The sequence below is a fragment of the Pseudomonas sp. GZD-209 genome, assembly GCF_049310485.1.
In the GTDB taxonomy this organism is placed as follows: Bacteria; Pseudomonadota; Gammaproteobacteria; order Pseudomonadales; family Pseudomonadaceae; genus Aquipseudomonas; species Aquipseudomonas sichuanensis.
Genome location: NZ_JBMOWQ010000090.1, coordinates 1 through 55,318, shown reverse-complemented (window position 1 = coordinate 55,318; position 55,318 = coordinate 1). Strand labels below are relative to the sequence as shown.

Below are 55,318 nucleotides of genomic sequence, written 5' to 3'. Positions count from 1 at the left end.
TGCTTTTTTTTTGGTTTGTCCCTTCCCCCCCCCCCCCCCCTTCTCTCCCCCCCCCCCCCCCCCCCCCCCCCGCTCCCACGTTTTCAATCCTGATCCGTGGGCAATCGCCCAGCCGTCATCATCAGGCGTCCTGGTAGCTCGACAGCGGCGGGCAGGCGCAGGCCAGGTTGCGGTCGCCGTAGACGTTGTCCACGCGCCCCACCGGCGGCCAGTACTTGCTTGCGCGCAGGGTGGCCAGCGGGTACACCGCCAGATCGCGGCTGTAGCCGTGGCGCCATTCGCCGACCAGTTCGAAGGCGGTGTGCGGGGCGTTCTTCAGCGGGTTGTCGAGTGGGTCCAGGGTGCCGTTCTCTACCGCGCGGATCTCTTCGCGGATGCAGATCATCGCCTCGCAGAAGCGGTCCAGCTCCTCCTTGGATTCGCTCTCGGTCGGCTCGACCATCAAGGTGCCGGCCACCGGGAAGGACATGGTCGGGGCGTGGAAGCCGAAATCGATCAGGCGCTTGGCCACGTCTTCGACGCTGATGCCGCTGCTGTCCTTGAGTGGGCGCAGGTCGAGGATGCACTCGTGGGCCACCAGGCCGTTGTCGCCGCTGTAGAGCACCGGGTAGTGCTCCTCCAGGCGCCGGGCGATGTAGTTGGCGCTGAGGATCGCCAGCTGCGAGGCGCGCTTGAGCCCTGCCCCGCCCATCATGCGCAGGTACATCCAGGTGATCGGCAGGATGCTCGCGCTGCCATAGGGCGCCGCGCTGACCGCGCCGTGTTTGTTCGGCATATGCCCGTGGCCGGGCAGGAACGGAGCCAGGTGCGCCTTGACGCCGATCGGGCCGACGCCGGGGCCGCCACCGCCGTGGGGGATGCAGAAGGTCTTGTGCAGGTTCAGATGCGACACATCGCCACCGAACTTGCCCGGCGCGCACAGGCCGACCATGGCGTTCATGTTGGCGCCGTCCAGGTACACCTGGCCGCCGTGCTCATGAATGATCGCGCAGATGCGGCTGATGCCGTCCTCGAACACGCCGTGGGTCGAGGGGTAGGTGATCATCAGCGCGGCCAGCTGCGCCGCATGCTGCTCGGCCTTGCGCTGCAGGTCGGCGACATCGACGTTGCCACGCGCATCGCAGTCGACCACCACCACCCGCAGGCCAGCCATCTGCGCCGTGGCCGGGTTGGTGCCGTGGGCCGACGACGGGATCAGGCACACATCGCGCCCCGCCTGGCCACGGCTGGCGTGGTAGGCACGGATGGCCAGAAGGCCTGCGTACTCGCCCTGGGAGCCGGCGTTGGGCTGCAGCGACATGGCGTCGTAGCCGGTGGCCGCGCAGAGCATGGCCTCCAGTTCATCGGTGAGTTGCCGGTAGCCCTGGGTCTGCTCGGCCGGGGCGAACGGGTGCAGCGCGCCGAACTCGGGCCAGGTGATCGGGATCATCTCGCTGGCGGAGTTGAGCTTCATGGTGCACGAGCCCAGCGCGATCATGGTCCGGTCCAGGGCCAGGTCCTTGTCGGCCAGGGCACGCAGGTAGCGCATCAGCCCGGTTTCCGAGTGATGGCGGTTGAACACCGGGTGCTGCAGGAAGGCCGACTCACGCAGCAGCGCGGCCGGCAGGCGGTCGCCCGCATCGGCGGCCAGGGCGGTGAAGTCCGGCAGCGCCTGGCCTGGCATGGCGAACACCTGCCACAGGGCCTCGACGGCAGCCTGTTCGCAGGTTTCATCCAGCGACACCCCTACCCGCACATCATCGATCAGCCGCAGGTTCAGGCGTGCGCCGTTGGCGGCGGCCAACACCTGGGCCACGGGCTGGGCGGTCAGCACACTGACGGTGTCGAAGAAGTGCTGCTGCTCGACCTGGTGCCCGAGTTGTTGTAACCCCTTTACCAGAATCGCCGTCAGGCGGTGCACCCGCCGGGCGATCCGGGTCAGGCCCTGGGGGCCGTGGTAGACCGCGTACATGCTGGTGATATTGGCCAGCAGCACCTGCGCGGTGCAGATGTTGCTGGTGGCCTTCTCGCGGCGGATGTGCTGCTCGCGGGTTTGCATGGCCAGGCGCAGGGCCGGCTTGCCGAAGCGGTCGATGGAGACGCCGACCAGCCGGCCGGGCATGTCGCGCTTGAATTGATCGCGGGTGGCGAAGTACGCCGCGTGCGGGCCACCGAAGCCCAGCGGCACGCCGAAGCGTTGGGCACTGCCCAGCACCACGTCGGCATCGAACTCGCCCGGCGGGGTCAGCAGGGTCAGCGCCAGCAGGTCGGCGGCCACCGCCACCAGCGCACCGGCTGCGTGGGCACGCTGCACCAGGCTGCGCGGGTCGCTGATGGCGCCGGTGCTGGCCGGGTATTGCAGCAGCAGGCCGAAGTAGCCCTCCAGCGGCTGGTTGTGCAGCGCCGCTTCGTCACCGATGACCACTTCGATGCCCAGCGGCTCGGCACGGGTGCGCAGCACGTCGAGGGTCTGTGGGTGGCAGTGCTGCGAGGCGAAGAAGGCCGGGGTCTTGTTCTTCGCCAGGCGCTTGCAGAAGGTCATCGCTTCGGCGGCGGCGGTGGCTTCATCGAGCAACGAGGCGTTGGCGATTTCCATGCCCGTCATATCGCTGATCAGGGTCTGGAAGTTCAGCAGCGCTTCCAGGCGGCCCTGGGAAATCTCCGGCTGGTACGGCGTGTAGGCGGTGTACCAGGCCGGGTTTTCCAGCAGATTGCGCAGGATCACCGTCGGCGTGTGGCAGGGGTAGTAGCCCTGGCCGATATGGTTACGGAACAACTGGTTGTTGCCGGCGATGGCCTTTAGCGCGGCCAGGGCTTGGGCCTCGCCCTGCCCGTTGCTCAGTTCGAGCACGCTGCTGCCCTTGATGCTGGCGGGGATGACGCTGTCGATCAGGGCGTCCAGCGAGTCATGGCCGGTGAGCGCCAGCATGGCGTCGATATCGGCCTGGCGCGGGCCGATATGCCGGGGGATGAACTCGTTGTCGGTGCCCAGGGGGATGGCGTTGATCATGTCGGCCCCCGGGCTCAGGCGTTGTCGGCCAGGAAGCGGTCGTAGCCGTCCTGGTCCATCAGGCTGTCGAGGTCGGCCAGGTCGCTGGCCTGGATGCGGAAGAACCAGCCGTCCTGCATCGGCGAGGCGTTGACCAGCTCGGGGTCGTCGGCCAGGGCCTGATTGACCGCCACCACCGTGCCGTTGAGCGGCATGCCGATATTGCTGGCGGCCTTCACCGACTCCAGCACCGCGACTTCGCTGCCCTCGTCGTACGCGCCGGGCTCGGGCAGCTGCACGAACACCACATCACCCAGGGCCTGCTGGGCGTAGCTGGTGATGCCTACGGTCAGCTCGCCGCTCGCTTCCAGACGCAGCCATTCGTGTTCAGGGGTAAAACGCAGAGTGCTCATGGAGGTTCCTTTCTTGTTATCAGGTGGGTCCCGGGACAGGACTACCGGTAACAGAGCAAGGGCAATGCCAACTCAATAAAAACGTTATATTTCAGATAGTTATATGTTTTTCGGCGATATCCACCGGCCTGCACCTCGGAGCGAAATCGCTCCGTCTGCAGTGCCCGCCTGCCAGCACCGGGCTGGCGGGCCAATCCAGCCGGGGTTCAGGCCACGCTGGAGCACAAACACTCCAGTGGAGCGAAGTGAGTCCGGGCCCTTACTAGGCTCTGTACGAAAAGTTTTGTGGGAGCGGGCTTGCCCCGCGATGGAGTGCGAACCGCTCCTGTACCCGATATCAAATAGTGTCAAAGACGCCGCGAATTCAGACTTTGCTGCCGCGTCGCGGCAGATCGCGGGGCAAGTCGCATCGGCGCACCGCCGCTCCCACAAAGTTGAATGACCACACTTTTCGTACAAAACCTAGGCCCGGCTGGCGATACCGTACTTGCGCAGGCGCTGGCCGATGGCCGTGTGCGAGGTTTGCAGGCGCAGGGCCAATTGCCGGGTGGAGGGGTAGCTGGCGTAAAGCTTCTCCAGCAGGTCCTTTTCGAAGCCCTGCACCGCCGCCTCCAGGCTGACCACCTCCTGGGCGTCGGGCTGCTGGCTGCTCAAGGCGGTGCCGGCCAGCTCCAGGTCGTCGCAGTCGATCACATCGCCTTCGCTGATGGCCGCCGCGCGAAACAGCACGTTCTGCAACTGGCGCACGTTGCCGGCCCAGCGGTTGCCCAGCAGCAGCGGATGGGTAGCCAGGGCCAGCCGGCACGGCGGGCGCTGGATCTGCGCGCAGGCCTGGCGCAGGAAATGCTCGGCCAGCAGCAGGATGTCCTTGCCGCGCTCGCGCAGCGGCGGCACTTTCAGGTTGAGCACGTTGAGGCGGTAGTACAGGTCTTCGCGAAAACTGCCTTCGACCACCATGCCTTCCAGGTGGCGGTGGGTGGCGCAGACCACCCGCACATTGACCCGCACCTCGCCACCGCCGCCTACCCGGCGAAAGCTGCCGTCGTTGAGAAAGCGCAACAGCTTGGCCTGCAGGTAGGGCGACATCTCGCCCACTTCATCGAGGAACACCGTGCCGCCATCGCCCAGTTCCAACAGCCCCGGCTTGCCGCCCCGCTGGGCACCGGTGAAGGCGCCGGCGGCGTAGCCGAACAGTTCGCTCTCGGCCAGGCTCTCGGGCAATGCCGCGCAGTTGAGCGCCAGGAACGACGCATCGCGGCGGGCGCTGAGGGCATGGCAGGCGCGTGCCACCAGCTCCTTGCCGGTGCCGGTCTCGCCCTGGATCAGCAGCGGTGCTTCCAGGCCAGCCACTTTGTGCAGGCGCACCTTGAGTTCCTTGAGCGGCGTCGACTCCCCCAGCAAGGCTTGCAGCCCGTCGGTGGAGTCATGCAGCAACGACGCCAGGCGCTCGCCGATGCGACTCGGCGGGTACAGCGTCAGCAGGCCGCCCACCAGGCCGTCGGCCCCGCCGCTGATGGGCGTGGCTTCGAGCAGCAGCGCCTGACCCTGGAACGCCACCTCGCACATGGGCAGGCGAAAACCCTTGGCGATCAGGGTCTGGCCCAGGTCGGGCTCGGCGAACAGCCGCGACAGCGGCTCACCGGCCGGCTCGCGGCCGATCAGGCTGACCAGGGTCGGGTTGGCCAACAGCACATGGCCGCTTGGGTCCACGGCCAGCACCGGGTCGCTCATCGCCGCCAGCAGCGCCTCCAGTTGCAGGCGCCGGCGGTGGCCGGGGAGGAAGTCGACCAGCTCGACCGCCTGCACGGCGTCCAGGCCCAGCAAGGCCGCGTGGAGTTCGTCCAGCACCGCCTGTGACAGCGCGGGTGCATCGATGTAGACGTTGGGCGGGACCATTTCCACCGCATCCAGGTTGAGGTTGCGCGCCCCCAGCAGTGCCAGGATCTCCTGGGTGATGCCGACGCGGTCGACGAAGGTGACGTGGATTCTCATCGGGACTCCCTGCTTGGCAAACGACAACAGGGGGACGGCGCACGGTGCGCTGCCCCCCTGGTTAAGACCTGAACCTGGCGATCAATCGGTATCGAGGGACAGCTGCCCGTTCTCCTGGCGTTTCTGGCGCAGGGAGCGATAGGCCAGGCCCAACACCGCGAACCACACCGGCACCGCGTACAACGCCAGGCGCGTGTCGGCCTCCAGGGCCAGCAGGCCGAGGATGAACACGAAGAACGCAAGGCACACCCAGCACATCAGCGTGCCGCCGGGCATCTTGTACTTCGAAGCCTGGTGCAGATGCGCCCGCTGCTTGCGGTAGGCCAGGTACGACAGCAGGATCATCGACCAGACGAACATGAACAGCAGTGCCGACACCGTGGTGATCAAGGTGAAGGCATCGAGCATGTTCGGCACCAGGTAGATCACCAGCGCCCCGGCCGTCAGGCAGACGCAGGAGAAGATCAGGCCATTGGACGGCACCGCGCGGCTGGACAGCGCGCCGAACCTGCCGGGCGCATCACCATCCACTGCCAGGCCGTAGAGCATGCGGCTGGTGGAGAACACGCCGCTGTTGGCCGAGGACGCCGCCGAGGTCAGCACCACGAAGTTGATGATCCCCGCCGCCGCCGGCAGCCCGGCCAGCACGAACAGTTCGACGAAGGGGCTCTTGTTGGCCACCACTTCGCGCCAGGGGGTCACGGCCATGATGGCGATCAGCGCGAACACGTAGAAGATGATGATGCGCAGCGGGATCGAGTTGATCGCCCGTGGCAGGTTGCGTTCCGGGTTCTTGGTTTCGGCGGCGGTGGTGCCCACCAGCTCGATGCCGACGAAGGCGAACACGGCAATCTGGAAACCGGCGAAGAAGCCCATGGCGCCATGGGGGAACATGCCCCCGTCATTCCACAGGTTGGCCAGCGAAGCGACGTTGCCGGCCGGCGACTGGTAGGCCGCCGCCACCATGTACAGCCCGGTGCAGACCAGGGCGCAGATGGCCACGATCTTGATCATGGCAAACCAGAATTCCATCTCGCCGAACAGTTTCACGGTCATCAGGTTGAGCGACAGCAGCACGCCGACGCAGCCCAGTGCCGGTAACCACAGGGGAATGTCCGGGAACCAGAACTGTGCATAGGCGGCAATCGCGATCACATCGGCAATGCCGGTGACGATCCAGCAGAACCAGTAGGTCCAGCCGGTGAAGAACCCGGCCCACGGCCCCAGCAGATCGGCGGAGAAATCGATGAAGGATTTGTACTTCAAGTTGGACAGCAATAATTCGCCCATCGCCCGCATGACAAAGAACAGCATGAAGCCAATGATCATGTAGACGAAGATGATCGACGGGCCGGCCAAGCTTATGGTCTTGCCCGAGCCCATGAACAGGCCGGTGCCGATGGCACCACCGATGGCGATCAACTGGATGTGGCGGTTGGACAGGCTGCGCTGCAGTTCGTGGCCGTCAGCCTCAGGCAGGCGTTGGCCATGTGGCAAGTTGTTCATTATTTTTACCTTGCTAGTTTAATTGTTTTTATAACGTCACAAGTTCAACTTTCCGAGCCGGGCTTTTGGTCTTTAAGCCCGGCCGAACGCAAAGGAAAGAGCAAGGTATGTGCCAAGGGCCAGAGGCCGCTGGAATCGGGGTTTGTTATAGGTTTCGCACTATTGTTCCGTAATGAACTCACTCCAATAAAACCTGTTGATACAGCCTTCAACTTCCGTGAAGGCGTGGTAAACCCTGCCCTCACCCGCCCTGTAGCGATATCGCTACAATGGAGCGCATTCGGTCCGCGCCTGAGCGGCTGTCTTGTGTTGCTTGTACTGGCCTCATCGCTGGCAAGCCAGCTCCCACAGGAATTGCGCTTGGCTTGAGCCAGCGCGGTCAAGGTGGGAGCCGGCTTGCCGGCGATGAGGCCAGCACGGGCAGTGCAAGACAGTTGCGCCTACAGGGTTCAGGCGTGAACCTTGCGCACCGGCGCGCGGCTGCGCTGCTGCTCCTCCCAATCCCCCACCATCCCCACCGGCATATCGCTCGGCGCCAGCGGCTCGCGCCCGCGCACCAGGTCCGCCGCACGCTCGGCGAGCATGATGGTCGGGGCGTTGAGGTTGCCGTTGGGCTCGGTCGGGAACACCGACGAGTCGATCACCCGCAGCCCCTGCAACCCATGCACCCGCAGCGTGGAATCGACCACCGCCATGTCGTCCTCACCCATGCGGCACGAGCCGCAGGGGTGCATGGTGCTTTCCATGTTGGCGCGCACGAAGGCGTCGATCTGTTCGTCGGTCTGCACCTGGGGCCCGGGCGCCAGCTCCTCGCCGCGGAAGCGGTCCATGGCCGGCTGGGCGAGAATCTCGCGGGTCAGGCGCACACAGCGGCGGAAGCCCTCGCGGTCCTCTTCGCTCTGCAGGTAGTTGAAGCGGATTTCCGGGTGCTGGTACGGGTCGGCCGACAGCGCCCGCACATGGCCGCGGCTCTTGGGCTTGTTCGGCCCGGTGAGCACCATGAAGCCGTGGCCTTTGAACGGTTTGTCACCGTCGTAGCGCATGGCCGCCGGCAGGAAGTGAAACTGGATGTCCGGCCAGCGCAGCCCCTTGGAAGAACGGATGAAACCGCCGGCCTCGAAGTGGTTGCTGGCGCCCAGGCCATCCTTGAACAGCAGCCAGCGCAGGCCGATCATCGCCTTGCCCAGCAGGCTCATCTTGCCGTTGAGGGTGATTGGCTGCTTGCAGGCGTACTGGATGTAGATTTCCGAATGGTCCTGCAGGTTCTCGCCCACGCCCGGCAGGTGATGGCGCACCTGGATGCCGGCCTTCTTCAGCACCGCCTCGGGGCCGATGCCGGAGCGCTGCAACAGGTGCGGCGAGCCGATCGGGCCGGACGCAACCAGCACTTCGCGGTTGCACAGCACCTGGTGGGTCTGCCCGCCTTCGTCGTACTCCACCCCTACTGCGCGCTTGCCGTCGAGCAGGATGCGCCGGGTCATGGCGTGGGTGACCACGGTCAGGTTGGGCCGGCTCATGGCCGGGCGCAGGTAGGCGTTGGCGGTGGACCAGCGCACGCCGTCCTTGACCGTCATGTGCATGGCACCAAAGCCTTCCTGCATGTAGCCGTTGCAGTCGTCGGTCTTGATGTAGCCAGCCTCGGCACCAGCCTCGACCCAGGCGCCGTACAGCGGGTTCTGCATGTTGTTGCCATTGTTGGTGGCCAAGGGCCCGGCGCCGCCACGGTAGTCATCGCCGCCGAACTTGAAGTTTTCGGCACGCTTGAAGTACGGCAGGCAGTGGCGGTAGCTCCAGTGCTTGGCGCCCAGGCTTTCCCATTCATCGAAGTCGCAGGCGTGGCCACGGATGTAGACCAGGCCGTTGATCGACGACGAACCACCCAGCACCTTGCCCCGTGGGCAGTGCAGGCGCCGGCCGTCCAGGTGCGGCTCGGCCACGGTCTCGTAGCGCCAGTTGTATTTCTTGGTGTTCATCGGCAAGGAGAACGCGCTGGGCATCTGGATCAGCACGCTGCGGTCGCTGCCGCCGAACTCAAGGACCAGCACCGAAGTGCCGGCGTCCTCGGTCAGGCGGTTGGCCAACACGCAGCCGGCAGAGCCCGCACCGATGATGATGTAGTCGTATCGCTTGTTCATGGTTCAGTCCTGTACGCGAAGGCCAGCGGCCCGATCGTGATGTTGATTGCCCTTGGGGTAGTCGCCCCAGCCCAGGCGCGCCGCCAGCAAGCGGGTCAGGCCGTAGTGCACAAGCCCAGCCAGCAGGCAGGACGGCAGCGAGGCGGTGGCGAAGGTGAAGAAGCTGGTGTGGGCCAGGGTCTGCGGGTTGAACACCACCACGTAGATGGCGAAGCCCGCCGCCAGCGCCAGCAGCGCGATGGGGTTGAAGCCCCTGCAGAAGCGCAGTGGCGAGGCGCTTTGCTCGGCGTAAAGGTGGCGCAGGTTGACCCGCTGGCGGCGCAGGAAGAAGTAATCGGCAATGCCGATGCCGGCCAGGGCGCTGTTGAGTGCCGAGGTCCACACCAGAAAGATGAAGAAGCCGTCGTAGATCCCCGGCAGCAGCACCACGATGGCCACCGGGATAATGCAGAACAGCCCGATCAAAACCGCCCAGCCCAGGCTGCGCAGGCGCTCCCCGGCCAACTGGCGCAAACCGATCACCGCGGTGTAGAGGATGTTGACCATGCCGGTGAGGTTGGCCAGGGCCAAAAAGCCCAGGGCGATCACACCAAAGGCCATGCCCCCGGCCACCCGCATCCACGCGGTGGGGTCGCTGCTGCCCAGGGTGGTGGCGGCGAACAGGCTGACCGACTCGCCCAGCACCGCCGCGCCGAAGATGCCCACCAGGTTCGGCCAGAAGGCCGTGCGTTGGTTGCTGCACAGGCGCGACAGGTTGCCGATGTAGGGCCACCAGGAGAAGCCGGCGGCGATGTTGATTTCCACCGCGACCATGAAGTTGACGTGGGGGTTCTCGAACGGCGGCTGCAGGGGCGGCATGGCCAGCAGTTCGGCGAGGCTGTGGCTGCGCAGGATGAAGTACATCAATGCCAGCATGATCAGGATCAGGCTGGGCGCGATCAGCGCGCTCAGCAGGCGGATCATGTCCGGCCCGCGAATGGCCACCAGCGCCGCCAGCAGGATCGCCAGCAGTGCCCCGGCGGTCACCAGCCAGCCAGCGCCGTCGGGCTGGGCGTGCTGCACCAGGGTTTGCAGGTTGTCCAGCGCCCGCCCGCACATCAGCCCAAGCACCGCCAGCCAGCCCATGGTCAGCACCACCACCGAGAGGAAGTACACCAGGCGGCTGCCGTTGAGGCCGAACATGCTGCGCAGGTAGGTGAACTGCTCGACGCCGTACTTGCCGCACGGCAGGCAGGTGGACGCGGAGGCCAGCACCACGCCGAGGATATTGCCGATGACGATCGCGGCGATGCCCTGCAACGGCCCGACGAACAGCGCGGTGGCACCGCCGATCAGGAACACCCAGGTGGCCACCGCCAGCGCCGAGTTGGCGTAGGCATAGCCCCAGAAGCCCCAGACCCGCTCATTGGGCAGCAACGGCGTGTCGCCGCGTTCGGCCGCCAGGCGAAACTCCTGCTCGCGCAAGCGGCTCATGGCTGGCCTCCGAGCAGGTAGGCGCCGGCGACCATCACCATCGTCAGCAAGGCCAGGGCAATCACGTCACGGGCGGTCAATGCCCCCGGCCACTGCGCCCTGCCCTCCAGTTCTTCATAGGCGCGCAGGCGCCGTTCCAGGTCTTGCGCACGCTCTGCATCCACTTGGCTGTTCATTGGGCATCACCTCGACTTGTTCTTATTGTTGAAATTCGATGCGTTGATGAACCTGCGTCGCACGCCAGGCGACGCAGGCCGGCCTTGCTACCTCAAGGCAAGGTGATCCAGACCGCCTTGGTCTCCAGGAAGAACTCCAGTTGTTCCGCGCCCATGTCCTTGCCATAACCCGACTGCTTGTAGCCACCGAAGGGCATGGACGGGTCCAGGGTGCTGTGGGCATTGACGTAGACCGTGCCGGCGCGCAGGCGCGGGATCAGCCCGTGGACCTTGCCCAGGTCGTTGCTGTACAGCGCCGCCGCCAGGCCGTACTCGGTGTCGTTGGCCAGCGCCAGGGCCTGCTCCTGGGTGTCGAACGGCGCGGTCACCAGCACCGGGCCGAAGATCTCCTCGCGCACGATGCGCATGCGGTTGTCGCAGTTGGCGAAGATGGTCGGCTGCACGTAGTAGCCCGGGCCTTCGACCGGCTCGCCGCCGTAGTACAGCTGCGCCCCTTCGGCCTTGCCCAGGGCGATGTAGTCCAGCACCCGCTGCTGTTGCTGGCGCGACACCATGGGGCTGATGAAGCAGTCCGGGTCCAGGCCGGGGGCGATCTTCAGGGTGGCGGTGTAGCGGGCCAGCGCTTGCAGGAAGGCCGGGTACACGCTGCGCTCGATATAGGCGCGGGTACCGGCATCGCACACCTGCCCTGAGTTGAAGAATACGCCGTTGGCCACCGCTTCGGCGGCGGCCTCGATATCGGCGTCGGCGAACACGATCACCGGCGACTTGCCGCCCAGTTCCAGGGTCAGGCGCTTCATCTGGTCCATCGCCGCCTTGCCCACCGAGCAGCCCACCGGCGTGGAGCCGGTGAAACTCAGCTTGTCGATGCCCGGGTGGCGCGACATCGCCTCGCCGACCACGCTGCCACGCCCGGTGACGATGTTGATCACCCCGTCGGGGATGCCCGACTGCTGCACCAGTTCGGCGAAGCGCAGGGCCGACAACGAGGTCAGCTCGGCCGGTTTGACCACCACCGTGCAACCGGTGGCCAGGGCCGCGCCGAGCTTCCAGGCCATGGTCTGCAGCGGGAAGTTCCACGGCACGATGGCGCCCACCACGCCGACCGCCTCCTTGCGGGTATAGGCCAGGTAGTTGCCGGGCAGCGACGGCTCAACGGTGCGCCCATGCAGCTTGCTGGCCCAGCCGGCGAAATAGCGCAGGGTGTCGACCGTGCCCTGGATGTCCACGGCGCGGGCCTGGGCCACCGATTTGCCCATGTCGATCGACTCGATCTGCGCCAGCTCGTCGCCATGGCTTTCGATCAGGTCGGCCAGGCGCTGGATCAGGCGCTCGCGCTCCAGCGGTTTGAGCTGGCTCCAGGGGCCGCCATCGAACTGCGCGCGGGCGGCCTGCACCGCGCGGTCGAGGTCGTCGGCGGTGCCCATGGGGATGCGCGTCAGCACGCCCTCGGTGGACGGTTCGATGACGTCGGCGCTGGCGCCGTCGCTGGCTTCGCGCCATTCACCCCCGATGAACATGCGCTGGGCCTTGCCCAGGAAACGCTGGGTGGCCTCGGTAACGCCGAAGGCCTGCAGGTAGGTTTTGACCTTGTTGTCCACTGTCGAAGCTCCGGGTCAGCGCGCCTTGGCGCGGGCGTGGAAGATGAAGCCGAGGCTGTTCATCAGCAATTGCGCGGCGAGGATCGAGGTGACGCCGGCCGGGTCGTACGCCGGGGCCACTTCCACCAGGTCCATGCCGACGATGCGCCCCTGGCTGCGCCGGGCCAGTGCCTGGATGATTTCCAGCACTTCGTAGTACTGGAAGCCGCCATGGCTGGGGGTGCCGGTGCCCGGGGCGATGGAAGGGTCGAAACCGTCGATGTCGATGGTGATGTAGTAGTCGCGCCCTTGCGGGATCTTCGCCAGCACGCCTTCGCAGCCCAGGCGACGCACGTCGCGCACCGAGAGGATCTGCGAGCCGGCCTCGCGGGCGGCGTCGTAGTCGTCGCGGTTGGAGGACGACACGTTGCGGATGCCCAGCTGGGTCATGCCGACGATGTGGTCGAGCTCCGAGGCGCGGCGCAGCGGGCTGCCGTGGCCGTAGCGCACGCCGTGGCGTTCGTCGACGAAGTCGAGGTGGGCGTCGAAATGCACGATATGGATGGGCCCGCGGCCTTCGAAGGCCTTGATCACCGGCGCGTGGATCGAGTGGTCGCCGCCCAGCACCACGGGCATGGCACCGGCCGCGAGGATCTGGCGCACGGCCGACTCGATGTTGGCGTTGCTGCTGGCCATGTCGGTGTGGACGATATCGGCATCGCCGACATCGACCATGCGCAGCTGGTCTTCGGTGAGGTAGGTGGCGTCGTCTTCGAAGTCGTAGGCGCCGGAATGGCCGAACGAGAACAGCGTCGATGCCTCACGGATGCCGCGCGGCCCGAAGCGTGCGCCGGAGCGCCATTGGGTGCCCATGTCGTTGGGCGCGCCGAGGATGGCCACATCGGCATCGATGGCCGCCCAGTCGGTGCAGATGGGCGCCTTGGCGAAGGTGCAATGGCCCACGAAGGGCAGGTTCAGGCGGCCGGATTCATAACCGTGCTTAGCCATGTGCGGGTTTCTCCACTTATTGTTCTGGTCAGGAGACGGCGTGCCGGGGCAGCGCCGTTGCAGCCACTATGGCGCCGGGTTGAACCTGGAAAAATGCGCAAGTGCAGATGCATACATCGCCGCAGCCGAAGTATCTGACGGCAGATGGGCGCCAGACGCCCCAGGCATTGCGGCGATCAGCCGCGCATGGTTAGCTGCGGAAAAACAGTGCGCGGACACTCATATCAGCCTTGGCGATGTGAGCAACCGCCCAGGAGGCCAGGGTGATCCAGCTCCACGATGTCGATCTGAAGCTTCTCAGGGTATTCACCACCATCGTCAGGTGCGGCGGCTTTTCCGCAGCCCAGGCCGCGCTGAACGCCGGCCAGTCGACCATCAGCGAACAGATGACCCACCTGGAAACCCGCCTGGGGGTCAAGCTCTGCCAGCGCGGGCGCAGCGGCTTTCGCCTGACCGAGCAAGGGGTGGCCATCCATGAGGCCACCCTGCGCCTGCTCAGCGCCGTGGAGAGCTTTTGCCTGGACGCCGACGTGCTCAAGCAGCACATCAGCGGCAAGCTCAACCTGGGCATCATCGACTCGACCCTGACCGACGCCGCCTCGCCGCTGCCGCGCACCACCCAGCGCTTCGTCTCGCGCGGGCACGATGCCCACCTGCACATCTACATCGGCGCCCCGGCGGAGCTGGAAGAGCGGGTGCTGGACAGCCGTCTGCACCTGGCCATCGGCCATTTCCCCCTGCGGGTGCCGGGGCTGTCCTACCTGCCCCTGTATGACGAAGCCCTGGGCTTGTACTGTGGCCGGCGCCACCCGCTGTATGGGAGCAAGGCAGGCAATGGCCGCCTGCTGGAAGAAGTGCGCGGCTGCCATATCGTCGTGCGCGGCTACATGCAGCAGTACGACCTGGAGCAACTGGGCGTGAGCAAGGCCGCCGCCACCGTGGAGAACATCGAGGCGGCGGCGATCCTGATCATTTCCGGCGCCTACATCGGCTTCTTGCCGGTGCACTTCGCCGAGCAGTGGGTGAAGACCGGCGAAATGCGCCGCCTGGGCGCCAGCAGCCTGGACCTGACCTCACCGTTCGACGTCATCACCCGCCGCGGGGTATCGCCACCGCCGATCCTGCAGGCGTTTCTCGAAGACCTGAACGCCTGCATGCATCAGCCTGGGTTGGGCTGAAAACCGCCCCACAGTCATCAGCGCTTCGCACCGATAGGCATCATCCAACTGGCGCTGGAGCCGCTGTGCGTCGAACCGGAGCGTTTCAATGGAAGCTCAGCCCTACCCCACTGCCTGATGCCAGCCCGTTAAGCCAATTGGGGTCGCTGCGCGCCCCTTCGCGGGTAAACCCGCTCCCACAGGTTTTGTGCCAGCTTGAGGCTTCGCGCAATCCTGTGGGAGCGGCGGTTCGCCGCTGCGATTTATCCGCGAAGGGGCGCGCAGCGGCCCCAATTGGCTTAACTGACCGGCATTACCCCACTGCCTTGCTTTTTCAGCGCCATTGACTTGAATTCAATCAGTAGCATTGAAACGTTTCGCCCGCACGGCCCCATTTTGATTGCGGTCTCGCGGTCTTTTCATGCGCAGCCATCAAGCCCAGAGAAGGGTAAACGACGACCCTGAGCAGTTCGCTAGACGGAACTTGTTTCAGGGAGACGTTCATGTCGCCAATTGCGCTTCCAACGGCGTATGAGCACGCACCGCAGCGGGTCGTGCTTTGTCCCGACCATCCTGCGCCCTACCCCTCCCTCACGCCCTGTGCGCTCGGCCATGGCGATTGCCCATGCCCCGCCCCTGAAAAACACCCCCATACACCGCTCTCGGTCAAGCCGCACACCGTCTGCAGCCGCCGCCTCACCGGAGGGTTCTGACATGCCAGGCACTCAGGATATTCGCTGGTTCAAGGAGCAGTTTCAGCAGGACATGGCCCAGGCAATCATCGGCACACCCTTGACGGTGGACCACCTCACCGCACTGGCCTGCCAGGAGACCGGCAGCATCTGGCCGTTCCTGCGCAAGGCCAAGCTGCCCTTGGAGCAGGTCACCGCACTATGTGTCGGCGATACGCTGGATGACACCGCCGGGCGCAAGGCCTTCCCGCGCAACAAGGCCGAACTGCTGCTGCGCCCACGCGGCGACCTGATGTTCGCCATGGGCCACCAGGCACTGGTGGACATGGCCAGGTTCGTGCCGGGTTACCAGGACGTGGCCAAGAAGCCCAACAAGTTCTGCCACGGCTATGGCGTGTTCCAGCTGGACCTGCAGTTCTTCAAGCCCGAGCCCGATTTCTTTCTCGATCGCCACTGGGCGACGTTCAGCGGCTCCCTTGGCCGCGCGATGGATGAACTCAAGGGCGCACTTCGACAACTGGGCTTCGAGCAGCGCCGGCAACCGCTCAGCGACCTGGAGTTCGCCCAGGTGGGCATCGTTTACAACACCGGTGGTTTCGTGCCCTCGAAAGGGTTGCGGCAGGGACACAAGAGCGATGATCGTTTCTATGGCGAGAACCTGTTCGACTTCATTCGCCTGTGCCACACGGTAGCGACCGAGCCGGCACAGCCTGCCCTGCCCACGCCAGCCCCCGGCCAGGCCATCGTCGCAGCGCCCAGCCCGCTCTCCGGCAAGGGTACGGCGATGCAGGTGGATACCCGCGAAGGCATGCTGCGTGTGCGCAGCCAACCCTTCATCAGTACACCGGCACAAGCCAACGTCGTGGCGAACCTGCCGGATGGCCACGCGGTTCGGGTGTTGAGCAAAACGGCTGAAAACGGCTTCGTCAGCATCGAAACCAGTTTGTCCGGCGCACGGGTGCGCGGTTTCTGCGCCAAGCGTTTCCTGGTGCCGGCAACTGACGACGCGGTGATCGAGATCACCCAGCCCGCCCCTCAACCCAGCACCGTACAAGGCCAGAGCACCCTGTTGGCGAGCATGCCAGGTGACTCCGCGATCCCCGCCGTATTCATGCCGCGCAAGAACGGCGTGATCACCCGCAGGGCCAACCCGGCTGACGCACATTCGCTCAACGAAGCCGGGCAGCCAACCCGCCAGGGCAACAGCGCAGGCGAGCTGCGCGAGGCGCTTGCCGCCATCATCCAATGGCTGGCAGTCGACAACACGGCTCACCTTCGCTACCAGCCGCATGACGGGCTGACCTTCTGCAACATCTACGCACACGACTACTGCCTGCTCGCCGGTGCCTACCTGCCGCGCTGCTGGTGGAGCACGCCGGCCCTGCTCAAGCTGGCCGCCGGCCAACAGGTAACGCCACTGATCGGCGATACCCTCAGGGAAATGCGCGCCAACGACCTGTTCAGGTGGCTGCGTGAATTCGGCCCCGGCTTCGGTTGGCGCCAGACCGGCACGCTGACCACCCTGCAGGCCGAGGCCAACCAGGGCGCCATTGGCCTGATCGTGGCGCGGCGCAAGGAAGATGGCCGATCGGGGCACATCGTCATGGTCGTGCCCGAAACCGCCGAGCAGACCGCGCGCCGCGACACTGCCGGCAATGTCATCGCGCCGCTGCAGAGCCAGGCCGGCGCCAGGAATTTCCAGTACGGCCGCGGGGCCGCGAACTGGTGGAACGGCGAGCAGTTCGCCGAATTCGCGTTCTGGCTGCATGCCTAGGTTTTGTTCGAAAAGTTTTGTGGGAGCGGGCTTGCCCCGCGATGGAATGCGAAGCGCTCCTGTACCCGATATCAAATAGTGTCAAAGACGCCGCGAATTCAGGCTTTGCTGCCGCGTCGCGGCAGATCGCGGGGCAAGCCCGCTCCCACAACGTTGAATGACCACACTTTTCGTACAAGACTTAGGCCGCGGATGCGCTACCACAGGGCGATGTCATAAGTCAGGTAGATGCGGTTGCTGTCCCGACCACGGGCGAAGTCCGCCCGGTACACATAGTTGCGCAGCTTCACCCCCAGGCCTTTGAAGCTGCCCGACTGCACCACGTACGCCAGCTCCATGTCGCGTTCCCACTCGCTCAGGCCCGCCGTGCCGGAGTGGCCATTGTCGCCACTCAGGTAACGGGTCATGAACGTCAGCCCCGGCACGCCGGCTGCGGCAAAGTTGTAGGCATAGCTGGCCATCCAGGTTTTCTCTTCTTCCTCGATGAACTTGCCGATGCCGACGTTGCTGAACGAATACACCGTCGCCCCGCTGACATAAGGCAGCCCTGCCTCGCCATCGAGCACCTGGTAGCCCGCGCCCAGGGTGTGGCCGCTGTGGGTGTAGGCCAGTTGGCCGCTGAACATGTCGTTGTCGATGCGGCCGCCGTAGGCCGCGCCGCTGTCGTGGCTCTTGAAATAGCGCAGGTCGGTAGTCAGCACGCCGCCCGCCAGCGGCAGGTCGTGCTGGACCCCGCCGAAGTCCTGGCGATAGAAGTGTTCCAGCTCGCCGTGGAAGTAGCTCAAGCGCAGTTGCTTGCTGACCGCGTACTCGGCGCCGGCGTAGGTGAAGTCACCCGATGCGCGACCGCCGTAGCCGTCGGCATACAGCCCGGTGCTGTCGGAGGAGTCGCGCTGCTTGAAGCGGTCGAGGTGGCCGGCGCTCAGGGTCAGGCCGCTGATGTCGGTGCTGACCAGTTGGGTGCCCTGGTAGGTCTGCGGCAGCAGGCGGGCGTCGTTGTAGACCAGCACCGGGGTCTTGGGCAGCAAGCTGCCGTGCTTGACCACGGTGGCGCCCAGCCGGGCCTTGGCGGTTACCCCGGCACTGGCGAATTGGTCCGCCGCGCGGCCGTCGTCATGCACCGGCAGCAGGCCGGTGCCACTGCGCCCGCGCCCCGAATCGAGCTTCACCCCGACCAGTGCCAGGGCATCCACCCCCAGGCCGAGCGGGCCTTGGGTGAAACCGGACTGGTAGTCCAGCAGGAAACCCTGCGCCCACTCCACCCGCTCGCTCTTGGCGTTGGCGGCGGCGCGGGCGCTCAGGCCCTGCTCATCGCGAAAGTTCTCGTTGAAGTACACATTGCGCATCTGCAGCTTGAGGCTGGCGTCATCGATGAAACCGGCCGCCTGGGCCGCAGGCAAGGTGCAGAACAGCAGGCCGCAAGCGGCCCCACGCTGAAGGGCTCGTGTCATGTTCGGGGACTCTTTTATTGTTATTGGCGCGTTACCGGGCGGCCGCTCGGCCACCCGTCAGGGAGGGTCAGACGAAGAAGGACAGGGCCCCGGTCAGCAGGGCCAGCGCAGTGATCACCAGCGAAGTCAGCACCGCCCACTTCACCGTGGCTTTCTGGAACTCGCCGATGTCGCGGTCGACCATGCCGACCAGCAGCAAGGTGGACGCCACCAGCGGGCTCATCAGGTGCACCGGTTGCCCAAGCACCGAGGCGCGGGCGATCTCCACCGGGTCGATGCCATAGGCGGCGGCCGCGTTGGCCAGGATCGGCACCACGCCGAAGTAGTAGGCATCGTTGGACAGCACGAAGGTCAGCGGCATGCTGGTGATCGCCACCACCAGCGGGAACCAGTGGCCCCAGGCTTCAGGGATCCAGTCGACCAGGGTCTGCGCCAGCGCATCGACCATCTTGGTGCCGGAGAAGATGCCAGCGAAAATGCCGGCGGCGAACACCAGCAGCACCACGGTCATGGCGTTACCGGAGTGGGCGAGGATGCGTTCCTTCTGCAGCTCGAGCTGCGGGTAGTTGATCATCAAGGCCGCGACGAAGCCGATCATGAACAGGATCGCCGCATGCATCAGGCCCATCACCAGCGCGACCATCACCGCGATCACCAGCACCAGGTTGACGTAGGCCAGGCGCGGGCGCTTGTGCGGAGTGTCTTCCAGGATCGCCTTGATGTAGCAGTTGCCGCCGCCGGATTCGAGCTTGATGTTGCCGATGCGCTTGCGCTCGGCCCGGCCCAGCAGGAAGGCGGTGAACACCACCCAGGCGGCGCCGCCGACCATGGTCGGCAGCATCGGGATGAAGTACTCGCTGGCATCCAGGCCCAGGGCGGCGATGGCCCGGGTGGCCGGCCCGCCCCACGGGCTCAGGCCGCTCATGATGCTCAGCGACAGCATGGCGATGGTGGCCAGGATCATCGGGTTCATGCCGATGCGCTTGTACAGCGGCAGCATGGCGGCGCAGGTGATCATGTAGGTGGTGGTGCCGTCGCCGTCGAGGGCCACCAGCAGCGACAGCAACGCGGTGCCCATGGCGATCTTGATCGGGTCGCCGTTGACCCGCTTGAGGATCTTGCGGATCAACGGGTCGAACAGCCCGGCATCGATCATCAGGCCGAAGAACAGGATGGCGAACAGCAGCAGGGCGGCGGACGGTGCGACCGTTTTCAGGCCGTCGAGCATCATCTTGCCGAGGTCCGGGGCAAAGCCACCAATCACGGCGAAGACAATGGGCACCACGGTGAGCGCGACGATCGGCGACAGGCGTTTGCTCATGATCAGGTAGGTGAAGGTCACCACCATGACCAGGCCAAGCAATGCGAGCATGGGAATATTCTCTTGTTTTTATGAGGTGTGGCCGCCGCGAGCGCGAACGGCCCCTGCCCCACCCGCGCCCCGCGGCGCTGGGTGGAAGTTTATGTCATTCAGTGCGTGTAAGCGGGTGGGCTAGCTGTGCTGGCGTGGCTCGCCGGCCGGCCAGTGGGCTGGGCTGTCAGCGCTGGCGGCGGGTTGCGGGCCGTCGGCCAGGGTGCGCATCAGCGTCTGCCGGTCGCAGGCGTTTTCCGACAGCGAGATGACCACCGTGGCTACCGCGTTGCTGGCAAGGCTGGTCAGCGCCCGCGCCTCGGACATGAAGCGGTCGACACCGATCAGCAGCGCCAGCCCCGCCAGCGGGATGTCGTGAATCACGGTCAGGGTCGAGGCCAGCGCAACGAAGCCGCTACCGGTCACCCCCGCCGCGCCCTTGGACGACAGCAGCATGATCGCCAGCATGGTCAGGGTCTGGCCCAGGGTTAGGTCGATGTTGCAGGCCTGGGCGATGAACACCGCGGCCAGCGACAGGTAGATGGCCGTGCCGTCGAGGTTGAACGAATAGCCGGTGGGCAGCACCAGCCCTACCACGCCCTTCTTGCAGCCCAGGGCTTCGAGCTTCTGCAGCATGCGCGGCAGCACCGGCTCGGTGGACGAAGTACCGAGCACCACCAGAAACTCTTCGCGCAGGTAGCGCAGCAGCTTCCACAGGCTGAAGCCATTGGCCCGGCACACCCCGCCCAGCACCACCAGCACGAAGAAGGCGCAGGCGATGTACAGGGTCATGACCAGCTTGGCCAGCGCGCCGAGCGAGCTGATGCCGTACTGCCCCACGGTGAACGCCAGGGCGCCGAAGGCACCCACCGGGGCGAAGCGCATCAGGTAGCCGAAGATCTTGAACACCATCTGCGAGGCCGATTCCAGCACATTAAGCACCGGCTGGCCGCGCTCGCCCATGGCCGACAGGGCAAAGCCGCACAGCACGGCGAGGAACAGCACCGGCAGCACTTCGCCTTTGTTGAAGGCGCCGATGAAGGTGTCGGGGATGATGTGCATGAAGAAGTCGACCACACCCAGCTTGGCCGCCGAGTCGGTGTACTGGCTCAGCCCTTGGGTGCTGAGGGTCGATGGGTCGATGTTCATGCCCTCGCCTGGACGGAATATATGCACCGCCGCCAGGCCGATCGCCAGGCTGATCACGGTCAGCACCAGGAACAGCAACAGCGTCTTGCTCATCAGGCGGCCCAGCGAGCGCCGGTCGCTCATGCCGGCGATGCCGGTGACGATGGTGCAGAACACCACCGGTGCGATCATCATCTTGATCAGCTTGATGAAGGCATCGCCCAGCGGCTTCAGGGCGACTGCCTGTTGTGCCCAGAAGTGCCCGACCACCACGCCCAGCAGGACGGCGCAGAGGATCTGGAAGTACAGCGATTTGACCAGTTTCATGAGGCATCACCCATTGTTGGATTTGTGCGGATGCGCTGTGTCGTCCTTGGGTACAGCGGCTCAGCCAGCCAGCCGCCGTGCCGTTGGCGCGTATACGAAACCTGAGAACAGCCGGCGGGCGGTACGCACCACGGACGCCTGGATCGTCTTGCCGTCCGGCCCACTGCGCGTAAGCGCCACATCAATGCCGCCGCTGGGGTGCTCGAGGCGCACTTGCTGCAAGCCTTGGGCCGCATCGCCAAGCAGGCTCATGGTGACGGTGCCGGGGCTGACGCAGGCGGTTGCCAGCCCGATTGCACCGGTGATGGCCAGCGCCCGGTGGCAGTTGTGCGGCATGAAGTAGCGCACCTGCAGCGTGCCGCCGAACTTCGCCGGGCTGACCAGCACCGGCTTGGGGATGACCATGCCGCTGACATCGCCCAGGCCCATGGCCCGCCCGGCTTTGATGCGCAGCGCTTCCAGGCGCTTGAGCAGGCGGCTGTCGGCATCCAGCTCGGCGGGGCTTTCGCCGCCGTCCAGGCCCAGCTGGCTGGCCTCGACGATCATCATCGGCATGGCCATGTCGATGCAGGTCACCGGCACGCCGTCGATCACATCGCAGGCTTGGCCGGTGGGGAACAGTTGCCCGGTCTTGCTGCCGACCGCGTCGAGGAAGGTCAGGTGGATCGGCGCCGCCGTGCCCGGCACGCCATCGATGGCCGTGCGGCCTTCGTAGCGGACTATGCCGTTGGGCGTCTCGACCAGGGAATTGACGAAGGTGTTGGTGTTCAGATTGCGGATGCGCACCAGGGTCTTGCCCTCGACGGCCTTGACCAGGCCTTGCTCGATGGCGAACGGGCCCACGGCGCAGAGCATGTTGCCGCAGTTGGGCGCGGTGTCCACGCGGCGCTGGGCCACCATCACCTGGACGAACAGGTAATCGACATCGGCGTCGGCGTGCAGCGACGGGCTGACGATCGCCACCTTGCTGGTCTGCGGGCTGCCACCGCCGATGCCGTCGATTTCCAGCTCGTGGCCGGAGCCCATCAGGCGCAGCAGCACTTCATCACGCTCGACCACATTGGTAGGCAGATCCCAGGCATGGAAGATAGGGCCTTTGGAGGTGCCGCCGCGCATGAGCACACAGGGGATTCGTTGCATGTCTAGTGACTCTTGTTGATCAATCGGCTGAATTGATGTTGTGATCGAAAGAGTGACAGGCATGTATAAATCAATCCAATGCAAAGATCGTAGCTATTATTGCGTTTGGCAAATCAATCAAACGTTGCTGTTGGTCCCGTGTGGAACCCCTGTTTTGTATGGCGAGCACTGGCCTCATCGCCGGCAAGCCAGCTCCCACAGGGTTAGCGCATTGCTTGAGCTGGCGCGATCCATGTGGGAGCCGGCTTGCCGGCGATGGGCTGCAAGGCAGCCCTGATCGCTATATCAAGGACTAAACCGAGAGTCGCCATGGAATACGAGCTCCAAGACATCAGATCTTTCGTGAAAATCGCCGAACTGGGCAGCTTCCACGAAGCGGCAGAGGTGCTGCACCTGTCGCAGCCGGCGCTGAGCAGGCGTATCAAGAAGCTCGAAGAGGGCCTGGGCACGCCGCTGCTCGAACGCACCACCCGGCGCGTCAGCCTGACCAGCGTCGGCCGGGATTTCTTGCCCAAGGCACGCCGCCTACTCGATGATTTCGAGGACTCGATCCTGAGCATCCGCGAGCTGGCCGAACGCCAGAGCGGCCAGGTCACCCTCGCCTGCATCCCCACGGCGGCCTTCTACTTCCTGCCCTCGGTGATCCGCCTGTACAACCAGCAGTACCCGAAGATCCGCATCCGCCTGCTCGACCTCAGCGCCAACGACGGCCTGGAGGCGGTGCTGCGCGGCGAAGCGGACTTCGGCATCAACATGATGAGCGGCCAGCACTCGGACATCGAGTTCGTCTCGCTGGTGCAGGAGCCGTTCGTCCTGGCCTGCCGGCGCGACCATGAACTGGCATCGCGCAAAGCGGTGACCTGGTCGGAACTGGCCGACTACCGGCTGATCGGTGTTGGCCGCCTGAGCGGCAACCGCATGCTGCTGGACCACGCATTGAGCGGGCTGAGCCTAAGGCCCAAATGGTTCTACGAGGTGCAGCACCTGTCCACGTCGCTGGGGATGGTCGAGGCCGGGCTGGGGGTTTCGGCCATGCCCAGCCTGGCGATGCCCGGGCCCGACCACCCGACCCTGGTCAGCGTCCCGCTCACCGAGCCGGAGGTCACCCGCACCCTTGGCCTGGTGTATCGGCGTGGCGCCTCGCTGTCGCCTGCGGCGGAAAAGTTCGTGGCGATACTGCTGGAGAAGTGGCGCAGCGGCTGAGCCTTTACAGCTCCAGTGCGCCCCTGAGCAAGGCCGCAAGCTTGGGCCCGGCCTCGGCGCCCTGTCCCTCCAGCAGCGCCAGCGGGATGCCCTGCAACAGCGAGGCAAACTCGGCCAGGCCGTCGCCCAGCAACGCCATCGGGCAGGCGATTTCCAGCTGCAGGGTACGCAACCGTGTGGCCAGGGCCGGGCTGATCGGGCCCTGCACCCTGATCACCAGTGCCGCCGGGCGCATGGCCACGCACAGCAGCGGCAGCTCGTCCAGCGGCTGGCCGTTGCCGAGCACGTCGATACGCTGCTGTTCTCCCCCCAGCAACAGGGCGCTGCACAGCAGTTCCAACTCGCTGACGCCACCGACTGCGCTCAACAGCACGCGCGGGGCGGCGGCTTGGTTCAGTTGCAGGCGCAGCAACAGCCGGGCGCGCAGGAAGGTATCGAGGAACAGCCACTGGCTGCGCTGGCCGAACGCCGTGCCAGCGGCCAACTGGCGCCACACCGGCATCAGCACTTCGCGCAGTGCGACGGTTTTGGGGAACAAAGTGAACACCTGGCCATGCAGCGCTTCGAGCGCCTGCCCATCGAAGGCCTGGGTGGCACGCAGCACGGCAGCGCGCCAGTCGTCGAAGGCATCGCTGCCCTGCTCGACCGCCCGGCCCCCCTGCTCGTGCTGACGGGCCAGCAACTCGCCGACCTTGCTGATCGGCAGACCACTGCTCGTCCAGTGCAGGATGTCGCGGATGCGCTGTACATCCTCGGGCGTGTACAGGCGATGGCCGCCTTCGGTGCGCTGGGGGCTGATCAGCCCGTGGCGGCGCTCCCAGGCGCGCAGGGTCACCGGGTTGATGCCGGTCAGGCTCACCACATCGCGCATGGGCAGCAAATCAGGGGAAATCGCTTCGGTCATCGGGCACGTGGGGGTCTAGGGGCCGGGGACGCCATTCTAAACCCATCCCCGCCTTTTGCGCCGCGCGTTCGTGCGTCATCATGGCGGCCAGCGCGCACGCCACCATTACCCGAGGTTCACATGATCGACGCAAAGCTTCTGCAACTGATGGTCGAGACCTCCAACGACGGCATCGTCGTCGCCGAACAGGAAGGCAGCGACAGCATCCTGATCTACGCCAACCCGGCATTCGAACGCCTGACCGGCTATGCCGTCGACGACATCCTCTACCAGGACTGCCGCTTCCTGCAGGGCCAGGACCATGACCAGCCGGGGCTTGCGAACATCCGCGAGGCGATCCGCGACGGCCGCCCTTGCCGCGAAGTGCTGCGCAACTACCGCAAGGACGGCAGCCTGTTCTGGAACGAGCTGTCGATCACCCCGGTGCACAATGAGGCCGACCAGCTGACCTATTTCATCGGCATTCAGCGCGACGTCAGTGCACAGGTGTCCGCCGAGCAGAAAGTCCGCGAGCTGGAAGCCGAGGTGGCGCAGTTACGCCAGCAGCTGGCCACCAGCAACCACTGATGTATACGCCTGTGGGAGCGGGCTTGCCCCGCGATAACCGGCGAAGCCGGTGCCATTACGCTTGATTCCCTGGCTTGGCCCTTCGCGGGGCAAGTCGCAGCGGCGCACCGCCGCTCCCACGCAGGCCCTTCTAAAACTGTACAAGCAGGTTGACTTGTACAGTTTTAGACATAGGCTTCAGGTATACCTGTACAAAAATCGTTCCGTGTACAGGATTGCCTGGAGCCGCGCATGTCCGACTACCTGCAAACCTTCGCCGAACGCTTTGCCGGCTTGAACGCTGGCAACCTGCAGCGGCTCGACGAGCTGTACAGCGAAACGGTGACCTTCCGCGACCCCCTGCACCAGATCGAGGGCCTGCCTGCCCTGCGTGCCTACTTCGCCACGCTGTACGCCAACGTGCAGGACATCCGCTACGACTTCCACGGCGCCGACCAGGTACAGCCGGGCCACGGCTACTTGCGTTGGACCCTGCATTTTTGCCACCCGCGCCTGGCCGGCGGCAGGCCGATCAGCCTTGACGGCTGCAGCCACCTGCGTTGGCGCGAGCACGTCGACTTTCACCAGGACTACTTCGATGCCGGCGCGCTGCTGTACGAGCACGTGCCCGTGGTCGGTGGGCTGATCGGCTGGCTCAAGGGCCGGCTGGCATGAGCCGCTGCTGGTTGACCGGCGCCAGCAGCGGTATCGGCGCCGCCCTGGCGCTGCGCTTGCTGGAACAAGGCCATCAGGTCGCGCTGGGTGGCCGCCAGGCTGGCAGCTTGCAACCGCTGGCCGAGCGCTTTGCAGGCCAGACGCTATTGGCCGTCGGTGATATCAGCGAGGCGCCGCAAGTGGCGCAGATCGCCGCGGATATCGAGCAGCACTGGGGCGCCCTCGATCTGGTGATCCTCAACGCCGGCACCTGCGAGTACCTGGAACCCGGCCACTTCGACCCGGCCCTGGTCGAACGGGTGATGCGCACCAACCTGCTGGGCCTGTGCCACTGCCTCCAGGTCGCCCTGCCCCTGCTACGGCGCGGCCAGCGGCCACATCTGGTGGTGGTGGGCAGCTCGGTGAGCTGGCTGGCGCTGCCACGGGCCGGTGCCTATGGCGCATCCAAGGCGGCGGTGCGCTACCTGGTCGAGTCGCTGCGCATCGACCTGATCAACGAAGGCATCGATGTCACCCTGGTCAGCCCCGGCTTCGTCGATACACCGTTGACCCGGCGCAACGACTTCGCCATGCCGCAAATGTGGAGTGCCGAGCGCGCCGCCCGGCATATCGCCGCACGCCTGGCGCAGCGGCCACTGGAGATCAACTTCCCCGGCCTGTTCACCTGCGTGTTGCGCCTGCTCGGCGGGCTGCCGGTGCGCTGGCGCCTGAAGCTGGGCCAGCGCATGGCCCGCCGTGAACAGGGGTAGCCGACCATGCGGATCGCCATCATCGGCAGCGGCATCGCCGGCCTGACCTGCGCCCACCTGCTATCGCGCCGGCACCAAGTCACGGTGTTCGAGGCCGCCGACTGGATCGGTGGCCACACCCACACCGTCGATGTGCAGTGGCGCGGCCAGCACTATGCCGTGGACACCGGCTTCATCGTGTTCAACGACTGGACCTACCCCAGCTTCATCCGCCTACTGGGCTACCTGGGGGTAGCCTCGCGGCCCACGCAGATGAGCTTTTCAGTGCACGACCCGCTCACCGGCTGCGAGTACAACGGCCACACCCTCGACAGCCTTTTTGCCCAACGGCGCAACCTGCTGTCACCGGGCTTCTGGGGCATGCTGCGGGACATCCTGCGCTTCAACCGCCAGGCCCTCGCCGACCTCGACAACCAGCGCATCGAAGCCACCACCACCCTTGGCGACTACCTGCGCACGCAGCGCTACGGCCAGCGTTTCATCGACCACTACGTCGTGCCCATGGGGTCGGCGATCTGGTCGATGTCGCGCAGCGACATGCTGGGCTTCCCGCTGCAGTTCTTCGTGCGCTTTTGCCGCAACCACGGTTTGCTGTCGGTCAGCCACCGCCCGCAATGGCGGGTGGTCGAAGGCGGTTCGCGCAGTTACCTGGCGCCGCTGTGCCGGCCGTTCGCCGAGCGCATTCGCCTGAACTGCGCGGTCAGCCGGGTCTGCCGTGACGACGGCGGCGTAACGCTGAACAGCACGGCCGGCAGCGAACGGTTCGACAGCGTGGTGTTCGCCTGCCACAGCGACCAGGCCCTGGCGCTGCTGGAGGCCCCCAGCGCCGAGGAACGCGCGGTGCTCGGCGCCATCCGCTACGCCAGCAACGATGTGCTGCTGCACACCGACACCCGCCTGCTGCCAAGGCGGCGCAAGGCCTGGGCCAGCTGGAACTACCGTCTGGGTGGCAGCGAACAGGCCCCCGCCGCGCTGACCTACGACATGAACATCCTGCAGGGCATCGAGGCACCGGTGACGTTCTGCGTCAGCCTGAACCAGACCGCCCTGGTGGACCCGGCGCAGATCCTCGCCCGCTTCCAGTACGCCCACCCGCAATACAGCCTGGCGGCGCTGGCCGCCCAGGCCCGACAAGGCGAGTTGCAGGGGCGCCAGCACAGCTATTACTGCGGTGCCTACTGGGCCAACGGCTTTCACGAGGACGGCGTGGTCAGCGCGCTGCAAGTGGCCGAACATTTTGGAGAGCGCCTGTGAACAGCAGCCTGTGCCGCGGCTGGGTCAGCCACCGGCGCCTGACCCCGCGCCCGCATGCCTTTCGCTACCGCATCGGCATGCTCTACCTGGACCTGGCCGAACAGCCCTGGCTGCTCGGCCTGTCGCGCTGGCTCGGGCACTCGCGCCTGGCCCCGCTTTGCTGGCGTGAAAGCGACTACCTGCCGGCCCTCACCCGCAGCGGCATGCCGCTGGCCCAGGCCGCCCGCCAACTGGTCGGCCAGGCTACCGGGCAGGCGCCCGAGGGCGCCGTGCACCTGCTCACCCAGCCACGCTGCTGGGGGCTGTCGTTCAACCCGGTGAGTTTCTACTTCTGCCACGACCGCGAGGGCCAGCTCGCGGCGATCCTGCTGGAGGTGCGCAACACCCCTTGGCGCGAACGCTTCCACTACGTGCTGCCGGTGCAGCCTGGCCAGCCCCGGCAGTTCTGCGTGGCCAAGGCCTTCCATGTGTCGCCGTTCATGCCGCTGGACATGGAGTACCGCCTGCGCTTTTTCCTCGATGGCCAGCGACTGCGCATCCACATGGAAAACCGCCGCGAGGGGCAGCCAGTGTTCGCCGCCGACCTGGCCCTGGAGCGCCGGGAGCTGAACCGCAGCACCTTGCACCAGCACCTGCTGGCCTTCCCGTGGATGAGCCTGCGCACGCTGTCGGCCATTTACTGGCAAGCCCTGCGCCTGCTGTTCAAGCGCACGCCCATCCACGATCACCGCGTCAGCCAGGGCAACCTGCGCCTTGGCCGGACCACCCGCGAGGAGCCCAAACATGCCCGAACCCACGTTGAGCGTTAGCAAATCGGCGGGCCTGACACCGCTGCTCGGTGGCCTGGTCAGGAGCGCCGTGCTGGCCCAGCTGCGCCGGATCAGCCGCGGCCAGCTGCGGCTGATCGGCAATGACCAGCAATGGACCTTCGGCGAAACCGGCAGCGCGCTGTACGCCGAAGTCGAGATCCTGGACGAGGCCGCCTGGGGCATGGTTGCCGGCAATGGCTCGATCGGCGCCGGCGAGGCCTATATCCACGGTTACTGGCGCAGCCCTGACCTGGCGGCAGTGACCCGTCTGTTCGTCGCCAACCTCGACGTGCTCGATGCCATGGAGCGCGGCCTGGCGCGCTTCGGCCGCCCGGCCCTGCGCCTGTTGCACAGCCTCAATCGCAACAGCCGGCGCGGTGCGCGGCGCAATATCCTGGCCCATTACGACCTGGGCAATGCCCTGTTCGAACGCTTGCTCGACCCGACCATGATGTATTCCGCTGCGCAGTTCGACAGCGCCGAGCAAAGCCTGGAACAGGCGCAGTTGAACAAGCTCGAACGCATCTGCCAGAAGCTTGAGCTCAAGCCCCACGACCACTTGCTGGAGATCGGCACGGGCTGGGGCAGCCTGGCCATCCACGCCGCCACCCGCCATGGTTGCCGGGTCACCACCACCACGCTGTCCCAGGCGCAGTACAGCCACACCCTGCAGCGGGTCAAGGCGCTGGGCCTGGAGCGGCGCATCAGCGTGCTGTGCGAGGACTACCGCGACCTGCGCGGGCGCTTCGACAAGCTGGTGTCGATCGAGATGATCGAGGCCGTGGGCCACCGCTACCTGCCAGCCTACTTCCGCCAGTGCGCCGCGCTGCTCAAGGACGACGGCCTGATGCTGCTGCAGGCCATCACCATCCGCGACCAGCGCTACGCCCAGGCGCGCCGTTCGGTGGACTTCATCCAGCGCTACATCTTCCCCGGCGGCGCCTTGCCCTCGCTCAGCGTGCTGCTCGACACCGCCAGCCGGCAGACCGCGTTGAACCTGCTGCACATGGAGGACTTCGGGCAGGACTATGCACGCACCCTGCGCCACTGGCGCGACAACCTGCGCCTGGCGCGCGGGGCGCTCAGTGAAATGGGTTACGACGACACCTTCCAGCGGCTGTGGGAGTTCTACTTGTGCTACTGCCAGGGCGGCTTCGAGGAGCGGGTCATCGGTGTGGCGCAATTGCTCTGGGCCACACCCCAGGCACGCCGGGCACCGCTGCCGGGCGCCTGAGCATGCCCCGCGCCTGGCTGCTGGGCAATGCGCTGTGGCTGCAGGCTGGCTGGTGGGCCTGCGTGCTCGGTGCAACGCGGCCCTGGCTGTTGCTGCTGGTGCCTGCCGGGCTGGCGCTGCACCTGCGCTATTGCCCCGACCGCGTGGGCGAGGCACGGGCGCTGTTGCGCGTGACGCTTGCCGGTTGCCTGCTCGACAGCCTGCTGGGCGCACTGGGGGTCTTCAGCTTTACGCAATGGCCGCTACCCGGCTGGCTGGCCTTGCTGTGGCTGGTGCTGGCCAGCGGCTTGCGCCACAGCCTGGCCTGGGCCGCGCGACCGGCCTGGCGTGGGGTGCTGCTGGGTGTGCTGGGCGGCCCGCCGGCCTATCTGGCCGGTGCGCAGCTTGCGGGCGTCGGCCTGCCGCTGGGCTCACTGGCCACGGCCCTGATACTGGCGCCGTTATGGGCGTTCGCCTTGCCGCTGGCCTTGCGCCTGGCCGCGTGGCGCTGAGCGACGGCAGCGCTCGGAACAGTAGCGCACCTGCTGCCAACAACGCGCCCAGCGCTTGCGCCAGGTGAACGGCCGGCCACAGGCCACGCAGACTTTGCTCGGCAACAGGCTTTTGTTCATTCGCCGGCCTGGGGCAAACGCCGGAAGAACAAGGTGATCTGGCCGATCTCCACGCCGAACTTGCGCATGCTCGAGCGGTTGATCAGGGTGTCTTCGTCCATCAGGTACATCCAGTCGTCCAGGTCCACCTGCCAGTGGCTGCCATCCACCGGCAGATCCAGGCGGTACTGCCAGCGCAGCGCATTGCCCGCTACCTCGCCACGGGCCTCGCCGATCACGTCTCCTGCCCGCCCGCGCCAGCGGCCGGGGCCGTCCGGGGTGAGCGTCCAGGTGCGCTGCTGGCGGGTGCCGTCGCTGTAGACAAAGTGCTCATCGAGGATCAGCCGCTCGCCTTCACGGCGGCTGTCGATGCGCACATGGAAGCGCTTGACCACTTCGCCGTTGCGCTTCTGGAACATGCCCCAGGCTTCTACCGGTGTGGCAAAGAACGCTACCAGGTCCAAACCCGGTTGCTGCCCGCGGTAGTGTTCGACGCCGACATTGCCGCAACTGCCGAGCAGCAGGCAGGCAAGCACAAGTACGAGGTTACGCATGGTCAGCCTCCGCGATCTTCTTTGGCCAGCCCGAGCAGGCGTTGGCGCAACTGTGGGTCTCGGGCTCGCGGGTCCAGCCAGATGGCGAAGAAGGCCTGGGCGAAGGCCGGGTCGGCGACCTCGGCGCGCAGTTGGCCATCGACATAGAAGCGGCAGCCCTGCCCGGGCAGGTACACCCCGGTAATGCGCATGCCCGGGCGCACGTCGACGAACGCGGCGCGCATGTTGTTTGCCCAGCGTTCGAGGGTTTGCGGGCTCGGCGGCTGCGCGGCCAGGCGGCGCATTTCGGTGAGGCTGGCGTCGACCAGCGTGTCGCGGGACAGTGCCCGGTGGTAGCGCAGTTCGAGGGCGAAGGGTTCATCCCAGTGTTGCGGCGAAACGGCACTGAACAGGCGGGCGCTGTACAGGCGCAGGCCGAACCAGCTGAAGTCGCCGCTGCCGGTCAGGTGGACCAGTGGCAGGGTGGTGCGCCAGTCTGCGCAGGCGGGCTGGGTCAGGGCCATGGCCAGGAGGATGGCCAGGGTAATGAGCGTTTGCCTTGCGGGGTTGTGGGCCATTTAGCGAACACCCAGGCGTGTGCGGATACTGTACAAGTATAATTTCTTGTATAGATATTCCCAGGTGAAATCTTGGTTTTGTATAGATTTTCGGGTGAGAGCCAGGTTTGGGGCCTAGTGGCCGTGTGACGCCCAAGGGCCTGTCTTGAAATCGCATGTGGGCCATCAGGTGCAGGGCGACAGATTTGCAGCGCACTCAAGATCGAGCGCCGCCCGCGCGGCGCATCGCGGGCGGCGCTCGATCTCATAGGCGCTGCAAAAACACCGGCAGGCACCTGGTGGCCTTCGCCCAATATTCTGGCGGGCACCTTGTATGCCCTCACCCACTCGCCCGCCATGCACCCGCCCAAGACATGAACGAATCTTCATCTTCGCTGTGCGCCCCTGACAGCAGGGCTCCACGCCCCTCCCCGGCGCTGCACCCCAGCCCCCCGCCTTGAGCCCCGCCGCACGCCCGCGTAGCATCGCCGCCCCGCACGCATCGCCCTGACCGACCCGCCACTGCCCATGCCACAACCCATCCCCCTCAAGGACCACGAAACCGAAAAGCACCTGGTCAACCGCCGGTTGCTGGCCTGTGCCCTGCTGGTGTTCAGCCTGGTGGCGGTGCTGGTGGGGCGGCTCTATGTGCTGCAGGTGGTGCAGCATGACCAGCAGACCGCAGTGTCGGAAAACAACCGCGTGCATGTGCTGCCGATCCCGCCCGAGCGCGGGCTGATCTATGACCGCAATGGCGTGGTCCTGGCCGACAACAAACCCAGCTTCAACCTGACCATGACCCGCGAGCGGGCCGGTGATTCGGCCAAGGTGCTCGACGCCCTGGCACAGGTTCTCAACCTCGGCGAAGACGACCGCCACCAGTTCGACAAGGACCTGCGCCGTGGCCGCAAGCCCTTCGAACCAGTCACCCTGATGGTCGGCCTGAGTGAGGAACAGATTGCCCTGATCGCCGTCAACCAGTTCCGCCTGCCGGGGCTGGAGGTGGAGCCGCAGTTCATCCGCGAATACCCGCTGGCCGAGCACTTCGCCCATTCGGTGGGCTATGTCGGGCGGATCAACGAGAAGGAAGCCAAAACCCTCGACAGCACCGAATACCGGGGCACCCAGTCGATCGGCAAGACCGGCGTCGAGCGCTTCTACGAACACGAACTGCACGGCCAGGTGGGTTACGAAGAGGTCGAGACCAACGCCCAGGGCCGGGTGATGCGCGTGCTGCGCCACCACGACCCGGTGCCGGGCAAGTCCATCGTGCTGAGCCTGGACGCCCACCTGCAGCAGGCCGCGGAAAAGGCCCTGGGCGACCGACGTGGCGCGGTGGTGGTGCTGGACCCGGCCAACGGCGACGTGCTGGCGATGGTCAGCAACCCCAGCTTCGACCCCAACCTGTTCGTCAAGGGCATCAGCTCCAGGCAGTACTCGGCGCTGCGCGACTCGATCGACCGGCCATTGTTCAACCGCGTGCTGCGCGGCCTCTATGCCCCCGGCTCGACGGTCAAACCGGAAGTGGCCATCGCCGGCCTCGACAGCGGCGTGATCACCCCCGGTAGCCGGGTGTTCGACCCCGGTTACTACGAACTGCCCAACTACGACCACAAGTACCGCAACTGGAACCACAGCGGCGATGGCTGGGTAGACATGTACACCGCGATCATGCGCTCCAACGACACCTACTTCTACGACCTGGCGCACAAGCTGGGCATCGACCGGCTGCATGACTACATGGCCGAATTCGGCCTGGGCCAGAAGGTCTCGCAGGACATGTTCGAGGAAGCCCCCGGGCTGATGCCGTCGCAAGCCTGGAAACGCGCCACCCGCCGCCAGGCCTGGTTCCCCGGCGAAACGCTGATCCTTGGCATCGGCCAGGGCTACATGCAGGTCACCCCGCTGCAACTGGCCCAGGCCACCAGCTTGCTGGCCAGCAAAGGCGCCTGGCACCGCCCGCACCTGGCGATGACCGTCGGCGGCCAGGCCCCCATCGACCCCAACCCGATGCCGGACATCGTGCTGCACGACAAGCGCGCCTGGGACCAGGTCAACCAGGGCATGCAAATGGTCATGCACGATGCCCGCGGCATCGCCCGCGCCGCCGCCGCCGGGGCCCAGTACCGCATCGCCGGCAAGAGCGGCACCGCGCAGGTGGTGGCGATCAAGCAGGGCGAACGCTACAACCGCAACAAGACCCTGGAACGCCACCGCGACAATGCCCTGTTCGTCGGTTTCGCCCCGGCCGACCACCCGGCCGTGGTGGTGGCGGTGATGATCGAGAACGGCGAGGCCGGTGGGCGGGTGGCGGGGCCGGTGGTGCGCGAGGTGATGGATGCCTACCTGCTGGATGAGCAGGGGCATCTGAAAGGGCAGTATGCCGGCAATGGCACACCTGCCGTACCGCACACCTAAGGCTTGAATGACAGCCGGGCAATCAACCTTGAGCAGCCCGGCTCTCAAGCTCGGCGCGGTAGCTGCGCAACGACGCAATGCGCTGGGCGCTGGCGGCTTCGCGTTCCTCGACGATCACTTTGAGCTGGTGCGACGCCTGCACCAGGTAAGCCTCCAGCGCATCGCCGGTGATATAGGTGCCCGATAGTTTGTTCAGCTTGCTCCAGCCATCGTTGAACACCTGCACGAAATCCTCTGAAACCGCACTCACCGCCAGCCACTCCGCGGCCTGGGTAACGAAGAACTGATCGGTGGCCAGCACCAGCTGCGCCAGGCGATTACGTCGCAGCGATTCACTGCTGCCCGCACGCTCGTAGTCCTCCACCCGCTCCAACGCCTCGTCGATGATCAACTGCATGAAATCGGTGAACGATTTGAAGAAGAAGGCGATTTCCTCGACGATCTCCCTGCTGCGCTTGAGCGCCGCCACGCTGAGGTTCAGCGACTTGACCGCCAGTTCGATGCTGCTCTGCTCACTGCGCGCGCCATCGAGCAGCACGGTAATGCGCACCAATTCCGCCGCCTGCTCGCGCTTGACGCCTTCGTAGCGCTCGACGTTGTCGAGCATCTGCCGCTCCAACTGGCGCAACGACAATGCTTGATCTCTAAGCTGCCCCCCCACGTCACTCGCGGCATTTGCCAGTTCGCGCAGTAGTGCGCCCAACTGCTGCTCGGTGCCACCGAGCAACGCTTGCGCCTCGCGCAACTCGCCACGCACGCGCTCCAGGCGCTTGTCCAGTTCCTCAACCGCCAGCTCACTGGCGGCCGCTTCGCGCTGCGCCTCGAGCTCGGCAAGGGTGCGCTGCAGGTCGGTAACGACCTTGCCCTGGACGGCGCGCTTGGTTTCCAGGTTGGCCTTTTCCACCAGCTTGGTCGGGTCGGCATTAGCGCTGTACTGGTTGGCGAGCGCTCCGACACTGGCCGCGCCCAGCAGCGCCGAGCTGCCACCGGTAGCCCCCATGGCCGCGATCGGGAGCACGGCCGACAGCACCTGGGTGACGCCGCTGATCAGCGACGCCCAGAACGCCTTCTGTTCCGCGCCCTTGGCTTGCTGCCCGTATTCACGCGCCAACTTGTCGAAGCGGTTGACCTGCTCCTGCAGCGCCGTGACCAAGCTGTCCAGTTCGTCACGCCGGGCCGTGGCCTCGAGGATCTCCTGCTTGATCTTGCGATTGGCTTCGAGGGTCTCGCTCAAGGCGATCTCGCTGCTGGCCATGACCGCTTCGATATCACGCAGGATCTGCTCATAGGTATCGACGATGGTCGCCAGGTTACCGCGAACCCCCGCTGCAGCCTGGGCAATGTGCCGGGCCATTTCCAGCAACTCACCACCGACATACTGGCGGATTTCTTCGGCATCGTTGCCTTCTTTCACATCCAGCCAGTCCGGCAGCACCGTGCGCAACCGGGTGCCGATGCTTCTGGCGACCCGTACAGCGCCCTTGATGCTGCGTTCGCTCTGCTGCTGGGCCTGGATCAGCCGATTCATGATGTTGGCGATCCGTACACGGATCGCGCCCTGGGCCTGGGGCGTGGTGTTGTAGGCGATGTACAGCAGCTCGATGGCATGGTCGGTGTCGGTCTTGGCGCGATCGATCTGGTAATTGCCTTCGATCTTCTTCTTGAAACTGGCCACCAGCGGCGATTCGGCGCCGGGCAGCTGCAGCGGCTGAGCACTGACGATGCTCTGTACCTGCTCAGTGATCTGATTCTCCAGCAGGACATTTCGGTTGGTAAACGAGACGATTTCAGACATGTAATACATCCTTTCAGTAGGTCGGTAACGGCCGCTGCGACGCTGGCGCAGTGAGTGGCACGCATGCCTGGCCTCAGCCACCATTCATGGCGGCGCCAGCAAAGCCAGGCAGAACCAATGTGCGCGCTTTGCCCATGCCCGCTTAAGCAGGAAACAACCCCATCACGAGTAGGTAGTGACCTGCTCGCAAAGTGGGACACGGCTAATCGGTCAGTCAGAACCATGTAAAGGGATGCAGTCATTTTCCCAATTGCTGGGGTAACGCACGTCTTCTGCACGCAACGGCGGCCAGGCGTCGTAGAGCAGCCGGTGACTGGCGCCCAAGGCATCGCGCAGGGGCTTGCGCAAAGGTTGCAGCGCCTGGGCATGGCAAGTGGCCTGATCACCTGGCCGGTCAGCACAGGCCTCAAGCGCGTAATCGAAGTCGTCGAGCAAGATGAAGTTGGCCTGTTTACGCGTGCGTGTGGTGCTCAGGAACGGTTTGATGGTTTCGATACCTTGCTCGGCGCGACGGGCGATCGCCAGGCTGCGTTGAACGGTGCCGTGCGCGTTTTCCAGGCCCTGGAAGTACAGGCGATGTTCCGGCCTGGTGGGCGGGTAGCCATAGCGTGCCTTGGCGTCTTCCAACTCGCGCAGTGCCTCGCGTGCCAGTTGCTCCAGTTGCGGGCGCCGACGCAATTCATCGCCAAAGGCGCTTTCCACCCAGGCGATACGCTCGATCAACAGTTGCTCCAAACTGCCCAGGCGGCCCTGGCACAGGGACATGCGTTGTTGCAGCGCATGCTCCGATGATGTGAGCGGGACAGCCCCGGCCAGGGCACTGGTCGATGCCAGCCCAGCCCAGAGCAACAGGGGAAGAGCGCGGGACACAGGGAAAGGGTGCTTGGTGCTGTTCATGGCGAATCTCCGATAAGGGGGGTGCATTGCACCTGCCATGCACAAACTGCAACAAGCTGGAACCCTTGCCCTGCAAGGGACTTAGCAGGCCATGCAGAACGTTTCAGACGTAGGCATCTGCCGCAGGCAACCTTTCAACAGCAGCCGAATCGGTAAGAAATCGTGCGTATAATCGCGGCTTTTTCCGACTGCGATTTACCCCTTCATGAAAAGATTGTTGTACGCAGCATCCCTGTGCCTCGCCCTCATCCCCCCCGCCTTCGCCACCCCGCCGGCAACCTTCACCGAAGCCAAGGTCATCGCCAAGCAGAAGATCTACCTCGACCAGGCCAACAGCGCCCAGGGCGACCTGTACTGTGGCTGCAAATGGACCTGGGTCGGCAAGTCGGGCGGGCGCGTCGACCCGGCCTCCTGCGGTTATGAAACCCGCAAGCAGCAGAGCCGCGCCGAGCGCACCGAGTGGGAACACATCGTCCCGGCCTGGACCTTCGGCCACCAGCGCCAGTGCTGGCAGAACGGCGGCCGCGAAGCCTGCGTCGACAAGGACCCGGTGTTCCGCGCCATGGAAGCCGACCTGTTCAACCTCTACCCGGCCGTGGGCGAAGTAAACGGTGACCGCAGCAACTTCAACTACGGCATGGCCGCAGGCGTTGCCCCGCAGTACGGCCAGTGCACGACGAAAATCGACTTCCAGCAGAAAGCCGCCGAACCGCGTAACGAAGTCAAAGGCCTGGTGGCGCGCACCACCTTCTACATGTTCGATCGCTACCAGCTGAGCATGTCGCGCCAACAACAGCAGTTGCTGATGGCGTGGGACAAGCAGTACCCGGTAACCCCCTGGGAGAAGGAACGCGACCGCCGCATCGCGGCGGTGATGGGGCATTCCAATCCGTTCGTGACCGGTGAGCGCAGCTGGACACCGGGTTACAAACCAGCGGGCGCCGCCCCGGTGGTGACCGCCACCGCGCAACCTGCCAAGCCCAGCCCGGCCAGCACGGCGGCGCACGGTGCCGTGCTGGGCAACCGCAACAGCCAGGTCTACCACCTGGCCAGCGGCTGCCCGGGTTATGCGCAGGTGGCGGCGAAGAACCAGGTGGCATTCGACTCCGAAGCCGCGGCGCAGGCGGCCGGCTACCGCAAAGCCGGTAACTGCAAGTAGCACCTGCGCAGGCTCCCGGCACAGCGACTGCCGGGAGCCTGCAGCGGTTTCAGCTTGACGTTTACGTCAAGCTCACTTTAGGTTAACGCTGATCCCACCCCCCGAGCATCAGCATGACCAGCCAGACCTACAGCATCTCCGACCTGTCCCGCGAGCTGGACATCACCACCCGCGCCATCCGCTTCTACGAGGAGCAGGGCCTGCTCAGCCCCGAGCGCCGCGGCCTGGAGCGCATCTACTCGGCCCGCGACAAGGTCACCCTCAAGCTGATCCTGCGCGGCAAGCGCATCGGCTTCTCGCTGGCCGAGTGCCGCGAGCTGATCGAGCTGTACGACCCCACGGGCGGCAACCTCAAGCAGCTCAACAGCATGCTCGGCAAGATCGCCGAACGCCGTGCCCAGCTGGAGCAGCAGATGCTCGACATCCAGCAGATGCACCTGGAGCTGGACACCGCCCAGGAACGCTGCGAGCAGGCCCTGGCCGCCACCTTGAACCAGCAGCCCCACAACCGTTGACCTGCCACAGGAAGCCCGCCATGTCATTGCCCAAGAACGTCCGCCTGGTCGAAGTCGGCCCCCGCGACGGCCTGCAGAACGAAGCCCAGCCCATCAGTGTCGCCGACAAGGTGCGGCTGGTGGACGACCTTACCGACGCTGGCCTCGCCTACATCGAGGTGGGCAGCTTCGTCTCGCCCAAGTGGGTACCGCAGATGGCCGGCTCCGCCGAGGTGTTTGCCGGTATCCAGCAACGTGCCGGCGTGACCTACGCCGCGCTGGCGCCCAACTTGCGTGGTTTCGAGGATGCCCTGGCGGCGGGGGTGAAAGAGGTGGCGGTGTTTGCGGCGGCGTCCGAGGCCTTCTCACAGCGCAATATCAACTGTTCGATCAGCGACAGCCTCAAGCGTTTCGAGCCGATCATCGAAGCTGCCCGCGCGCAGGGCGTGCGGGTGCGCGGTTACGTGTCCTGCGTGCTGGGTTGCCCTTATGAAGGGCGGATCAGCGCCGAGCAGGTCGCGCCGGTAGCCCGTGCCCTGCACGAGATGGGCTGTTACGAGGTGTCGCTGGGCGACACCATCGGCAGCGGCACTGCCGGCGACACTCGCCGGTTGTTCGAGGTGGTCTCAAGGCAGGTACCACGCGAGCAATTGGCCGGGCACTTCCACGACACCTACGGCCAAGCCCTGGCCAATGTGTATGCCAGCCTGCTCGAAGGCATCGCGGTGTTCGACAGCTCGGTCGCAGGCCTGGGTGGCTGCCCCTACGCCAAGGGCGCCACTGGCAACGTTGCCAGCGAAGACGTGCTGTACCTGCTGCAGGGCCTGGGCATTGAAACCGGCATAGACCTCGACCGCCTGATCGCCGCAGGCCTGCGCATCAGTAAGGTACTGGGCCGTGCTACCGGTTCGCGGGTGGCACGGGCACGCAGCGCAGGCTGAGTCACACCGGTGTCACACAAGTGTGGGTGGAGTGTTACCGCCCACACCGCTGGCAGCAAAAAATCGGGTAACAGGGAAACAAATCGACAAAATTTCAGGTGCCAGATTTTTTCGAAAATCCTCAAGTCATTGATTTTAAAGGATTTTAAAAAGTTGGCACGGCACCTGCTATATCTCTGGCACAACAAGAACAAAAAAAAGCGACATCTAATAAAAACAACATGAAACGGTTCTGACATAACAAGAACAACACGGCAGAAGCGTAGCAAGCAGATTTTTTTGGAGTCGACGTGCTTTCCAGGGAAGCTTTCGCAGAAAAGCCCCGCAGCCTGACACAGAACAATAAAACTACCTGAAGGTAGCGACAGTCACGGTTGGATCACACACGTTGCATGAACGCAGGTCAGCGCTCAAAAAAATACGTTTGCTCTTGGCCCCGGGTAGGGGCCCCGCAGTACCGAGACAAAAGCCGACAAAAACAACAACAGGCCAGTCTCCAATAATAAAAAAAGAGCAGGCAACAACGCTTATGAGGGGAGCTTCGGCTCCCCTCAGTGCTTCCTGCCCTCCTCCTCGCTTTTCTCCTCGCTCCCGCCCTCCACCTTGTCCACCAGCAGCGGCATCGTGCCCAGCACCAACAGCGCCAGCACCGTACTGAGCAGCGCCGTGGCCTCGCGCCCCATGCCGGCGGCCGTGCCGATGGCGGCGGTCATCCACAGCCCGGCGGCGGTGGTCAGGCCCTTCACATGGCTGGTGTCCTGGCCGTGGCCCTTGAGGATGGTGCCTGCACCGAGAAAGCCGATACCCGCGACAATGCCCTGGATCACCCGGCTCAGCGCCTGTTCGTCGGCCCCGGCCATGCTCGGGGCCAGCACGAACAGCGCCGCGCCCAGGGATACCAGCATATGCGTGCGCACCCCGGCCGCCTTGCCTTTGCTTTCGCGTTCGAAGCCCAGCACCGCGCCCAGCAGTGCGGCCATTAGCAGGCGTACGAGGATGCGGGTGATCTCCTGTTCGTCGGTGATGTCGGCGAATTCAGACTGGATGGTCGAGAGGATCGTTTCCATCGGATGTTCTCCTGCACTTGCCTCATCGCGGGGCAAGCCCGCTCCCACATGTATTGCGATGAGGCCCTTACTGAAGCTGACCGCACCCTCCCCCAGGAGTGCCACCGGGCATAAAGTTGCAGCATCCACGCCCGGCCTGTGGTCACACCCTGTAACCGCCCCAGGAGGACCCCACCATGCCCATCGAAGTCGACGAAACCACCCGCCACTGCACCCTGATCGGCGACCACATCCGCCTGGAAGGCACCGGCCCCGAGATCGAGATCGTCACCGACGAACAGCTGCGCATGTCGGTGGCCATCCTGGCCGGCGAACGCGTGGCCATCACCGAAGCCGAGGCCGACGCACTCACCGTCGCAGGTGCGGTGGATAGCCGCAGGCATCTGAAGGCCAGCGTCCCAGGCTCGGTAATCTAGGGCCCCGGGGCTTCGGAGGAAGATCTGATACGGTTTTTATCGCCATAGCTGAGTCTGTGCTGCAAACAGATCGGGGGCCATAGTGCCCGGGCCTGATCGAGGCCTGATGAGCGATGAACCATGAGTGACAGAATCCCCTTCCGAGTCATCGAGATTGCCCCCGCCGCCGTCAAAAAGAGCAAAAGCCAGCCGGACGGCGGCATCCACACCCGCAGCTTCAGCGGCTTCTACCGCAACCTGCGGATTACCTTTGCCGGCGCGCTGTTCCTGCTGTTCTTCGGCACCGCCTGGCTGCAGTGGGACGACCGCCAAGCCGTGTTGTGGGATCTGGCCGACAGCAAGTTCCACATCTTTGGCGCGACGTTCTGGCCGCAGGATTTCATCCTGCTCTCGGCGCTGCTGATCATCTGCGCCTTCGGCCTGTTCGCCATCACCGTGTTCGCCGGCCGCGTGTGGTGTGGCTACAGCTGCCCGCAGAGCACCTGGACCTGGCTGTACATGTGGTGCGAAAAGGTCTGTGAAGGCGACCGCAACCAGCGCATCAAGCTGGCCGCCGCGCCCTGGGGTATCAACAAGCTCGCCCGGCGCAGCCTGAAGCACACATTGTGGCTGGCCATCGGCCTGCTCACCGGGCTGACCTTCGTCGGCTACTTCACCCCGATCCGCCCGCTGGCCGCCGAGCTGTTCAGCCTGCAGCTGAGCGGCGTGGCGCTGTTCTGGGTGCTGTTCTTCACTGGCGCCACTTACATAAATGCCGGCTGGCTGCGCGAGGCGGTGTGCATGCACATGTGCCCCTATGCGCGCTTCCAGGGTGTGATGTTCGACAAGGACACCCTGGCGGTGGCCTACGACCCCAGCCGCGGTGAAGCCCGTGGCCCGCGCAAGAAAGGCAGCATCCCCGGCGAGCAGGGCCTGGGCGACTGCATCGACTGCACCCTGTGCGTGCAGGTCTGCCCCACCGGAATCGATATCCGCGACGGCCTGCAGATGGGCTGCATCGGCTGCGCGGCGTGTATCGACGCCTGTGACGAGGTCATGGACAAGATGGGCTATGCCCGCGGCCTGATCGGCTACAAGTCCGAGCACAACCTGCAAGGCGGCACCACCCACTGGCTGCGCCCGCGCCTGCTGGGCTACGCCGCGGCGCTGGTGGTGATGATCGGCGCGCTGGTCATGGCCCTGCAACTGCGCCCCATGGTGTCGATGGACGTGATCAAGGACCGCGGCCTGTTCCGCGAGAACGCCCTGGGCCAGATCGAGAACATCTACCTGCTCAAGATCATCAACAAGACCAGCGAGCCGCAGCACTATCGCCTGCGCCTGGTCGACGCCGACGGTTTCGAGCTCCACGGGCGCACCGAGTTCAGCATCGCCGCCGGCGAGATGAGCGAACTGCCAGTGTCGGTGGCACTGCTGGCCGACCGCCCGAGCAGCAGCTCGCAGGAGCTGACCTTCGAGCTCCAGGACAGCGACCAGCCTGGGGTGCGCAGCATCGCCCACAGCCGCTTCGTCGCACCGATGAACCGCTGATCCCTTACACTGCCCTTTACCTTGCCCGTGCAGAACACCATGAAACGCTATGAACGCTTCGCCGACGACATTGCCGAACTGATCCGCACCGGGGTGCTTGGCCCCGGCCAGCGGGTGCCCTCGGTACGCTATGCCAGCCAGACCCACGGGGTCAGCCCGTCCACGGTGTTCCAGGCCTACTACCTGCTGGAACGCCGCGGCCTGATCCGCGCCCGGCCGCGCTCGGGCTACTTCGTCAATGCCCACGCCCCGCGCCCGTTCAACGAACCACAGGTGCAGGCGCAGGCCACCGAGTCCACCGATGTGGACGTCAGCGGCCTGGTGTTCTCGATCCTCGACTCGATCAAGGACCCGCACACCGTGCCATTCGGCTCGGCCTTCCCCAGCCCCACGCTGTTCCCCCTGCAACGCCTGTCCCGCTCCCTGGCCAGTGCCAGCCGGGCCATGGACCCGCGCATGGTGGTCACCGACCTGTCGCCGGGCAACCCGCAACTGCGCCGGCAGATCGCCCTGCGCTACATGGTCGGCGGGCTGATGCTGCCGATGGAGGAGTTGCTGATCACCAATGGCGCGCTGGAGGCACTCAACCTGTGCCTGCAGGCCGTGACCCAGCCGGGCGATCTGGTGGCCATCGAGGCACCGGCTTTCTATGCCTGCCTGCAGGTGCTCGAACGCCTCAAGCTCAAGGCCGTGGAAATCCCGGTGCACCCGCGCGAAGGCATGGACCTGGCGGTGCTGGCACAAACCCTCGACAAGCACCCGGTGAAAGCCGTGTGGTGCATGACCAACTTCCAGAACCCGGTGGGCGCGAGCATGCCCGAGGCGAAGAAGCAGGAACTGGTCGAACTGCTGCGCCGCCACCAGGTGCCGCTGATCGAAGACGACGTCTACGCCGAGCTGTACTACGCACAGCAGGCGCCCAAGCCGGCCAAGGCCTTCGACACCGAGGGCCTGGTGATGCACTGCGGCTCGTTCGCCAAGAGCCTGGCCCCGGGCTACCGCATCGGCTGGGTAGCCGCCGGGCGCTTCGCGCAGAAGATCGAGCGGCTCAAGCTGATGACCTCGCTGTGCGCCTCGATGCCGGCCCAGGCGGCGATCGCCGATTACCTGCAGCACGGCGGCTACGACCGCCACCTGCGCAAGTTGCGTTACGCCCTGGAAGGCCAGCAGGTCAACATGCTGGCGGCCATCGCCCGGCACTTCCCGGCCCAGACCCAGGTCAGCCATCCTTCCGGCGGCTACTTCCTGTGGCTGGAACTGCCCGAGCAGATGGACGCGCTCAAGCTGTTCCATATGGCGCTGGCGCAAGGCATCAGCATCGCCCCGGGGCCAATCTTCTCGCCGACCCGGCGCTTTGGTAACTGCATCCGCCTCAATTACGGCAGCCCCTGGGGCGACGGCGCCGAACAGGCCATGGAGACCCTCGGGCGCATCGTGCGCTCGTTCTAGCGGCGCGCGGGCCGGCAGGCTACAGTGGCGCCAAGCCCGACGCTGGACACCTGCATGCCCGACCGCAACCTGCCCGCCCTGCAGCGAGAGCTGCAGGCGCTGCGCCAACGCAACGCCGAACTCGAGGCGCGCCTCGAGCAGCAGGCGCACGCCGATGACGATCTGTACCGTTTCCTGTTCGACACCATGGACGAAGGCTTCTGCGTCATCGAATTTTTCGATGGCCCGCACGGCCCGCTCAGCGACTACGTGCATATCCTCGCCAACGCCGCCTACGCCCGCCATGCCGGCATCCCCAACGTGGTCGGGCAGAAGCTGCGCGAGATGGTGCCGGACGAAGCCGATGACTGGGTCGCCCGCTACGGCGAGGTGCTGCGCACCGGCCAACCCTTGCAGTTCGAGCAGGAACTGGTGGCCACCGGGCATGTGCTGTGGGTGACCACCTTCCGCATCGAACCCGCCGAGAAACGCCAGGTGGCAGTACTGTTCAAGGACGTGACCGAGCGCCGCCGCGCCGAGGATGCCCTGCAGCAGCTCAATGAACATCTCGAACAACGGGTCAGCGCGGCCCTGGCCGAACGCGGGCTGTTCGCCGGGCTGGTCGAACGCAGCGTGGCCAACGTGCATGTGCTTGATACCAACCTGCGCTGGCTGGCCATCAACCAGCAGGCCCAGCGGGATTTTCAACGCCTGTTCGGCAGCACGCCGCAGGTGGGTGACAGCCTGGCGGAGTTGATGCGCGAGCACCCCGATAGCCTGGCCGAAAACCTGCGCCTTTGGCAGCGCGCCCTGGCCGGAGAAACCTACGTGCAGACCGCCGCCTTTCCTGACGGCACGAAGACGAGCTACTTCGAGCTGCGCTTCAGCCCAATACGCGCCCCCTCGGGCGACATCATCGGTGCCAACCTGTTCGCCTACAACGTCACTGAGCGGGTATCCGAACAGCAGCAACTGCTCAAGGCCGAGGAAGCCTTGCGCCAGGCGCAAAAAATGGAAGCGGTGGGCCAGCTCACCGGCGGTATTGCCCACGACTTCAACAACCTGCTGGGCGGCATCCTCGGCGCCCAGGAGCTGGTGCGTCAGCGCCTGGCACAATCGCGCCCGGATGAAATCCCCGGCCTGCTCGACACCGCCAGCAATTCGGCCCGCAGCGCCGCAGCGCTGGTCCATCGCCTGCTGGCGTTCTCACGGCGCCAGACCCTGTTGCCCCAGGCGACGGCGGTGGGTGGCTTGGTGCAGACGATGGAAGAACTGATCCGCCGCAGCGTCGGCCCGGCCATCCAGCTCAGTGTCCACTGTGCCGATGACCTGTGGCCCACCTTCATCGACCCACCGCAGCTGGAGAGCGCGCTGCTCAACCTGTGCATCAACGCCCGCGACGCCCTGCCCGCCGGCGGCCTGATCGACATTCACTGCACCAACCAGTTACTCGACGAGGAGCGTGCCGCCCTGCTCGACCTGCCCACCGGCGATTACCTGTGCCTGAGCGTGCGCGACAACGGCCGCGGCATGCCCCTGGAGGTGGCGGAGCGCGCCATCGACCCGTTCTTTACCACCAAGCCCCTGGGCCAGGGCACCGGGCTCGGGTTGTCCATGGCTTACGGTTTCGTGCGCCAGTCTGGTGGCCAGTTGCTGATCCACTCGACCTTGGGTGCAGGCACGCTGGTCGAGCTTTTCCTGCCACGGCATTTCACAGCACCCTTGGTAGGCGAGCAACGGGTGAGGACCGCCGACCAGGTTCGTCAGCAGGCGGCACAGATTCTATTGGTAGAGGACCAGGCGGCCTTGCGCCTGGTGATCGGCGAAGTGCTCGAAGAGTTCGGCCATCAGGTGCACAGCGTGGAGAACGGCGCGCAAGCCCTCGAGGCCATGGCGCGCGGGCTGTTGCCGGACTTGCTGATCAGTGACATCGGCCTGCCCGGAAGCCTCAACGGCCGGCAGGTGGCCGAGGCGTGTCGTGCCCGGCATGCGGATCTGCCGGTATTGTTCATCACCGGTTACGACGAAAGCGCGGCGCACAGCGACGGCGTGCTGCCACCACGTACGGCGGTGCTGCTCAAGCCGTTCGAACTTGGCGACATCGTCGACAAAGTGGCCAAACTGCTCGCGCTCGGCTGACTCAGCGCCCACCGCCCAGGTCGATGAAGCTGCCGGTGGAGTAGGACGCCTTGTCCGACAGCAACCACAGGATCGCCTCGGCGACTTCCTCAGGACGGCCACCACGCCCCATCGGCAAGCCGGGCTCAAGCTTGGCGACCCGGTCCGGATCACCGCTCAGGGCGTGGAAACCGGTGTGGATGTAGCCGGGGCGCACGCCGTTGACCCGCACCCCCTCGCCGGCCACTTCCTTGGCCAGGCCGACCGTGAAGGTGTCCAGTGCGCCTTTGGACGCGGCGTAGTCGACATATTCGTTGGGCGAGCCCAGGCGCGCCGCTACCGACGACACATTGACGATCGCCCCGCCCTGCCCGCCGTGACGGCGCGACATGCGCTGCAGCGCGTGCTTGGCGCACAGCATCGGCCCGACCACATTGGTTTTCATCATCTTGAGCAGGCGGAACTCGGACATGTCCTCGACCCGGCTCTGCTGGCCGATGGTGCCGGCGTTGTTGACCAGTGCGGTGACCGGGCCGAGTTCATGGTCGACGCGCAGGAACAGCTGCGCCACTTCGTCCTCGACACTGGCATCGGCGCGTACCGCAATGGCGCTGGCGCCAAGTTCGCGAACCTGCGCCAGCACCGCTTCGGCGGCCTGGTCGTCGGCGTGGTAGTTGATGCAGATGCGGTAACCCTGCTGCGCCGCCAGCAACGCGGTGGCGGCGCCGATGCCCCGGCTGGCGCCGGTGATAACGATGACCTTGTCCATGAATCGGTCCGGATGACTGGAAAAGGCCTACGAGATTAGGGGAAAAGCGTTGAGCGGAGCAATGGTGATGGCGTAGGGGCGGCCAGGTGCATGGCGATGAATTTGCAGCGCCTATGAGATCGAGCGCCGCCCGCGCGGCGCTTCGCGGGTAAACCCGCTCCCACAGTTTGTTTCGGGCCAATTATTCCTGTGCAAGTACCGGCGCCTGCCTTGGTGCATGCCTTGAGTCATGCGGGGCGGCGGTAACGCCCACGCTGAAACCGCGTCGTACCAACAAGGCGGACCAGGTGATGGCACAGGAAAGACTGGCCCGAAACAAACGGTGGGAGCGGGTTCACCCGCGAAGCGCCGCGCGGGCGGCGCTCGATCTTGAGGGCAACACAAAACCCCCGCCATGCACCCAATGCCCATTCACCAGACCAGCTTTTTCAAAGCCCCCCTCGTTACCCCGCACATTTGCTTGTATGGTGTTGTCCAAGAAGGATGTTTTACCCGCACAGGAACGACTTAGATGCCCCAACGCAATGTCATCAACGCCTCCGTCAGCCCCAAAGGCAGCCTGGAGACCCTGTCGCAACGTGAAGTCCAGCAACTGAGCGAAGTCGGTACCGGCAGCCTCTACACCCTGTTCCGCCAGTGCGCCCTGGCAATCCTCAATACCGGCGCCCATGTCGACAATGCCAAGACCATCCTCGAGGCCTACAAGGACTTCGAGGTGCGCATTCACCAACAGGACCGCGGCGTACGCCTCGAGCTGCTCAACGCCCCGGCCGATGCCTTCGTCGATGGCGAGATGATCGCCAGCACCCGCGAAATGCTGTTCAGCGCCCTGCGCGACATCGTCTACACCGAAAGCGAGCTGGCCAGCCAGCGCATCGACCTGGAGAGCTCGCAAGGCCTCACCGACTACGTCTTCCACCTGCTGCGCAACGCGCGCACCCTGCGCCCGGGCGTCGAACCGAAAATGGTCGTGTGCTGGGGCGGCCACTCGATCAGCAGCGAGGAATACCAGTACACCAAGAAGGTCGGCCACGAGCTGGGCCTGCGCAAGCTGGACGTCTGCACCGGCTGCGGCCCGGGCGTGATGAAAGGCCCGATGAAGGGCGCCACCATCGCCCACGCCAAGCAGCGCATGCACGGCAGCCGTTACCTGGGCCTGACCGAACCGGGCATCATCGCCGCCGAGGCGCCCAACCCGATCGTCAACGAGCTGGTGATCCTGCCGGACATCGAGAAGCGTCTTGAAGCCTTCGTCCGCGTCGGCCACGGCATCATCATCTTCCCCGGCGGCGCCGGCACCGCCGAGGAGTTCCTCTACCTGCTCGGCATCCTCATGCACCCGGACAACCACGAGCTGCCCTTCCCGGTCATCCTCACCGGGCCGCGCAGCGCCGAGGCGTTCCTGCTGCAACTGCACGCCTTCGTCGGCGCCACCCTCGGGGAAGCCGCGCAACGCCATTACCAGATCATCATCGACGACCCGGCCGAGGTGGCCCGGCAGATGGTCGAAGGGCTCAAGGCGGTCAAGCAGTTCCGTCGCGAGCGCAACGATGCGTTCCACTTCAACTGGCTGCTGAAGATCGCCGAAGGCTTCCAGCACCCGTTCGACCCCACCCATGAAAACATGGCCAACCTGGCCCTGCGCCGCGACCTGCCGCCCCATGAGCTGGCCGCCAACCTGCGCCGGGCCTTCTCCGGCATCGTCGCCGGCAACGTCAAGGACAAAGGCATCCGCCTGATCGAAGAACACGGGCCGTACCAGATCCGCGGCGACGCGGCGATCCTCGACCCGCTGGGCCGCCTGCTGCAGGCGTTCGTCGACCAGCACCGGATGAAACTGCCGGGCGGCGCGGCCTATGTGCCGTGCTACCAGGTGGTGAGCTGAACAACCCCGGGGGCGCGCAAACAGCCCCAACTCCCCTCCTGCCCGCTTCCCCCTCGCCAAAGAACTTCGTCTTTGTTTCCTTTCTCCTGGTTTTTCCCCCCCCCCCCCCCCCCCCCCCCCCCCCCCCCCCCGGCTGCATTCAGGCCAGGTTCCCTGGCGCAGATGAATTTTTCTTAAATCGCCGTTTGTCTATTCTTTGGCACAATCAGTCATCCCCTTTGCGCCCAGGAACCCGCATGCCACGCGTACTGACCATTGAAGACGACGCCGTCACCGGCCAGGAAATCGTCGCCGAACTCTCCAGCCACGGCCTTGACGTGGACTGGGCCGACAATGGCCGCGAGGGCCTGGCCAAAGCCATTGCCGGCGGCTACGACCTGATCACCCTGGACCGCATGCTGCCGGAGGTGGATGGCCTGACCATCGTCACCACCCTGCGCAACCTGAAGATCGCCACCCCCATCCTGATGATCAGCGCCCTGTCCGATGTCGACGAGCGGGTGCGCGGCCTGCGTGCCGGTGGCGACGACTACCTGACCAAACCCTTCGCCTCCGACGAGATGGCCGCCCGGGTCGAAGTGCTGCTGCGCCGCAACAGCACGCCCATGACCCAGACCCGCCTGACGGTGGCCGACCTGGAGCTGGACCTGATCAGCCACGAAGCCCGCCGCGGCGAGCAGGCGCTGAACCTGCTGCCCACCGAATACAAGCTGCTGGAATACCTGATGCGCCACGCCGGCCAGGTGATCACCCGGATGATGATCTTCGAGGAAGTCTGGGGTTACCACTTCGACCCGGGGACCAACCTGATCGACGTGCACATCGGCCGCCTGCGCAAGAAGATCGACTCCCCCGGCCAGACCCCGCTGATCCGTACCGTGCGGGGCTCCGGCTATGCCATTGCCGAACCCGTCTAAGGGCTGGAGCTCGTCGACCAGCCGCCTGCTGGCGCTGTACAGCTTCCTCTTCGTGGCCTGGAGCAGCATCCTCATGGGGGTGCTGTACTTCGAGGTCTCCAGCTACCTGAACAAACTCACCCGCCACTCGATGATGCAGCGCCAGCACCTGTTCGCCCACATGAGCGGCAAGCAGTTGGACGACGCGCTGATCGCAAGCCAGGCCTTCGAGGAACGCAGCTTCGACGCCTACGGCCTGTTCGACCCGCAGCTCAACCCGATTGGCGGGCGCATCCGCAGCATCCCGCCGGAGCTGGGCCTGGACGGCAAGATCCATGAGCTCAAGCGCTGCCTCGACGCCGACGACCCACACCTGCCGCGCGACAGCTGCGACGCCGTGGCGATCCGGGTGCAGGACGGCCGCTGGCTGGTGCTGGTGCGCGACAACGGCTCGCTGTTCGTGGTCACCCGGATCATCCTGCATGCGCTGCTGTGGGGCATCTCGCTTACCCTGATCCCAGGCTTTGCCGGCTGGTACCTGCTGCGCCGCCGCCCGCTCAAGCGTATCCGCGCGATCCAGGCCCAGGCCGACCTGATCGTGGCCGGCGACCTGACCCACCGCCTGCCCCTGTCAGCCCGCCGCGACGAACTGGACATGCTGGCCGCCATCGTCAACGCCATGCTCGATCGCATCGAGCGCTTGATGCATGAAGTGAAAGGCGTGTGCGACAACATCGCCCACGACCTGCGCACCCCGCTGACGCGCCTGCGCGCCCAGCTCTATCGCATACGCCAGCAGAGCGGCGCCGGCTCGCCCGAGGGGGAAGCGCTGGACCAGGCGATCGGTGAGACCGACACCCTGATGGCGCGCTTTCGCGGCTTGCTGCGCATCAGCGAACTGGAAGACCGCCAGCGCCGCGCCGGCTTCGTCCAGCTCGACCCGCACGCGCTGCTGGTGGAGCTGCACGATTTCTATCTACCGCTGGCCGAAGACGGCGGCATTCGCCTGAGCCTTGAGCAACCCGCGCAGCTGGCCGCGCTGCATGGCGACCGCGAGTTGCTGTTCGAGGCCCTGGCCAACCTGGTGGGCAACGCCATCAAGTTCACCCCTGAAGGCGGCGCGGTGCGCATTGCTGCGAGCCAGGATGAACAGGGTGTGCATATCGCCGTCGAGGACAGTGGCCCCGGCATCCCTGCGGATGAACGCGAGGCTGTGCTCAAACGCTTCTACCGCAGCGAGGAAGGCCACCGCCACGCGGGCTTCGGCCTGGGGCTGTCGATTGTCGCGGCGATCGTCGATCTGCATGGGTTTGGGTTGCAGGTGGATGCCAGTCCCTTGGGCGGTGCCAGGCTGGTGCTGCATTGCCCATTGGCGGGGCCTGCAAAATAGCGCCGCTGCTCAGCGTGATCTGACTTTTGACTCAAGACCGGGTCGAGATCGGGTTCAGGCTCCCGGGATTTCCTAGGCTCTGTACGAAAAGTTTTGTGGGAGCGGGCTTGCCCCGCGATGGAGTGCGAAGCGCTCCTGTACCCGATATGAAATAGTGTCAAACACGCCGCGAATTCAGGCTTTGCTTCCGCGTTGCGGCAGATCGCGGGGCAAGTCGCATCGGCGCACCGCCGCTCCCACAACGTTGGATGACCACACTTTTCGTAAAAACCCTAGAGAGCCTAGAACTCCACCTTGCCCCGACCCGCCTTGACAGTGCTGCGCCTGGCTTTTCCTTCGAGGCGGCGGGTCTTCGAGCCGAGGGTCGGCTTGGTGGGGCGGCGTTTCTTCTCGGTCTTGCCGGCAGCGATGATCAACTCGGCAAGGCGCGTCAGTGCGTCAGCGCGGTTCTGCTCCTGGGTGCGGTACTGTTGGGCCTTGATGATCAACACGCCGTCGCCGGTGATGCGACTGTCACGCAGCGCCAGCAGCCGCTCCTTGTAAAACTCGGGCAGCGACGAGGCGCGAATGTCGAAGCGCAGGTGCACGGCGCTGGACACCTTGTTGACATTCTGCCCACCTGCGCCTTGCGCCCGGATGTACGTCAGTTCGATCTCGGCATCTGGCAGATGCACGTTATTGGAGATGGTCAGCATGGCATGGCCCTTGTGATTGCCCCCCATTATCACAGCCTTCGCCGCTCGCCCACAGGACAAAACACGTTTGACCTCGACCACACTGATCGAAACGCCCTGCTCTGCCATTGCCAATTCTGCGACTCGGGGCGTGATCAGCAAGCTCGTCAGGCACCTCGCCCATCAAGCAGCCCGCCGCACCCACCGAAACACCTGCCCTACCAGCAACAGGTTCACCAGCGCCAGGGCGATCAGACTGTACAGCACCCCATACGCCCCCAGGTGCTCGAACAGATACCCACCCACCAACGGCGTCAACGCCTGGCCAATCAGCGCCGGCCGCGACATGCGCCCCATCAGCAACACGTATTGCGTCGGCGGCAGCATGGCCAACGGCAACAGTCCCCGCACGATGGCGCGCAGGCCATTGCCACAGCCAAAGATCAACAGGCCGATCGCCGTCGCCGCCGGGGCCAGCGTCACCAGCAGCAACCCCACCAGTACCAGGCCGGTCCACGCCAGCGCGGTCCACACAGGGTGCCGCCGGCCAACCAGGATCTGCAGCAGCCGTGACGCCACCTGACTCGGCCCGAGCATCGCAGCCAAGCCGATCGCCGCCGCCAGCGAATGCCCCATGCCCTGGAGCACCGAAACCAACTGCACGGCAATCGCCGTCATGATGATCGCGCCGATGGCGAAAATCGTCGTCAGCAGCAGGTACAAGCGCCGGTCGATGCCCTCGCCCGCCTCGCCGGCCTGAGCCTTGCGCTCAACCAACTGGCCGCCGGGGGGCAGCACCTTCCAGTACAGCGGCGCCACCACTAGCAACAGCACCACGGCATACAGCACACAGGCCTGGCGCCAGCCTAGCTGTTCGATCATCAGCGCCACGGTGGGCCAGGACAGCGTCGAGGCAAAGCCTGCGATCAGCGTCACCCCGGTGATCGCACGGCCCGCGCCCTCGGCATACAGCGCCCCAAGGGTGGCGAACAGCGCCTCGTACAAGCCCATGGCCATGCCCACGCCGATCACCGCCCAGGCGAGCAGAAACCACGCCAGGCTGTGACTGGCGGCCATCAGCAGCAGCCCCAGCGCCACCACCGCGCCGCTGGCAGCCAACTGCGGGCGCCCGCCGTAGCGGGCGATCAGCCGGCTGGACAGCGGCGCCAGCAACGCCGAGACCAGCAGGCTCAGCGACAGCGCGCCGTACACCCACTGGCTGGGCCAGCCGGTATCGCGGCTGATCGGTGCGGCCATCACCGCCATCAGGAAGAACGAGCCGCCCCAGACCAGGATTTGCAGTACACCGAGCCAGACGATGGCCAGGTTGGAGGGGGATTTGACGGTGGAATTCACGGTGTTGCCTGTGTTGAAACAGCGATGTTTGGCGCCCATCACGGGCTATGGGAGTGGTATTGCACCGCGGTGGGGCTGGCGCTGGCAATGCATTCTAAATGTATTTGCCTCGCAGTCGGGCAATCGCTTCGAACGGCTTCGGTGTCACTTCGGTGTGTCGCAGCGGATCCTGGTCGAAGTCGTACTCGCGCTGGCTCCAGTCCGGTTGCTTGTGCAGGCGAATCGGGCTCTTGCGTAGCGCCTGGGCAACCGGCACGAAGCTGTCCGGTTCATACAGGTAATGCACCGTGCGCCCCGTGTCGCCCTCATCGAGAGGCGGTGAGCTCTCCCAGGCCAGGGTGTCGCCGTCCCAACCGAACAGGGTAAAGCCACAGCCGAGTTCGCGCTGGCGTTTGGCCCGTTGCAACTGGTTCCAGCCGGTGCCCGCCTCGGGGCGATCCCAGAAATGCGCCACCGAATGCTTGTGCAGGCGACGGCTCAGCGCGTCGTAGCTGTAGTCAACCTTGAGCTTGTCGTCGTTGTAGCTCGCTAGCCGATCGAACAGGTCACAGGTGAAGTGGGCATGGGACCCGTTGTGCAGGCGGTGGAACAGGTTGCCGCGCTCGTCGTATTTGTAGTGGGTCCCGGCGTACTCGCGCAGCAGGTTGTCCATCAGCTTGTTATGGCGTGGATCGGCCTCCAGCGGGCGATTCAGTTCCTGAGGGGCGGCAAGTACCGCCCCAATTGCGCTGTCATTTAACCCGCTATAGCTGTGCTCGGATACCGTCTCAAAACTGCATCGCCGACTAATAGTGTAGGTACCGCTAAAAACGTCGTAACTGTAGTCGGCCTTGAGCTTGCTAGAAAATACTCAGCCTAGTTGTCACTCTGGGCTACCGTTTTCGAAATGAAAGTGCTCTTGAGCTGCGGACGAAAATCTTTGTATGAAGTCAGATGCTTTTTCTTTCTCATTTTTTATGAGAAAGTGCCCGTTTTCTACTGCCCAATCGTACACGGAAACACCAACGGAATACTGAGTGAGCACAACACTCAACGAGTTGTTTTATCCACAGTTCTGCATCGGAAAACGCGATAAATACGCCTGATGGAAATCGACCTCCTGATCCAGTGAAAGCCCAAACAGCCTTCATGTTAAATCCTTAAAGCCTTATTGAATCATGGGGTGTCGAGCGAGTGGCGCGCTTCGAGCTTCATTGTCTGTATCGCGGAATGGCGTATATTCGTATTAGCTCTTCATTGCAGGCCTTATCGAAGAATCTACTTTCAAAAAAAATAAAGCTTTCAATAAGGCCGCAGGATGTAAAAATCTTTTTGACTCTATTCATTTCGTTAGAGTCTTCTTTGGGTTGGTTGTCTATTAGCCACTGGCGAAGGGTATCACTGGCATCGCTCGGGTATACGAAAATCCTGGGCACTAATGTCGTGCCATGGCGGTCGTCAAAATGTGTAAATGTAATTGCGGTTAGCTCGATTTTTTTCTGATTATTCCTAGCGAGCGCATGCAAGGTGTTAAGCAGAAAGAAGGCGAGCCCTAGAAGGAAATCAGATATATTTTCTGACCTCAGGGTCTTCTTTAGTTTTTTTATCCTGCTGTCGCGTGAAACCATTGGAAATTCTTCGAAGCTATCGAACCCCCACAGCAGTTCGCCGAGGTCGTTGTACGGCTCTTTTTCTATGATTTTCTTATATATTTTTAGCAAGTTCATTTGCTTATTTTCCAGCCGTGAATGTTTAGCCATTCAATTGTTTTCCTGCTGAAGGTGACGTCGCCTTTGCCTTTGTCGTGGATGGTGCCGTCCTGATTGTAGCCAGAACCACATTTGCAGTGTGCATGCCATTGACTATTGGGCACTGAAATCTCAGGCCCGTCAATCCGCGTTATCTCTGATGGACCTTGTTTTTTCTCGACTTTTCTTTGTGCTTGTTTAGGTGTTCCTTGCTCTTTTACTTTGGCAAGGCCTAACGGGTCGATCCAGTTAACCGGGTCGGAAGTGTAAGTGAATAAGTTGAGTCCGCCTGAATATCCAGAGGGATCTTCACTTATGAACCGTCCAGCCCGGAAATCATAGTATCGATAGCGGTTGTAGTGCAGCCCCGTCTCATGGTCGTGGTATTGACCCTGGAAACGCAGCGGGTTGCCCAGTCCGCGCTGCTTGGCCCACACCGAGCGCTCTTCACGCACCTCGCCCCAGGCCTTGTACTGCCCGGTCCAGGCGACGCTGCCCTGCTCGTCGGTGAGCTCCATCGGCGTGCCGAGGTGATCGCAGTGGTACCAGGCAATCACGTCGAACGGCTGCGGTTTGACCTCGGTATGCCACAGCGGATCCTGATCGAAGTCGTACTCGCGCTGGCTCCAGTCTGGTTGCTTGTGCAGGCGGATCGGGCAGTTGCGCAGGGCCTGGGCGACCGGCACGAAGCTGTCGGGTTCGTACAGGTAATGCACCGTGCGCCAGCTGTCGCCTTCATCGAGAGGCGGTGAGCTTTCCCAGGCCAGGGTGTCGCCGTCCCAGCCCCGAACAGAGTGAAACCGCAGTTCAGCTCGCGCTGGCGCTTGGCCCGTTGCAGTTGGTTCCAGCCGGTGCCGGCCTCGGGGCGATCCCAGAAGTGCGCGACTGAATGCTTGTGCAGGCGCCGGCCCAGGGCGTCGTAGCTGTAATCGACCTTGAGCTTGTCGTCGTTGTAACCGGCCAGCCGATCGAACAGGTCCCAGGTGAAGTGGGCATGGGACCCGTTGTGCAGGCGGTGGATCAGGTTGCCGCG

46 protein-coding genes and 3 pseudogenes are annotated in these 55,318 nt (G+C 65.0%); 22 read left to right on the top strand and 27 right to left on the bottom strand.

The genetic code is table 11. From position 1 onward, the window contains the following. Positions 1-121: 121 nt before the first annotated feature. The 4 genes from gcvP to cycA all read right to left on the bottom strand — a co-directional run bounded on the left by gcvP (position 122) and on the right by cycA (position 6,879). A complete protein-coding gene (gene gcvP, locus ACO6VM_RS11945; protein ID WP_422403307.1) occupies positions 122-2,989 on the bottom strand; it encodes an aminomethyl-transferring glycine dehydrogenase in 2,868 nt (955 codons plus the stop codon). A gap of 14 nt (positions 2,990-3,003) precedes the next feature. Beyond that, complete coding sequence (gene gcvH / locus ACO6VM_RS11940) at positions 3,004-3,381, bottom strand: glycine cleavage system protein GcvH (protein ID WP_347151382.1); 378 nt, start codon at positions 3,379-3,381, stop codon at positions 3,004-3,006. A gap of 462 nt (positions 3,382-3,843) precedes the next feature. Further along, positions 3,844-5,373, bottom strand: a complete 1,530-nt coding sequence (locus tag ACO6VM_RS11935; protein WP_422403306.1) for a sigma 54-interacting transcriptional regulator — start codon at positions 5,371-5,373, stop codon at positions 3,844-3,846. An 81-nt stretch (positions 5,374-5,454) separates the two neighbouring features. Then, entirely contained in the window at positions 5,455-6,879 is a 1,425-nt protein-coding gene (cycA, locus tag ACO6VM_RS11930; RefSeq protein WP_422403305.1) for a D-serine/D-alanine/glycine transporter, read from the bottom strand. On the opposite strand from cycA, the gene ACO6VM_RS11925 reads away from it, so the two are divergent. Next, a complete protein-coding gene (locus tag ACO6VM_RS11925; protein WP_422403304.1) occupies positions 6,862-7,248 on the top strand; it encodes a hypothetical protein in 387 nt (128 codons plus the stop codon). The genes cycA and ACO6VM_RS11925 overlap by 18 nt on opposite strands. Before the next feature lie 80 nt (positions 7,249-7,328). Here the strand turns inward: ACO6VM_RS11925 and betA are convergent, their stop codons facing one another. The 5 genes from betA to speB all read right to left on the bottom strand — a co-directional run bounded on the left by betA (position 7,329) and on the right by speB (position 13,251). Next, positions 7,329-9,014: a choline dehydrogenase gene (betA, locus tag ACO6VM_RS11920; RefSeq protein WP_422403303.1), complete on the bottom strand. Its 1,686-nt coding sequence runs from the start codon at positions 9,012-9,014 to the stop codon at positions 7,329-7,331. Between the two features lie 3 nt (positions 9,015-9,017). Then, entirely contained in the window at positions 9,018-10,487 is a 1,470-nt protein-coding gene (locus tag ACO6VM_RS11915) for a purine-cytosine permease family protein (RefSeq protein ID WP_422403302.1), read from the bottom strand. Beyond that, positions 10,484-10,663 (bottom strand): hypothetical protein, encoded by a 180-nt coding sequence (locus tag ACO6VM_RS11910; protein ID WP_422403301.1) that lies wholly within the window; start codon positions 10,661-10,663, stop codon positions 10,484-10,486. Before ACO6VM_RS11910 ends, ACO6VM_RS11915 begins: the two co-directional genes overlap by 4 nt. 92 nt (positions 10,664-10,755) lie before the next feature. After that, positions 10,756-12,264 carry an aldehyde dehydrogenase family protein gene (locus ACO6VM_RS11905; protein WP_422403300.1) on the bottom strand — a complete coding sequence of 503 codons (1,509 nt, stop codon included), beginning with the start codon at positions 12,262-12,264 and terminating at the stop codon, positions 10,756-10,758. Positions 12,265-12,279: 15 nt separating this feature from the next. Next, positions 12,280-13,251 (bottom strand): agmatinase, encoded by a 972-nt coding sequence (speB, locus tag ACO6VM_RS11900; protein WP_390971242.1) that lies wholly within the window; start codon positions 13,249-13,251, stop codon positions 12,280-12,282. Positions 13,252-13,514: 263 nt separating this feature from the next. Between speB and ACO6VM_RS11895 the strand changes: the two genes are divergently transcribed. Together ACO6VM_RS11895 and ACO6VM_RS11890 are read left to right on the top strand one after the other, a co-directional pair. Next, positions 13,515-14,429 carry a LysR family transcriptional regulator gene (locus tag ACO6VM_RS11895; RefSeq protein WP_422403299.1) on the top strand — a complete coding sequence of 305 codons (915 nt, stop codon included), beginning with the start codon at positions 13,515-13,517 and terminating at the stop codon, positions 14,427-14,429. A gap of 693 nt (positions 14,430-15,122) precedes the next feature. Beyond that, a complete protein-coding gene (locus tag ACO6VM_RS11890; protein ID WP_422403298.1) occupies positions 15,123-16,874 on the top strand; it encodes a hypothetical protein in 1,752 nt (583 codons plus the stop codon). 197 nt (positions 16,875-17,071) lie between these two features. Here ACO6VM_RS11890 and ACO6VM_RS11885 read toward each other — a convergent pair whose 3' ends face one another. From ACO6VM_RS11885 to ACO6VM_RS11870, 4 genes are all read right to left on the bottom strand, one after another. Then, positions 17,072-18,325: an OprD family porin gene (locus tag ACO6VM_RS11885; RefSeq protein WP_422403297.1), complete on the bottom strand. Its 1,254-nt coding sequence runs from the start codon at positions 18,323-18,325 to the stop codon at positions 17,072-17,074. A gap of 67 nt (positions 18,326-18,392) precedes the next feature. Further along, a complete protein-coding gene (locus tag ACO6VM_RS11880; RefSeq protein ID WP_110994842.1) occupies positions 18,393-19,697 on the bottom strand; it encodes a CitMHS family transporter in 1,305 nt (434 codons plus the stop codon). Positions 19,698-19,817: 120 nt separating this feature from the next. Beyond that, a complete protein-coding gene (locus ACO6VM_RS11875; protein WP_401060379.1) occupies positions 19,818-21,131 on the bottom strand; it encodes a dicarboxylate/amino acid:cation symporter in 1,314 nt (437 codons plus the stop codon). Positions 21,132-21,191: 60 nt separating this feature from the next. Beyond that, on the bottom strand, positions 21,192-22,271 hold the full coding sequence (locus ACO6VM_RS11870) for a 4-oxalomesaconate tautomerase (protein ID WP_422403296.1): 1,080 nt from the start codon (positions 22,269-22,271) through the stop codon (positions 21,192-21,194). Between the two features lie 309 nt (positions 22,272-22,580). On the opposite strand from ACO6VM_RS11870, the gene ACO6VM_RS11865 reads away from it, so the two are divergent. Then, positions 22,581-23,474, top strand: a complete 894-nt coding sequence (locus tag ACO6VM_RS11865) for a LysR family transcriptional regulator (RefSeq protein WP_110994839.1) — start codon at positions 22,581-22,583, stop codon at positions 23,472-23,474. A gap of 4 nt (positions 23,475-23,478) precedes the next feature. On the opposite strand, the gene ACO6VM_RS11860 is transcribed toward ACO6VM_RS11865, so the two are convergent. Continuing rightward, on the bottom strand, positions 23,479-24,378 hold the full coding sequence (locus ACO6VM_RS11860; protein WP_422403295.1) for a MerR family transcriptional regulator: 900 nt from the start codon (positions 24,376-24,378) through the stop codon (positions 23,479-23,481). Between the two features lie 120 nt (positions 24,379-24,498). Here ACO6VM_RS11860 and ACO6VM_RS11855 point away from each other — a divergent pair, with 120 nt between their 5' ends. The 7 genes from ACO6VM_RS11855 to ACO6VM_RS11825 all read left to right on the top strand — a co-directional run bounded on the left by ACO6VM_RS11855 (position 24,499) and on the right by ACO6VM_RS11825 (position 30,136). After that, positions 24,499-24,945: a PAS domain-containing protein gene (locus ACO6VM_RS11855; protein WP_422403294.1), complete on the top strand. Its 447-nt coding sequence runs from the start codon at positions 24,499-24,501 to the stop codon at positions 24,943-24,945. 231 nt (positions 24,946-25,176) lie between these two features. Beyond that, positions 25,177-25,599, top strand: a complete 423-nt coding sequence (locus ACO6VM_RS11850) for a nuclear transport factor 2 family protein (protein WP_422403293.1) — start codon at positions 25,177-25,179, stop codon at positions 25,597-25,599. Continuing rightward, the gene (locus tag ACO6VM_RS11845) at positions 25,596-26,348 is read left to right on the top strand and encodes an SDR family NAD(P)-dependent oxidoreductase (protein ID WP_422403292.1); all 753 of its coding nucleotides are present in this window, start codon (positions 25,596-25,598) and stop codon (positions 26,346-26,348) included. The genes ACO6VM_RS11850 and ACO6VM_RS11845 overlap by 4 nt, the downstream gene beginning before the upstream one ends. Before the next feature lie 6 nt (positions 26,349-26,354). Next, entirely contained in the window at positions 26,355-27,602 is a 1,248-nt protein-coding gene (locus ACO6VM_RS11840) for an NAD(P)/FAD-dependent oxidoreductase (protein ID WP_422403291.1), read from the top strand. Beyond that, the gene (locus ACO6VM_RS11835) at positions 27,599-28,411 is read left to right on the top strand and encodes a DUF1365 domain-containing protein (RefSeq protein WP_422403290.1); all 813 of its coding nucleotides are present in this window, start codon (positions 27,599-27,601) and stop codon (positions 28,409-28,411) included. Before ACO6VM_RS11840 ends, ACO6VM_RS11835 begins: the two co-directional genes overlap by 4 nt. After that, positions 28,386-29,645 carry a class I SAM-dependent methyltransferase gene (locus ACO6VM_RS11830; RefSeq protein ID WP_422403289.1) on the top strand — a complete coding sequence of 420 codons (1,260 nt, stop codon included), beginning with the start codon at positions 28,386-28,388 and terminating at the stop codon, positions 29,643-29,645. Before ACO6VM_RS11835 ends, ACO6VM_RS11830 begins: the two co-directional genes overlap by 26 nt. Before the next feature lie 2 nt (positions 29,646-29,647). Next, positions 29,648-30,136, top strand: a complete 489-nt coding sequence (locus tag ACO6VM_RS11825) for a DUF2878 domain-containing protein (RefSeq protein WP_422403288.1) — start codon at positions 29,648-29,650, stop codon at positions 30,134-30,136. On the opposite strand, the gene ACO6VM_RS11820 is transcribed toward ACO6VM_RS11825, so the two are convergent. Genes ACO6VM_RS11820 through ACO6VM_RS11810 form a run of 3 tightly spaced genes read right to left on the bottom strand, consistent with a single transcriptional unit; the run spans position 30,086 to position 31,346 of the window. Further along, a complete protein-coding gene (locus ACO6VM_RS11820; RefSeq protein WP_153785960.1) occupies positions 30,086-30,256 on the bottom strand; it encodes a DUF2256 domain-containing protein in 171 nt (56 codons plus the stop codon). The genes ACO6VM_RS11825 and ACO6VM_RS11820 overlap by 51 nt on opposite strands. Beyond that, on the bottom strand, positions 30,253-30,789 hold the full coding sequence (locus ACO6VM_RS11815) for a DUF3833 domain-containing protein (protein ID WP_401060361.1): 537 nt from the start codon (positions 30,787-30,789) through the stop codon (positions 30,253-30,255). The genes ACO6VM_RS11820 and ACO6VM_RS11815 overlap by 4 nt, the downstream gene beginning before the upstream one ends. A gap of 2 nt (positions 30,790-30,791) precedes the next feature. Continuing rightward, entirely contained in the window at positions 30,792-31,346 is a 555-nt protein-coding gene (locus ACO6VM_RS11810) for a chalcone isomerase family protein (RefSeq protein ID WP_422403287.1), read from the bottom strand. A 507-nt stretch (positions 31,347-31,853) separates the two neighbouring features. Between ACO6VM_RS11810 and mrdA the strand changes: the two genes are divergently transcribed. Then, positions 31,854-33,743, top strand: a complete 1,890-nt coding sequence (gene mrdA / locus ACO6VM_RS11805) for a penicillin-binding protein 2 (protein WP_422403286.1) — start codon at positions 31,854-31,856, stop codon at positions 33,741-33,743. 22 nt (positions 33,744-33,765) lie between these two features. On the opposite strand, the gene ACO6VM_RS11800 is transcribed toward mrdA, so the two are convergent. Together ACO6VM_RS11800 and ACO6VM_RS11795 are read right to left on the bottom strand one after the other, a co-directional pair. Then, complete coding sequence (locus tag ACO6VM_RS11800) at positions 33,766-35,538, bottom strand: hypothetical protein (RefSeq protein ID WP_422403285.1); 1,773 nt, start codon at positions 35,536-35,538, stop codon at positions 33,766-33,768. A 210-nt stretch (positions 35,539-35,748) separates the two neighbouring features. After that, complete coding sequence (locus tag ACO6VM_RS11795; protein ID WP_422403284.1) at positions 35,749-36,303, bottom strand: hypothetical protein; 555 nt, start codon at positions 36,301-36,303, stop codon at positions 35,749-35,751. A 337-nt stretch (positions 36,304-36,640) separates the two neighbouring features. On the opposite strand from ACO6VM_RS11795, the gene ACO6VM_RS11790 reads away from it, so the two are divergent. From ACO6VM_RS11790 to ACO6VM_RS11780, 3 genes are all read left to right on the top strand, one after another. Beyond that, positions 36,641-37,594 carry an endonuclease gene (locus tag ACO6VM_RS11790; protein WP_422403283.1) on the top strand — a complete coding sequence of 318 codons (954 nt, stop codon included), beginning with the start codon at positions 36,641-36,643 and terminating at the stop codon, positions 37,592-37,594. A gap of 113 nt (positions 37,595-37,707) precedes the next feature. Continuing rightward, positions 37,708-38,109: a MerR family transcriptional regulator gene (locus ACO6VM_RS11785; protein ID WP_110994597.1), complete on the top strand. Its 402-nt coding sequence runs from the start codon at positions 37,708-37,710 to the stop codon at positions 38,107-38,109. A 20-nt stretch (positions 38,110-38,129) separates the two neighbouring features. Further along, entirely contained in the window at positions 38,130-39,029 is a 900-nt protein-coding gene (locus ACO6VM_RS11780) for a hydroxymethylglutaryl-CoA lyase (RefSeq protein ID WP_401060349.1), read from the top strand. 551 nt (positions 39,030-39,580) lie between these two features. Here the strand turns inward: ACO6VM_RS11780 and ACO6VM_RS11775 are convergent. Further along, positions 39,581-40,096: an MgtC/SapB family protein gene (locus tag ACO6VM_RS11775; RefSeq protein WP_390971162.1), complete on the bottom strand. Its 516-nt coding sequence runs from the start codon at positions 40,094-40,096 to the stop codon at positions 39,581-39,583. A 176-nt stretch (positions 40,097-40,272) separates the two neighbouring features. Between ACO6VM_RS11775 and ACO6VM_RS11770 the strand changes: the two genes are divergently transcribed. The 4 genes from ACO6VM_RS11770 (at position 40,273) to ACO6VM_RS11755 (ending at position 45,609) form a co-directional block, all read left to right on the top strand. After that, entirely contained in the window at positions 40,273-40,512 is a 240-nt protein-coding gene (locus tag ACO6VM_RS11770; protein ID WP_401060347.1) for a DUF3203 family protein, read from the top strand. 120 nt (positions 40,513-40,632) lie between these two features. After that, on the top strand, positions 40,633-42,042 hold the full coding sequence (ccoG, locus tag ACO6VM_RS11765) for a cytochrome c oxidase accessory protein CcoG (protein ID WP_390971160.1): 1,410 nt from the start codon (positions 40,633-40,635) through the stop codon (positions 42,040-42,042). 39 nt (positions 42,043-42,081) lie between these two features. After that, the gene (mapR, locus tag ACO6VM_RS11760; RefSeq protein WP_125858342.1) at positions 42,082-43,491 is read left to right on the top strand and encodes a GntR family transcriptional regulator MpaR; all 1,410 of its coding nucleotides are present in this window, start codon (positions 42,082-42,084) and stop codon (positions 43,489-43,491) included. Between the two features lie 54 nt (positions 43,492-43,545). After that, a complete protein-coding gene (locus ACO6VM_RS11755; protein WP_422403282.1) occupies positions 43,546-45,609 on the top strand; it encodes a PAS domain-containing protein in 2,064 nt (687 codons plus the stop codon). Position 45,610: 1 nt separating this feature from the next. Here the strand turns inward: ACO6VM_RS11755 and ACO6VM_RS11750 are convergent, their stop codons facing one another. Further along, positions 45,611-46,357 (bottom strand): SDR family oxidoreductase, encoded by a 747-nt coding sequence (locus tag ACO6VM_RS11750; protein ID WP_422403281.1) that lies wholly within the window; start codon positions 46,355-46,357, stop codon positions 45,611-45,613. A gap of 511 nt (positions 46,358-46,868) precedes the next feature. On the opposite strand from ACO6VM_RS11750, the gene ppnN reads away from it, so the two are divergent. The 3 genes from ppnN to ACO6VM_RS11735 all read left to right on the top strand — a co-directional run bounded on the left by ppnN (position 46,869) and on the right by ACO6VM_RS11735 (position 50,528). Next, positions 46,869-48,242, top strand: a complete 1,374-nt coding sequence (gene ppnN / locus ACO6VM_RS11745; protein WP_125463733.1) for a nucleotide 5'-monophosphate nucleosidase PpnN — start codon at positions 46,869-46,871, stop codon at positions 48,240-48,242. A gap of 236 nt (positions 48,243-48,478) precedes the next feature. Further along, complete coding sequence (locus ACO6VM_RS11740) at positions 48,479-49,159, top strand: response regulator transcription factor (protein ID WP_110994605.1); 681 nt, start codon at positions 48,479-48,481, stop codon at positions 49,157-49,159. Continuing rightward, positions 49,137-50,528: a sensor histidine kinase gene (locus ACO6VM_RS11735; RefSeq protein ID WP_110994606.1), complete on the top strand. Its 1,392-nt coding sequence runs from the start codon at positions 49,137-49,139 to the stop codon at positions 50,526-50,528. The genes ACO6VM_RS11740 and ACO6VM_RS11735 overlap by 23 nt, the downstream gene beginning before the upstream one ends. A gap of 281 nt (positions 50,529-50,809) precedes the next feature. On the opposite strand, the gene arfB is transcribed toward ACO6VM_RS11735, so the two are convergent. From arfB to ACO6VM_RS11705, 6 genes and pseudogenes are all read right to left on the bottom strand, one after another. Beyond that, on the bottom strand, positions 50,810-51,223 hold the full coding sequence (arfB, locus tag ACO6VM_RS11730) for an alternative ribosome rescue aminoacyl-tRNA hydrolase ArfB (protein WP_401060435.1): 414 nt from the start codon (positions 51,221-51,223) through the stop codon (positions 50,810-50,812). Between the two features lie 162 nt (positions 51,224-51,385). Continuing rightward, positions 51,386-52,558 (bottom strand): MFS transporter, encoded by a 1,173-nt coding sequence (locus tag ACO6VM_RS11725; protein WP_422403280.1) that lies wholly within the window; start codon positions 52,556-52,558, stop codon positions 51,386-51,388. A 118-nt stretch (positions 52,559-52,676) separates the two neighbouring features. Then, positions 52,677-53,261 (bottom strand): annotated as a pseudogene (locus tag ACO6VM_RS11720) (RHS repeat protein); the annotation flags it as partial. Positions 53,262-53,420: 159 nt separating this feature from the next. Then, positions 53,421-53,688: pseudogene (locus ACO6VM_RS11715) on the bottom strand (DUF7710 domain-containing protein). A 60-nt stretch (positions 53,689-53,748) separates the two neighbouring features. Further along, positions 53,749-54,297 carry an Imm15 family immunity protein gene (locus ACO6VM_RS11710; protein WP_422403279.1) on the bottom strand — a complete coding sequence of 183 codons (549 nt, stop codon included), beginning with the start codon at positions 54,295-54,297 and terminating at the stop codon, positions 53,749-53,751. 209 nt (positions 54,298-54,506) lie between these two features. Continuing rightward, positions 54,507-55,318 (bottom strand): annotated as a pseudogene (locus tag ACO6VM_RS11705) (RHS repeat-associated core domain-containing protein); the annotation flags it as partial.

Bases quoted from the DNA above. Each gene is read 5' to 3' on its own strand.
- ACO6VM_RS11910 (WP_422403301.1), bottom strand. From the start codon at position 10,663: ATGAACAGCCAAGTGGATGCAGAGCGTGCGCAAGACCTGGAACGGCGC.
- ACO6VM_RS11830 (WP_422403289.1), top strand. From the start codon at position 28,386: ATGCCCGAACCCACGTTGAGCGTTAGCAAATCGGCGGGCCTGACACCG.
- ACO6VM_RS11860 (WP_422403295.1), bottom strand. From the start codon at position 24,378: ATGACCGAAGCGATTTCCCCTGATTTGCTGCCCATGCGCGATGTGGTG.
- ACO6VM_RS11850 (WP_422403293.1), top strand. From the start codon at position 25,177: ATGTCCGACTACCTGCAAACCTTCGCCGAACGCTTTGCCGGCTTGAAC.
- ccoG (WP_390971160.1), top strand. From the start codon at position 40,633: ATGAGTGACAGAATCCCCTTCCGAGTCATCGAGATTGCCCCCGCCGCC.
- ACO6VM_RS11750 (WP_422403281.1), bottom strand. From the start codon at position 46,357: ATGGACAAGGTCATCGTTATCACCGGCGCCAGCCGGGGCATCGGCGCC.
- ACO6VM_RS11810 (WP_422403287.1), bottom strand. From the start codon at position 31,346: ATGGCCCACAACCCCGCAAGGCAAACGCTCATTACCCTGGCCATCCTC.
- ACO6VM_RS11785 (WP_110994597.1), top strand. From the start codon at position 37,708: ATGACCAGCCAGACCTACAGCATCTCCGACCTGTCCCGCGAGCTGGAC.
- ACO6VM_RS11815 (WP_401060361.1), bottom strand. From the start codon at position 30,789: ATGCGTAACCTCGTACTTGTGCTTGCCTGCCTGCTGCTCGGCAGTTGC.
- ACO6VM_RS11780 (WP_401060349.1), top strand. From the start codon at position 38,130: ATGTCATTGCCCAAGAACGTCCGCCTGGTCGAAGTCGGCCCCCGCGAC.
- mrdA (WP_422403286.1), top strand. From the start codon at position 31,854: ATGCCACAACCCATCCCCCTCAAGGACCACGAAACCGAAAAGCACCTG.
- ACO6VM_RS11865 (WP_110994839.1), top strand. From the start codon at position 22,581: ATGGAATACGAGCTCCAAGACATCAGATCTTTCGTGAAAATCGCCGAA.
- ACO6VM_RS11795 (WP_422403284.1), bottom strand. From the start codon at position 36,303: ATGTCCCTGTGCCAGGGCCGCCTGGGCAGTTTGGAGCAACTGTTGATC.
- ACO6VM_RS11845 (WP_422403292.1), top strand. From the start codon at position 25,596: ATGAGCCGCTGCTGGTTGACCGGCGCCAGCAGCGGTATCGGCGCCGCC.
- ACO6VM_RS11825 (WP_422403288.1), top strand. From the start codon at position 29,648: ATGCCCCGCGCCTGGCTGCTGGGCAATGCGCTGTGGCTGCAGGCTGGC.
- betA (WP_422403303.1), bottom strand. From the start codon at position 9,014: ATGAACAAGCGATACGACTACATCATCATCGGTGCGGGCTCTGCCGGC.
- arfB (WP_401060435.1), bottom strand. From the start codon at position 51,223: ATGCTGACCATCTCCAATAACGTGCATCTGCCAGATGCCGAGATCGAA.
- ACO6VM_RS11880 (WP_110994842.1), bottom strand. From the start codon at position 19,697: ATGCTCGCATTGCTTGGCCTGGTCATGGTGGTGACCTTCACCTACCTG.
- ACO6VM_RS11890 (WP_422403298.1), top strand. From the start codon at position 15,123: ATGCCAGGCACTCAGGATATTCGCTGGTTCAAGGAGCAGTTTCAGCAG.
- ACO6VM_RS11770 (WP_401060347.1), top strand. From the start codon at position 40,273: ATGCCCATCGAAGTCGACGAAACCACCCGCCACTGCACCCTGATCGGC.
- gcvP (WP_422403307.1), bottom strand. From the start codon at position 2,989: ATGATCAACGCCATCCCCCTGGGCACCGACAACGAGTTCATCCCCCGG.
- gcvH (WP_347151382.1), bottom strand. From the start codon at position 3,381: ATGAGCACTCTGCGTTTTACCCCTGAACACGAATGGCTGCGTCTGGAA.
- ACO6VM_RS11755 (WP_422403282.1), top strand. From the start codon at position 43,546: ATGCCCGACCGCAACCTGCCCGCCCTGCAGCGAGAGCTGCAGGCGCTG.
- ACO6VM_RS11775 (WP_390971162.1), bottom strand. From the start codon at position 40,096: ATGGAAACGATCCTCTCGACCATCCAGTCTGAATTCGCCGACATCACC.
- ACO6VM_RS11790 (WP_422403283.1), top strand. From the start codon at position 36,641: ATGAAAAGATTGTTGTACGCAGCATCCCTGTGCCTCGCCCTCATCCCC.
- ACO6VM_RS11870 (WP_422403296.1), bottom strand. From the start codon at position 22,271: ATGCAACGAATCCCCTGTGTGCTCATGCGCGGCGGCACCTCCAAAGGC.
- ACO6VM_RS11735 (WP_110994606.1), top strand. From the start codon at position 49,137: ATGCCATTGCCGAACCCGTCTAAGGGCTGGAGCTCGTCGACCAGCCGC.
- ACO6VM_RS11740 (WP_110994605.1), top strand. From the start codon at position 48,479: ATGCCACGCGTACTGACCATTGAAGACGACGCCGTCACCGGCCAGGAA.
- ACO6VM_RS11840 (WP_422403291.1), top strand. From the start codon at position 26,355: ATGCGGATCGCCATCATCGGCAGCGGCATCGCCGGCCTGACCTGCGCC.
- mapR (WP_125858342.1), top strand. From the start codon at position 42,082: ATGAAACGCTATGAACGCTTCGCCGACGACATTGCCGAACTGATCCGC.
- ppnN (WP_125463733.1), top strand. From the start codon at position 46,869: ATGCCCCAACGCAATGTCATCAACGCCTCCGTCAGCCCCAAAGGCAGC.
- ACO6VM_RS11885 (WP_422403297.1), bottom strand. From the start codon at position 18,325: ATGACACGAGCCCTTCAGCGTGGGGCCGCTTGCGGCCTGCTGTTCTGC.
- ACO6VM_RS11800 (WP_422403285.1), bottom strand. From the start codon at position 35,538: ATGTCTGAAATCGTCTCGTTTACCAACCGAAATGTCCTGCTGGAGAAT.
- ACO6VM_RS11855 (WP_422403294.1), top strand. From the start codon at position 24,499: ATGATCGACGCAAAGCTTCTGCAACTGATGGTCGAGACCTCCAACGAC.
- cycA (WP_422403305.1), bottom strand. From the start codon at position 6,879: ATGAACAACTTGCCACATGGCCAACGCCTGCCTGAGGCTGACGGCCAC.
- ACO6VM_RS11820 (WP_153785960.1), bottom strand. From the start codon at position 30,256: ATGAACAAAAGCCTGTTGCCGAGCAAAGTCTGCGTGGCCTGTGGCCGG.
- ACO6VM_RS11875 (WP_401060379.1), bottom strand. From the start codon at position 21,131: ATGAAACTGGTCAAATCGCTGTACTTCCAGATCCTCTGCGCCGTCCTG.
- ACO6VM_RS11925 (WP_422403304.1), top strand. From the start codon at position 6,862: ATGTGGCAAGTTGTTCATTATTTTTACCTTGCTAGTTTAATTGTTTTT.
- ACO6VM_RS11710 (WP_422403279.1), bottom strand. From the start codon at position 54,297: ATGGCTAAACATTCACGGCTGGAAAATAAGCAAATGAACTTGCTAAAA.
- ACO6VM_RS11935 (WP_422403306.1), bottom strand. From the start codon at position 5,373: ATGAGAATCCACGTCACCTTCGTCGACCGCGTCGGCATCACCCAGGAG.
- ACO6VM_RS11915 (WP_422403302.1), bottom strand. From the start codon at position 10,487: ATGAGCCGCTTGCGCGAGCAGGAGTTTCGCCTGGCGGCCGAACGCGGC.
- speB (WP_390971242.1), bottom strand. From the start codon at position 13,251: ATGGCTAAGCACGGTTATGAATCCGGCCGCCTGAACCTGCCCTTCGTG.